The following is a 57396-nucleotide window of genomic DNA, read 5'->3' as shown; positions in this document are numbered from 1 at the left end:
GGTCTTGGGGTCGGCCTTCAGAAGCTTGCACACGTCGAAGCCCGATATCCGGGGCAGCATCACGTCGAGCAGGACCAGGTCGAAGGACTCCTTCCGGGCGCGCGTCACGCCCTCCGCGCCCTCGAGGCAGGTCGACACCTTGTGGCCCTTCGCGGTCAGCAGCGCCGCCAGGTTGTCCGCGATCTCGGGCTCGTCTTCGACGATCAGGATTCGCGCCGGGTTCATGCCTTGGCCTCCGCCGAGGAGAAGTAGAGCGTCACGGCCGCGCGGCCGTCCTCCTCGGCGCGGAACTCGAGGTCGCCGCCGATGAGCCGGGCGACCTCGCGGACGAGGCCGAGGCCCAGGCCCGTCGCTCCCAGCACCTGGTCCTTGCGCAGGCGCGCCGGGTAGTACAGGTCGAGGCTCGCCTCCGCGTCGCCCGGGCTCAGGCGCGGGCCCTGGTAGGCGACGGCGAAGGAGACGCCGTGCCGGGCTTTGGACACCCTCAGCGCGACCGGGCCGGAGGTGCGGAACTTGCGCGCGTGGAACAGGACGCTCGACAGGCAGCGCGCGGCGCGGTCGGGGTCGGCGTGCACGACGGGCAGGTCCTCGGCGGCCTCGACCCGCAGCTCCACGCCGGCCTGCTCCATCGCGCGCCGGATGGAGACGAGCGCCTCGTCGAGGATCTCCTGGGCGGTGAGCTCGGCCGTCGTCACGCGCAGGTCCTGGTGCAGCTCCATGTGGACGAAATCGCGGACCTCTCCGACGAGGCCGTTGAGGCGCCCGACCTGCTCGCGGGTCATCTCGATCCAGGGCTTCAGCGGCGCCGGGAGCTCGCCGAACACCTCGGACAGCAGGTTCAGGACGGTCATGTTGACCGCGGTGATCGGCGTGTTGAGCTCGTGCATCGCGAACGAGAAGAGGCGCCCGAACAGGGCCGCCTTGCGCTGGTACGCGGCCCGCGCCGCGAGCCCGGCGGCGGCGCCTCCGACCAGCGCGCCCGCGAGGAACGCCGCCGCGGGGGTCACGCTCAGCCGCCGAACACGACGCGGGACGCGGCTTTGTGGCGCCTCGCGAGGGCCACGTACTGGCGCTCGCTGTCGCCGAGCATCTTCAGCTCTTCGGGGCGGAGCTTGCGCACGACCTTCCCGGGCGCGCCGAGCACGAGCACGCCGGAAGGGATCCTGGCTCCGGCGGGGATCAAGGCGCCCGCGCCGATGAGGGTGCGGGCCCCGACCGTCGCTTCCATGACGATCGCGCCCATGCCCACGAGCACGTTGTCGCCCAAACGGCAGCCATGAAGGACGGCGCGGTGTCCGACGGTCACGCCTTTGCCGACGATCGTCGGGCTGCCGTGGCGGGTGTGGATCACCGTCATGTCCTGAATATTGGTGCGCGCGCCTATCTTGATCTCATCGATGTCGCCGCGCAGGACGCAGCCGGGGAACACCGAGGCGTCCTCCGCCAACGAGACCTTGCCGATGACCTCGGAGGAATCGTGGACGAACGCCTTCGGGTGTATGCGCGGAGTCCGGTTATTGAAAGACCTGATCATGATGCTTATGGTAATCTAGCACTCCCAAACCCCCCTTTCAATGACCAAACGAGCCCCCCGGCGTTCCGATTTCCTCGTGCTCGGGAGCGGCATCGCCGGCCTGCTGACCGCTCACAAATTGGCCCGCCTCGGCCGCGTCACCCTCGTCACGAAGAAGGAGGCGGCGGAGTCGAACACCAACTACGCCCAAGGCGGCATCGCGGCCGTCATGAGCGAGATCGACACCTTCGAGTCCCACGTGCGGGACACCTTGGTCGCCGGCGCGGGCATCTGCGACGAGGCGGTCGTGCGCCTGACCGTGTCCGAGGCGCCCGCGCGCGTGCGCGAGCTCCAGGAGCTCGGCGTGCGCTTCTCCGAGAGGGAGGCCGTGGTCGACCTCGGCCTCGAGGCCGGCCACAGCCAGCGCCGCATCCTGCACGCGGGCGACATCACCGGGCGGGAGATCGAGCGGGCGCTCGTGTCCTCGGTGCGCCGCGACAAGAACGTCGCCCTCGTCGAGAACGCCCTGGCCGTGGACCTCCTGCTCGACAAGGGCGGCGCCTGCCGCGGGGCGTACGTGATGGACCGCGCCAGCGGCCGGATCGAGCCGCTCGCCGCCGAGGCGACCGTCCTGGCGACGGGCGGCGCCGGCAAGGTCTACCTGTACACGACCAACCCCGACATCGCCACCGGCGACGGAATGGCCATGGCCTGGCGCGCGGGCGCGAAGATGGCGAACATGGAGTTCGTCCAGTTTCATCCTACGTGCCTATACCACCCTCAAGCGAAGAGCTTCTTGCTGTCGGAGGCCCTCAGAGGCGAGGGCGGGAAGCTGATCTTGAAGGACGGGACGCGGTTCATGTCCCGCTACGATCGCAGAAAAGAGCTCGCGCCTCGAGACATCGTCGCGCGCGCCATCGACGCCGAGCTCAAGCGCACCGGCGACGAGTGCGTCTACCTCGACATGACGCATCATCCCCGCTCCTTCCTGAAGTCCCGGTTCCCCAACATCTACGCCAAGGTGAAGTCCTTCGGCATCGACATGGCCGTCACCCCCATCCCCGCGGTCCCGGCCGCCCATTTCTTCTGCGGCGGCGTGCACACCGACACCTGGGGGCGCACCTCCGTGCCCCGCCTGTACGCCGTCGGCGAGACGGCCCACACCGGACTCCACGGCGCGAACCGCCTGGCCTCGAACTCCCTCCTCGAGGGCTGCGTCTTCGCGCACCGCCTCTCCGAGCACCTCGCCTCGCCTTCCGCCCCGGGCCGCGCCGAGCCCTTCACGCCGAAGCCCTGGAACCCGGGCCGCGCCGTGACCTCGGACGAGGCCGTCGTGATCTCCCAGAACTGGGACGAGATCCGCCAGCTGATGTGGAACTACGTCGGCATCGTGCGCACGAACAAGCGCCTCGACCGCGCCTGGGCCCGTCTCGAGCTCCTCCGCCGCGAGATCTCCGGCTATTACTGGGACTTCCTCCCCACGCCCGACGTCGTGGAGCTGCGCAACATCGCCGACGTCGCGATGATGGTCATCCGCTCGGCCATGCTCCGCAAGGAGTCGCGCGGCCTGCATTACACGCTCGACTACCCCAAGCCGAAGGCGGCGTGGCGGCGCGACACGATCATCAAGCGGAAGCCGAACCGGCGCTGAACCCCGTTTCGGGCGGCCGCGGCCCGAACATCGCCTCGGCCGCCGCCTGATTGTGCATCCGGCACAAGAGACGGATGTTGCGCGGGTCGTCCGAGCGCCCTCCTTTCGCGTACGGCCGCAGATGGTCGTATTCGATCCAGTCCTTGGAGCCGCACACGGTCCCGTCGGGTTCGCGCCAGGCGCAGCGTCCCTCGTCGCGCGTCCACACCGCGCTCTTGACCTTCGCCGGGATGTAGCGGCCCGCGGCCCAGGCGCGCAGGAAGCGCGTGGGAAGGCGTTCGTTCTCCTCGGGCGCCGGGGCGGATCCCGCCGAGACGCATTCGGCTTTGGCCGTTTTCATCTCGAGGCGCCGTTGAGGGTCTTTCCTATCGAGATACTCCTCGAGCGCCTCGCGGATCAGATCCTCAAGCCGTCCTTCCGGATATTTGTGACGGAGGATCTGACGGGCGCGTTCGATCAGCTGAGCGACCACGGAGGCGGCGTCGAAGCCGACGCGCACGCGGTCGGCGGCGACGGGCGACATCTGCTGCCATCCCCAGCCGAGGCGAGCCGGAGCGCCCGGGAGCGGCGGCCACTCCGCGGGAAGCGATGACGAATCCCCCTGAGCGGCGGCGGGGTCCTCGTGCACGCGATCTCTCGATTCTCCCCCGGCCGAGAGCGCTTCGTAGGCGGCCGGCGGCGCGCCGGAGACGACGACCGGTCGCTGAGGCAGGTTCCGGATCGCGTCCGGCTGCGGCGCCTGCGGATAGCGGGCGGCGACGAGGCGTTCCAGCTCCCTCCGCGACTTCCCCTCCGCGGATTTCAGCCAAGGCCCCGCGTTCTCACGAGTGAGCCAGGGAGCCAGGACGACGAGCGATGCCACGGTCACTTTCCGGCGTTCGAGCGCGATCCGTGCTTCCGGGTAGCTTCGGATGATCCGCGCCGCGCGGATGCGCCGGTAAGACTCCTGTTCATCGAAGCCCAAGGTCCCGGTACAGTATTCGAAGAGCGAGCGGTAGCCTTCTTCCAGGCACAATCGCCGCGAGTCGAATTCGGACAGATGGATGAGCAGGCGGATCTCATTGTGTCGCGCGTGCTCGGCCAGGAACTTCACCTCTCGCACCAGATCCTCATCCTTCAATCTCGCGCATGCGTCCATCGGATCGCCGTTCTCGTCGGTCATGTCTCCTCCTTCGCTCGTCCTTCGATTCACTGCTGATGATCACTATTCCCGGGAATAGTGATCATCAGTAGTTTTTCGGGGAGGCCCGCTTTCCCCTTCACCTAACATACGATCGACCCCCTCAAAAAGTTCGGCGCGCGCCAGCACAACCTCAAGAACGTCAGCCTGGACCTCCCCCGCGGCAAGATCGTGGTGGTGACCGGCCTGTCGGGCTCGGGGAAGTCCTCGCTCGCTTTTGACACTCTATATGCGGAAGGACAGCGACGCTACGTCGAGAGCCTCAGCGCCTACGCGCGGCAATTCCTCGAGCTCATGGACAAGCCGGACGTGGACCTCATCGAGGGCCTGTCCCCCGCCATCGCCATCGAGCAGCGCAACCCGTCGCACAACCCGCGCTCGACCGTCGCGACCGTGACCGAGATCTATGACTATCTTCGTTTGCTGTTTGCTCGCGTAGGGCACCCCCATTGCCCCAATTGCGGCTCCCCTATCAAGAAACAGTCGGCCCAGGCCATCGTCAACGAGGTCATGCGCACCCGCGCCGGCCAGTCCGTGTCGATCTTCGCGCCCCTCATCCAGGCCCGTCCGGGGACCTACGAGGACCTCTATAAGCGCCTCCAGCGCTCCGGCTTCGTCACCGCGCGCACCAACGGCGCGATCCACGAGCTCTCGTCTCCGCCGAAGCTCGACCGGTACAAGAAGCAGACCATCGAGCTGTTCGTCGACAAGCTGAAGGTGTCGAGCGACGAAAAACAGCGCCTCAACGACTCCATTGAAATAGCCCTAAAAGAATCGAGAGGGCTCGTGCGCGTCGAGGGCCACGGCGACGCCAACGGCGGCAGCCTCCACTCCGAGCATCACGCCTGCCCCAAGTGCGGCCTGAGCCTGCCCGAGATCGAGCCGCGCCTGTTCTCGTTCAACTCGCCTTACGGCGCGTGCGCCACCTGCGACGGCCTCGGGGTCAAGACAAACGTTGATGTCGATCGGATCGTTCCCGATCCAAGCCGTTCTATTGAAGATGGCGCCATCGTCGCGTGGTCGGACCCCGTCACGACGCGCACCAACCGCTGGAAGAAGTCCTGGTCGGGCTACTACACGGAGATCCTCGAGCAGATCTGCGAGCAGTTCAATATCCCCCTCGATAAGCCGTGGAACAAGCTGACCGACAAGCAGCGGGATATCATCCTTCATGGCGGCGGCACCTACACTCCGTCCTGGGCCAAGAACCCTCAGGACTTCGAGGGCGTCATCAAGAACCTCGAGCGCCGCATCAAGGAATCGGAGTCCGATTTCGTCAAGGGCGCCATCGCCGAGCGCTTCATGGGCCGCGCGCTGTGCCCTTCCTGCAAGGGCGCCCGCCTCAAGCCCGAGGCGCTGGCGGTCAAGATCGGCGGCCTGGGCATCCATAAGATCGTCGAGATGTCGGTCGAGAACGCCCGCAGGTTCTTCAAGGAGCTGAAGCTCAGCGACACCGAGCGGACGATCGCCAAGCAGGTCATGAAAGAGATCGTCTCCCGGATCGACTTCCTGTCCGCCGTCGGCCTCGACTACCTGACGCTCGACCGCGCCTCGGAGACGCTCGCCGGCGGCGAGGCCCAGCGGATACATCTCGCCACGCAGATCGGATCGGGGCTCACGGGCGTGATGTACGTGCTCGATGAGCCGTCGATCGGGCTTCACCCGAGGGACAACACCCGGCTTCTGACGACCTTGCGAAGGCTTAGAGACCTCGGCAACACCTTGATCGTCGTCGAGCACGATGAAGAGACCATCCGCTCCGCCGACTGGATCGTGGACCTCGGCCCCGGCGCCGGCGTCCACGGCGGGCGGATCGTGGCCGAGGGCAGGATCGGCGATATTTTAAAGGCCAAGGAGTCGGTGACCGGCGCCTACCTCCGCGGCGAGGGCCTTCGCCCCCCTCTCTCCAAGGGGCGCCCGCCGAAAGGCTGGCTCAAGGTCCGGGGCGCCGCGCAGTTCAACCTCAAGAGCATCGACGTCGACGTGCCCCTCGGGCTCATGGTGTGCGTCACCGGCGTCTCCGGCTCGGGCAAGTCGACCCTCGTGCACGAGGTCATCTACAAGTCCCTCGCGAAGCAGCTCGGCGGCGCCAAGGACGAGCCGGGCAAGGTTCGGAGCGTCGCCGGCATCGAGAACATCGACAAGATCATCCTCGTCGACCAGACCCCCATCGGCCGCACCCCGCGCTCCAACCCCGCGACCTACACCGGCCTGTGGGGCCCCGTGCGCGACCTGTTCGCGATGCTCCCCGCCTCGAAGGCCCGCGGCTACAAGCCCGGCCGCTTCTCCTTCAACGTGAAGGGCGGGCGCTGCGAGAACTGCCAGGGCGACGGCATGCTCCAGATCTCCATGCAGTTCCTGCCCGACGTGTACGTGCAGTGCGACGAGTGCAAGGGCCACCGCTTCAACGAGGAGACCTTGTCGGTCCGCTACAAGGGCAAGAGCATCGCCGAGGTCCTGGCGATGACCGTCTCCGAGGCGCGCGTCTTCCTCGGCGCCTACACGAAGATGACGCGCGTGCTCAAGACGCTCGAGGACGTGGGCCTGGGCTACGTCGGCCTCGGCCAGTCGGCGACCACGCTCTCCGGCGGCGAGGCCCAGCGCGTGAAGCTGGCGACCGAGTTGTCGCGCCGCGGCACGGGCCGGACGCTCTACGTGCTCGACGAGCCCACGACCGGGCTCCACTTCGCCGACGTGGCCAAGCTGCTCGAGGTGCTCCACCGCCTCACCGACCAGGGCAACACCGTGCTCGTCATCGAGCACAACGTCGACGTGATGCGGTCCTCCGACTGGATCCTCGACCTCGGCCCCGAGGGCGGCGACAAGGGCGGGACCCTCGTCGCGGCGGGACGGCCCGCGGACATCGTCAAGGTCAAGGCGTCCCACACCGGCCAGTACCTCGGCCTGCCCGGCTAGTCCCCGCCGAGCCCGCGCCGCAGGAAGAAGTACTCGTTGACCGGACGGTCGTCCCGGAGCCCCGCGGCGCCGGGAGAGATCAGCGAGTCGAGCGGCGTCTCGGACCCGAGCAGCGCCTGGAACTGCTCCGTCCCCGTCTTCCGCGGGCCCATCTCGAGCAGGTCGCGCGTCGCGGCCTTGGGCAGACGGGCGGCCAATTGCCCGGCGGTGCGCGCCGGGATCGGCTCGCGGCTGGCGAGGAGGTGCCAGCCCCAGCCCTCGAGCGAGCGGAACACGCGCACGTGCGGGAAGCTGTTCTTGACCGCCTTGGCGAAGGCGGAGACCACGAGGGGCTCCAGCGGCTCGACGATCCAGATCTGCATGATGCCGTCCGGCGCCAGGCGCTTCTTCGCGGCGCCGTAGAACTCCTCGGAAAAAAGGAAGCTGGTCCCGGCGGCGGTCATCGGCGGCGCGGGGTCCAAGGTGATGACGTCGTAGATCTCCGGGGCGCGCGCCAGGAAGCGGCGGCCGTCGTCGATGACGACGCGCGCGCCGGGCGCGGCCATGACCGCCGCCGCGTCCTCGTGGAAGAAGCCGAACAGCGCCGGCACGCTCGGCACCAGCTCGACGGCCGTCGCGGGGATGCCCCAGGAGAGGAGCGAACGGAAGGTGGTTCCCATCCCGAAGCAGATCACCAAGGCGCTCTTCGGCGGGCGGGGCAGGAAGGCCAGGGGCAGGTGGGCCATGACCTTGGTGATCGGCGTGAGCTTGGTCATGCCGATGTTGTTGATCTGCAGGACGCGCTCCATGCCCTCCCCCCCGACGGTCACGTTGGCCTGGTAGTCGCGCCGGACCTGGACGTTCGGGTTGTACATCGCCACGACGTCGTTGAAGGAGCTCGCGAACACGGCCATCAGGACCGCCAGCGCCGACGCGCCGGCGAACAGCGGGACCGGGCCGAGCCGCCCGAGAGAGATCGCCCCCCCGCGCTGGCGCCGCGCCGCGCGCAGGCCCGCGGCGAACAGCGGCGCGGACAGGAGGGCCAAAGCGGGGTTCTCCCCCATCCGCGGCAGGAGCACGAAGCCCGCGATCAGCGGTCCGATGAGGCAGCCCGCGATGTTGACGGCGTAGGCCTTGCCCGCGCGGTCCGGGTCTCCCGCCGACCAGCCGTCGATGAGGGCGGGCGTCACGAACCCCAGCAGGGCGCAGAAGGGCACGACGCCGACGGCGATGCGCGCATAGGCGTTCAGCGGCAGGTACGGGTCGGCGGCGTACAGCGGCAGGAGGCTGAGCGCGCCGGCCAGCATCCAGGCGGCGTCGTACCGGGAGGCGTTCTTGCCTATGCCCGCGCGGTACAGCCAGGAGCCGGCGAAGGACGCCAGCAGGTAGGTCGCCAGCACCAGGGCGAAGGCGTACACCGAGTTCCCCAGGTACGGCGTGAACTGACGCGTCCACACGACCTCCATCGCCATGCTGACGAGGCCGGTGAGGAAGAGAAGAGGCAAGGCGTCCGGGCGCGCCGCTCCCGCCGCGGGAGCCGTCGCCGCGCGGGGCGCCTCGGTCGCGGTCGAATAGCTCGCCGCCAGGGCGGCCGCGGCGATGGCGGCGTTGACCGCCGCGCCGAGATATAAAGTCCCGCGGAAGCCGAACAGCTCAATGAGGATGAAGGCGCTCGCCACGGTCCCCAGGCCCGCGCCGACGACGTTCGCGAGATACAGTCCGCTGAACGAATGGCTCGCTTCCGTCTCGAGGCGCTTGCCGATGGCGGCCATCGCCAGCGGGAAGGTGGCGCCCATGCACGCGCACCACGGCAGCAGGATCAGGCCGGTGATGAGGCCGGACGCCGCGTAATAGGACGCGGAGCCCCAGGCCACGCCGCCGAAAGAGCCCGCGAGAAGGTCGCGGCTCGCCGTCAGGAGATGCGGCACCGCGAGGGCGGACAGGCCGATCATCAGCTCCGCCGCGGCGTACAGGCGTAAGGAGAAGGAGGCGGGCTCGGCCTCGAGGCGGCGGCACAGGCGGCCTGCCCCCCAGCTTCCGAGGCCCAGCCCCGCCATGAACACCGACAGGAAGATCGAGACGAACGGCGCGGTCACGCCGAAGACGCCCATCGCCAAGCGCAGCCAGACGATCTCGTAGACCAGGCTGCAGAAGCCGGAGGCGAAGAACAGCGACAGGAATAAAATCACGGGACGGAGCGTACCATTTCCGGCTCAGCGCCCGGCGGGAGGCGCCGTCAACCGCTTGAGCTGGGCCTGCGCCACCTCGAGCGCCGCCGGCGACGGGCCCAGCGCGAGTCCCTTGCGGAAGGCGCGCTCCGCGTCGGGGTAGTTGCGCCCCGCGGTGAAGCACATCCCGATCCCTATGTAGGAATCGGCGACGCTCTGGTCGGAGTAGCCGTCGGCGAAGGCCAGGTTGACGCCCTCGGCGTAGGCCTGGACGGCGCCGCGGAAGTCCTTCTGCAGGAGGTGCAAAGAGCCCATGCGCTCCTGGAAGCGCACGCGGCGCCGGTCGCCCTTCGCCAGGCCGCGCAGTCCGACGATCAGGAAGGTGCGGGCCGCCACGTAGTCCCCGCGGTCCATCGCGGCCTGCGCCTGCGCCAGCCGCGCCTCCGGCGTGCCCTCCTCGGGCGCCTTCGCGGTCGCGGGGTCGTCGGAGCGGCCCCAGCGGAGCGTGAAGCTGATGCGATGGGCGTTGCCGAGCTCGCCCATCGGGACCAGGGCGTAGTCGGCGCCGACCTTGCGCCCCAGCCAGCCCAGCCCGAAGACGAGGCCGAGGCCCGCCTCCTGACGCGTGGTGAAGCCGGCCCGCACCGCGAACTGCTCGTCGATCAAGGTCTCCGCGCCGAAGCCGAGGCGGACCTTGTCGAGCACGCTCTTGGTGAGGTCGAAGGCCACGGTCACGTCGTTGTGGGGCAGCTTCGTCGCGTACGCCGCGCCCAGGCGCAAGGTCGTGGGCAGCTTCTCCGAGACGGAGGCGAACTTGACCGCGGGCCCGAGGTTCAGCAAGGAGGCTCCGAACGTGAGGCCCTTGACGTCCGGCATGCGGTACAGCCCGCCGATATCCAGGGCGTAGCCGCTGACCGAGAGCTCTCCCAAGGTCTCGGTGAAGTACTTGGCGCCCCCGCCGACGGCGAGGTCCGGGCTCAGCGCCCGGCCGTAGCCCGCGCCGAGGGAGGTGTCGCTGACGTTGAGGCGGCTGCCCGTCCCGCCGGGATTGGAGAGCGTCGTGCGCGGCACGTCGCCCAAGGTCGCGTAGTTGAACTGCAGGCCGAGGCCGTTCTTGAGGGCCGCGCCGATGTACTGCTGGCTCACGCCCTGCGCGTGCTGGTCGTGCATGAAGGTGGCCTCGCTCGACTTCACCCGGGCGAGGCCGGCGGGGTTGTAGAGCAAGGCGTTCGAGTCGGTCGCGAGCGCCGTGTAGGCGCCGCCCATGCCGACGGCGCGCGCGTTGGCGTCGAGGCTCAGGAAGTCGAAGGCCTCGGCGCCGGCCGAAGACTGGGCGTGGGCCGTCGCGGCGGCCAGGAGGGCCGCCAGGACGAGCGCCGCCGGCGCGCGGAAGAGCCTCATCGGATGATCACCAGCTTCTTGACCACGGATTTCTGGCCGGGGGCCGAGATCACGGCGAAATAAGCGCCCGAGGCGACGTCGCGTCCGTCCTGGTTGCGCGCGTCCCAGCGGACGGTCCCGGCGATGGTCGGGGTGTCGAGGCTCGACACCAGGCGTCCCGTCATGGTGTAGACGCGGATCTCGGAGCCGGCCGCGAGGTTCGCGAACAAGATGCCCGAGTTCGCGTCGCCGTGCGAGAAAGGCCGGCCCTCGTCGGGGTTCGTCCCGTTGGGCTTGTAAGGCACGGGGTAGGCCTGCACGCTGTCGAGGTTCGGGGCGAACGCCGTGCCGAGCATCAGAACGAAGGTGCTGAAGTGGGGCGTGCTGCCGGTGACCGTGCGGCTTGACGTGTTCACCGTGGTCGCGAAGTCCCGTGACCACCGTCCGGTGGCCTCCTCGAGGTAGTAGATCTGCAGCAGCGACGGGAAGCGGACCGTGTCCGGGTAGGTCAAGGTGATCGCCGCGACGCCGTTGAGGGCGGTCTGGCCGTTCGAGAGGCCGATCTTGATCGCCGAGCCGATCATGGTCTGGCCCGCGGGAGGGGCGGTCGTGATCGCCGGGTTGGCGATCACCGACAGGGTCGCGGTCGTCGTGTTGACGACGCCGGGCGGCAAGGTCACGCGCACCGCGGGATCGCCGGCCCCCGCGCCGGCGGTCTCCACGACGCTCGTCGCGAGGTTGGAGATGGTCTGGTCCTTCTTGATCTTGCCGTCGCCGTTCAAGGCCTCGCGGACGTCGGGGGCGACGGGGTCCACGACGATCCGCACGGCGGGCGGGGCGGCGTCCGGGACGCCGTCGCGGTCGTAGGCGACCGCCCGCAGGTCGTAGGAGCCGGCCGCGAGCACGGTCACGTCCCAATGCAGGAAGTACGGGAAATCCAGGTCGGGATTCGCGTGGTTGACGTTCGCGGCGGGCGCCGTGAGCCAGGCGCTCGAGGTCGCGAGCTTGTACTGGAACAGGACCTGCTGGACGTCGCTCGGCTCGCCGTACACGAGCTCTCCGAGTATGGTGACGCGGTCGCCGCTGATGCGCCGCCCCGAGTCGGGCTCCTTGATCGCCGCGCGCACGGCCGGGAGCGCGGCCGCGGCCCCGGACATGGCCAGCGCGCCCGTGGTCTCCACCGTGCCGCAGCGGTGCGCCGCGCGCAGGGCGAAGGTATACGACGCGCTCGACGTCAGCACGGCCGTCGTGTACCCCGTCGCGCTCGCGCCGAGCGTCGCGAGCGGAGCGGCGTAGGACACCGTCCCGGTGCCCGCGTCCCAGTACAGGCGGTAGCCCGTCACGCCCTCGCTCGGCGAGGGCGCCCACGACAGCCCGACGGTCCCCCCCGCGTTGGCCGCGGCGTTCAGGCCGGACGGAGGGCTCGGGACGGTGTTCGCCGTGACGCCTTGGAACGAGACGTAGGCCGTCGCCATGCCGTCGCCGTTGAGGTTGCGCACGCGGTAGTAGTAGGTCGTGCAGCCGAGCAGATCGGCTTCGGCGTAGGAGACGACGGCGCCGGCCGTCAAGGTCGAGTAGGCGACGGCGTCGGTCGAGCGCTGGAGCTCGGCGACGGTGGACGCGGGGTTGCCGTTGAGCGCCCACGAGGCGACGATGGTCGTCGAGGTCACCGCCGTCCCGGTCCCGGACGGGTCCGCCGCCAAGGTGTACGCCGTCGCCGCGGCCGAGAGCGGCCCCGTCCCGGCGATGTTGGTCCCCGCGGCCCTCAGGCCGTAGGCCGTGTTCGGCGCCAGCGCGGTCTCCACGAAGGGGCCGGAGGCCGCGGACGCGAGGAAAGCGTTGTCGGAGGAGCGGAACAGGTTGTACGAGCTCGCTCCGCTCGCCAGCGCCCAGCCCCAGGTCACGGAAGAGACGCCCAGGGCCGTCCCGGCCGGGGTCCCGGCCGCGCCGGGAAGCGCCGGCAGGGGCTGCGCGACGACGGCGAGCGTCGAGGAGTAGGCCGTCGCCGCGGCGTCCGCGTTGAACGCCCGCACGCGATAGTAGAAGGTCGCCGCGGGCGTCAGCCCCGTGTCGAGATAATAGGTCGCGGGCCCGGAAGCCTGAAGGCCGTAGCCCGCGCCCGTCGAGCGTTCGAGCTCGAAAGTCGTCCCGGCGGGGTTCCCGCTCGCGCTCCAGACGATGGTCGCGCTCGTCAGGGCCACCGCGGCCGCCGTCGGGGCGGAAGGGACGGCCGCCAAGGTCGTGCGCGAAGCCGCCGTCGAGCTCGAGATACCGCCGCCGTTGAACGCTTCGACGGAGTACGGGCCGTAGGCGGTGTTCGCGGCGAGCCCGGTCTGAGGCCAGGCGGTGGCGCCGGCAGCGAGATCCCCGGAAAGGCTGATCGTTCCCGACAGGACCCGGTAGCCGTCTTCGTTGTCGGCGTTGTCGGTCCAGGTCCACAGGATCGCCGATGCCGATTGCGCGGTTCCCGTGAAGCCCGACGGCGCGCCGGGCGCGGGGATCGGAAAGGTCACGACGGTGATCGACGAGGCGTAGGCGGTCGCCGTCAGGTCGTTATTGAGAGCGCGCACTCGGTAGTAGTAGGTCGCGGCTCCGCCGAGCGGCGCGTCGACGTAAGCCGCCGACGTGGTCGAGGCCAGCAGGGCGAATCCCGCCCCGGTCGAGCGCTCGAGCTCGAAGATCGTCCCGGCGGGATTGCCCGCCGTCCACGACACGGTCGCGCTGGTCTGGAAGACGCTCAAGGCGGCCAGCCCCGCCGGCTCGGCCGCCAGGGTGTAGCGCGTCGCCGAGCTGGAATCGGCCGTCGCGGCCGAGTTGAAGGCCTGCGCGAACAAGGGGCCGGAGCTGGCGTTGACGGAGAGCCCCGCCTGGAGCCAGGTGGTCGCGTCGACCGCCAGATTCCCGGAGACGTTGGCCGTTCCGGACATAATCCGGAAGCCGTCCTCGTTCGAGGAGCTGTCCGTCCAACTCCAGAGGATAGCGCCGGTGGAGAGCACCGTGCCGGCGAATCCCGTGGGAGCGGCGGGCGCGGTCACACCGCTCCACCAGTCCACGAGAGAGGCAGGATCGGCCTCATAGGCCGCCCCCGCGCGCGGCCCGGTGGAGGCGACCATCGTGACGCGTGAAGCCGGGTCCAACATCGCGCCGTTGACGTTCACCGCGACCGAGGCGTCGAAGCTTGACGCGGTGATCGTAGCGACGAAGGCCCCCCCGGTGAACTGCATGGCCGTGGCGCCCGAAGCCAGGCTGGAGAACGTCATCGAGCTGATCGTGAGTCCGGCTCCGGCGGCCTGAGTGCTGATGCTCATGCCGTGCCGAGCTCCCGTGACCGTGTTTGATGTGAATACAAGCGATCCGGTGTACCCGGCGGCCAGAGAAATCCCGATACCGGCGGAGCCAGGGGCGCTCAATAGCGAGTTTGACACGGAAAGATTCCCTGAGCCACCGTCCATATGGACTGCGGCGGCTTTGATCGCCATTAAGGTGCTGCCGGTAATGACGGTCCCGGATGAATTAGATATCCATACCGCCGACGAGCCTTGAATGTAGTTGCCGCTGAACGTGTTGGTGGAGGCGTTCCAACCGATTCTTATCGCATAATCGCTCGAAGCTGCGCCCGTGATCGTACTTTGGCTGACCGTGTTGTAGTTTGAATCGGTCACCATATCCAGCACAGACATCCCCGTGGGGTTCAGAATGAAGCTTTGGGTTATCGTGTTGAAGGAGGAAAGGCTGATGCTCAGGGTGGAACCGACACCCGGGCTGCCCCCTCCCAATACCGTGCATTGACTTATCAGGTTGTAGTTGGACCTAGGGTAAATGTACGCCGCGAGAGCCGTCGAATTGGCGATATAGCTTTGCGTGATCGTGTTGGATGACGAGGCGTTAAGATAGAGGCCTATACCAGCGGGGCTGGTTGTCGTCATTGTGGTCTGGCTGATCGTGTTGTAATTCGAACTGGCAATAAGAGCGCCGCCCACGCCCGACTCGGTGCCTATATAGCTCTGCAGGATAGTGTTGGAGTGGGACTCGAAAAGTCGGAGAGCCGGAACACCGAAGAGAGCGTCGTTCGTAGTAATCGTCATCTGAGTGAGCGTATTGTACGACCCGCCATTGATCTCGACGGCCGAATTCAAATTCGATGAAGCCGAGCTGAAAGAGACACTCGTCATCGTGCTCCCCGGCAAGAAGAAGCCCCATGCCCCGATATTCCCAACGGTGATGCTCGTATAACTCACCGTCGTCCAACTGGACGTTGCCACGCCCGCCGTAGCAATCTTCCCGCCTGCGTCCTTCACGTTCACGCCGCTGACCGAAACATAGGTCGAGGAGATGAACACGCCGTACGGCATCGGGTTCGTGGGCACGATATCGATTCCCTGTACGTTGACCGACGCGTTGGCGATCACGAATGCCGCTGCCGATGCGGCCGGCGGTGAAACGACCGGCCTTTGAACCGACGCCGGGTCGGCCAGGATCGTGATCGGCCAGCCGTTATTGGCGAAGTTCCGGACCGTCACCTGCTCGGGGTAGGTCGCCCCGTCGCGGATCACCACGCACGCGGGGCCCGTCAGCGACGAGGGCAGGCCGTCGACAGCGGACTGGATCGTCGTGTAGGCCTGGCCGCCGCCGACGTTGTTGGTCGCCGCGCAGCCCGGATAGGCGGGGTTGACCGTGGCCGAGTCGTTGAGTCGGATGGTCCGGTACGCCCCGGAGGGGCTCGTGAACGAGTAGCCGGTCACGTAGACGTAGGTCCCCGTGCCCTTGGCCGCGCCGTAGGCGCGGTCGCTGGTGCCGCTGTCGAAGGTCCGGGAGGAGGACAGGACGAGGCCCGGGCCGTACTCGAGGATCAGCATGTCCTCCGTGGCGCCGGCGAAGCTGTTTCCCACCACGACCAAGGTCGCGGTCCCGACGAACACGGCGCCGAAGCCGGCGTCGTAGGAGGGCGTGTTGTAGGCGGCCACGGCCTGCTGCGCGAGGCTGGAGTCGTACTTGACGGTCGTGAACGCGAAGTTAGAGCCGCCGGGGTCGGACTCCCCGGTCACGTAGACGTTCCCGGACGGGTCCGTCGTCACGCCGTAGGCGCGGTCGGTGGCCCCGGACGCGTCGTAGACGGCGGAGGAGATCAAATTCAGGGAGGGAGTGAACTTGGCCGTCTTGTAGTCGTACGGGTTTCCGAAACCGGTCACGATGACGTTCCCGGAGGCGTCGAGCGTCAGCGCCGTGGCCTGGTCGACCCCGGCTCCGCCGTAGGTCGTCGTGGCGAGGACGACCAAGGACGGAGAATACTTCACGATCCGGAAGTCGGTGCCGGTACCCGTGTTCGAGGAATAGCCCGCGACGAAGGCGTTCCCCGAGCCGTCGAACGCGATGGACGTGGCGACCGCGTCGCCGAGGCTGATGCCGCTGATGACGGCCGACCCGACGGCCACGAGATCGGGATTGTATTTCTTGACGACCCAGTTCGTGAGGGGGCCGCCGGTCACGCTGAGCCCCACGACCCAGGGGTTGCCGGAGGGGTCGACCGCGACGCCGTATGCCCGGCCCTGACCGGCGATGAAGGCCGCCGAGCTCAAGGCGACGCCCGCCGAGGAGAGCTTGACCGTCGTGCCGACGTCGTTCGAATCGCCGGTGACGTAGATGAAGGGCCCGCCGGCGGTGATGGTGTCCACGGCCACCGACTTGGCCTCATCGACGGCGGCGGTCTGATAGACCGCGCCGCTCGACACCGAGAAGTCGCCGTCGAAGGTCTGAGCGAGGGCCGCGCCGGGGACGCTAAGGGCGAGCAGGGACAGGAAGAACGCCAACCGCTTCGGCGGAGCTCGCATCGGGGGTACCGCTGCTGATATAACCCCGAACGGGCCTGCGCGCAAGTCTAATATGTGGAAATTTTCGCTTAATTTTTCACGCTAATTAAGCTAATTTAGCCGCTTATTCGGGGGCTTCAGTCTTGGGCTTGGCGAAGCCGGTGGAGAAGCTCTTGAAGGAGGTGGCCTTGAGCCCGGCCTTGCCCACGACCGCGTCGTCCACGCCCTTGCGCGCGTCTCCCGCGAGGGCCGCCACGCGACGCTTGTGCGCGGGGTCGGCGAGCCAGGCCCGCCACTTCTTGTCCATGTCGGAGATTTTCCTATAGCGGTAGGTCAGCCACAGGGCGTCCGCGACGGGCTTGCCGTCGCGCAGGGCGGCGCACAGGCTCTTGAACTGGAGGCGGGAGTGCTTGCGCAGGAGGAAATGCGTCACCGAGTAGGCCTGGATGTACCATTCTCCGACCGCGGCCTGGTCGTTGTGGAGGTCCTTGGTCGGCGTCACGCCGAAGAAGGTCTCCAGGTCGGGGAATTTCCTCGGCTCGATCATCGTCATCTGCTGGTACCAGACCGAGGTCTCCGGCCGGTCCGGGGATTCCGCCTCCTCGAGCATGGCGAGGCCCTCGTTGATCCAGGACGGGGGCTCGCGGCGGGCTTCCTGCCAATAGCTGTTGAACAGGAGGTGGGTGGCCTCGTGGGCCATGACCGAGAGCATCTTGCGCGGGTCCTTCATCGTGGGCATGGCGACGGCCTTGCGGTCGTAGATGGCCAGGCCGTTCGACCATTTCGGCGGCGCGAACTCCCCTCCCAGGAAGCTCTCCTGGTCGGCGTAGATGTAGAGGTTGATCTTGTCCTTGGCCATCCACGGGGAGAACATCCCCAGGTCCATGCGCAGGCGGGAGTGGACCCGCTCCGAGCCCATGGTGAAGCCGGCCGGCAGCCAGGCGGTCTGGTGGTTGATGACGAAGTGCGGGGTCTGGCTCTGGCGCCAGTCCCAGCTCTGCCCGTCGCGGGCGCCGGCCGGGACGGCCAGGAGGACGGCGAGAAGGGCCCCGCGCATGGCGTCAGCGTAGCAGAACAAGTCGAAGTTCGCCAGCGCGGAGGACTGTTTCCGGAAACAGTCGGACAAAAAACGAATGATGATCACTCTTCCCGGGAATAGTGATTATCATGAGTGACCGCAACTTTGCGGGGTATAGGTCCAAAGCCTGCCCGTTTTCGATTGCCCGTCAGACGGTATTTTGGTAAAATGACAATCGCCCGTTAGAAAGTTAAAGCCTGACACCCAAGCCGGACGGAGAGACGATGGCCACCATGCGGACTTTGTTCCTGAACCCCCCCTCATTCGAAGGTTTCGATGGAGGCGCGGGAGCCCGCTATCAGGCGCGGCGCGAGATCAGGTCCTTCTGGTACCCCACCTGGCTGGCCCAGCCGGCCGCCCTCATCCCCAACTCCAAGCTCATCGACGCCCCGGCCGACGACCTGACCCTCGAGCAGGTGCTCCAGCGCGCCCGCGGCTTCGAGCTGTGCGTCATCCACACCTCGACCCCTTCCTTTGATAACGACGCCAAGGTCGCCGACGCCCTGAAGAAGCAGAACCCCGACATGAAGATCGGCTTCGTGGGCGCCCACGTCGCCGTCCTCCCCGAGGAGTCGCTCAAGAACGCCCCCGTCCTCGACTTCGTCGGACGCGAGGAGTTCGACTACACGATCAAGGAAGTCGCCGAGGGCCGCCCGTTCGACTCGATCGCCGGCCTGTCCTACCGCAAGGCGGACGGCGAGTTCGCGCACAACCCCGACCGGATGCTCATCGACGACATGGACAGCCTGCCCTCCGTCCTGGACGTCTATAAGCGCGACCTCGTGGTTCCCAACTACTACATCGGCTACCTGAAGCACCCCTACCTCTCGCTGTACACCGGCCGCGGCTGCCCCGCGCGCTGCTCGTTCTGCCTGTGGCCCCAGACCGTCGGCGGCCATGTCTATCGCACGAAGTCGGCCAAGGCCGTCATCGCGGAGATGGCCCGCGCCAAGGAGATGTTCCCCGAGGTTAAAGAATTCTTCTTCGACGATGATACGTTTACCGCGGATCTGACTCGTGCCGCGGAGATCGCCAAAGGCCTTGGGAAGCTGGGAATCATGTGGTCGTGCAACTCCCGAGCGAACGTCCCGTTTGAATACCTCAAGATATTCAAAGACAACGGATTGAGGCTTTTGCTTGTCGGCTACGAGTCCGGCAACCAGCAGATCCTCAACAATATTAAGAAAGGGGTCCGGGTTGATATCGCCCAGGAGTTCACCCGCAACTGCCGCAAGCTCGGCATCGTCATCCACGGGACCTTCATCTTGGGCCTCCCGGGCGAGACCAAGGAGACGATCGAGGAGTCGATCAAGTACGCCTGCGAGCTGAACGTGGACACCATCCAGGTGTCCTTGGCCGCGGCCTACCCCGGCACCGAGCTGTACCGCCAGGCGATGACCAACAAGTGGTACGACGAGGGGACGATGGTGCGCAACGACGGCACCCAGGCGAGCGCGATCTCATATCCCCACCTCAGCGCGGCCGACATGGAGGCGGGCGTCAAGCGCTTCTACTCGAAGTTCTACGCGCGCCCCACGCCGATCCTGCGCATGCTCGTGAACATGGCGAAGGACCCCCTGGAGCGGCAGCGGCGCCTGCGCGAGGGCAAGGAGTTCCTCGACTACCTCCGCGGACGGCAGAAGCCGGCCGTCTCCCGCCTCGCCCCCGGCGAGACCAAGCACAAGGAGCCGGTGGCCGCCTGATACTTCCCGCCATGGAGTGGGAGATCGTAGGGCTGATCATGCTGGCCGCCGCGGTGGCGGGCCGGGCCGCGTTCTCGGCCTTCGCCCTCGCCTGCGGGGCCTTCACGCTCGGCTTCACGGTGGTCGCGGCCGTGTTCGCGCGGCGCTTCCTCTTCGTCCGCTCCCCCCGCTCCGCGGCGCCGCTGCCCCCGATCACCTTGATCAAGCCGCTCAAGGGCGAGGACCTGGACCTGGAGGAGAACCTCGCCAGCTTCTGCCGGCAGGATTACCCCTGCTACCAGATCCTGTTCTGCCTCGCGAGCCCCGACGACCCGGCGCTCGCCGCGGTGTCGCGCCTGAAGAAGGAGTTCCCGGACAGCGACATCGAGGTGGTGGTCTCCAAGAGCCGGATCGGCTACAACCCGAAGGTCAACAACATGGCGAACGCGTATCCGTTCGCCAAGTACGACCTGCTGCTGATGTCCGACTCGGACATCCGCGTCACGCCCGGGTTCCTGCGCGACATGGCCGCGCCCTTCGCCGACCCGTCCGTGGGCCTGGTGACCTCGTTCTACCAGGCGTCGGGCGCGCGCGGCGTCTGGGGCTGCATGGAGGCGCTGTCGATCAACGCCCACTTCCTGCCGCAGGCCGCCTGCGCGGCTCATTTCGGCATGCGCTTCGCCATGGGCGCGGCGATGATGGTCCGCCGCCAGGCCTTCGAGGCCTCCGGCGCCTTCGCGAACCTCGCCGACCACCTCGCCGACGACTTCTGGCTGGGCGAGTCGGTCCGCGAGGCCGGCTGGCGGCTCGCGACGGCCGAGGGCTGCGTCGACTCGATCCCCGGCATCGGCAGCGCCCGCGGCCACTTCAACCACCTGGTGCGCTGGGCGCGCACGATCCGCCTGTGCCAGCCCGCCGGCTTCTACGCGAGCCTGATCCAGCACGGGTTCTCCTTGCTCGTCCTGCGCCTGCTCGTCCAAGGGCCCGACGCGGCCGGCGCGGCGCTCCTGGCCGGCATCTGGGCCGCCAAGTCGGCCTCGGCCGTCTCGCTCGGAGGCGGGCTCGGCGGCCGCCAGCCGGCGCGGGCGCTCTGGCTCCTGCCGCTGTCGGAGCTGTTCTCGTTCTTCGCCTGGATCGGCGCCTGCTCCTCGAACACGGTGGTCTGGCGCGGGGAGCTGTTCCTGGTCCGGGCCCAGGGCCGGCTCGAGCCCACCGCGCCGCCCCTGGCCGTGCGCCAGGCGCTCTCCGTCGAGCCTTAGGCCTTGATGCGCGACGCCCGGCGCTGGTTCACCCTCGGGATAATCGCCCTCGGCTCGGCGACGTTCCTGTACCTGCTCTGGTCGTTCGGCCCGATGCTGGTGTGGGACCGCCTGCGCGGCTTCGGCTGGGGCTTCGCCGTGGTCATCCCCTTCCAGATCTTCGACCACATGCTCAACGCGGCGGGCTGGCGCCTCGCCTTCACCCCGGCCGAGGCGAGGAAGGTCTCGTTCTGGGAGCTCGTGCGCGTGCGCATCGGAGGCGACGGGGTCAACTACCTGACCCCGAGCGGCAACATCGCCGGGGAGTTCGTGCGCCCCGGCATGCTCCGCTCGTCCCTGAGCCACGACGCGAGGGTCGCCAGCGTCGTCGTCGCGAAGGCCACCCAGTCGGTCGGGCAGGCCCTGTTCGTGCTGGTCGGCCTGATCTACCTGCTCAACGCGCGCGTCTACGCCTTCAAGGCCGGACAGGCGGGCTGGGCGGCGGCGGGCATGAGCGTCATCCTCTTCGGGGTGGCGCTGCTCGTCGGCCTGCTCGCGGCGCGGCCGCCGGCGTGGCTGAAGGCGCGCTTCCCCGCGGCGGTGGAGAAGACCGAGCCGCTGCGCCGCAGCCTGCGCGAGTTCCTCGGGCGCCATCCGGCGCGCCTGCTGGGCTCGATCGTCTTCTTCATGCTCGGCTACGCGTGGGGCGCGGCCGAGATCTGGCTGATCTGCCAGTTCCTCGGCTACCCGGTCAGCGCCGAGATCGCCCTGTGCATCGAGTTCCTCTCGAACGTCGTCGACTCCTTCGCCTTCATGGTGCCCGCGAAGATCGGCACGCAGGAGGCGGGCAAGACCGCGATCTTCAAGGGCCTGGGCATGGCGGCCGACGTGGGCTTCACCGTCGGCCTGATCCGCCACGCGCGCGAGATCCTGTGGGCCGGGGCCGGGCTCGGGATGTACGCCGCTCAGCAGCGGGCGCTGGTCAAGAAGCCCGGCTGACGAGCTCGACGCCGTGCTCGTCCAGGGCGCGGCGGACCTTCGGACTGAGCAAGGTCTCGAGCTCGGTGACGCTCTGATGCGTCGGGGCGGGGATATGAGTCGCCCTCAGCCTCGGGTCCGTGGTCGGGTGGAAATACATCTCCGTGGTCCCCTCCGGCAGGCGGGCGATCAGCCACAGCGCGTAGTCCTCCTTCATCAGGCCCGAGCGCAGGAGGCCCCAGGTGCGCGGCCGCTCGAGGCCTTCGGCCGCCCCTCCGACCCAGGCGCCCATGGTCCCGAACACGCCCGCCAGGAGGGCCGTGCCGGGGCTTTCCGCACCCGGGAAGCCCTTGAGGGCCTCCCACTCCCCGGAGGGCAGGCGGACGCGCGGGATGCCGTATTCCCGCGCCAGCCGGCACACGGCGGGGAAGATGACGGGATGGACGTGGACGTTGATGTGGCCGTCGATATGGGTGGGCTTCACGCCGAGCTTCAGCAGGGCCTCGATCTGGCCGCGGATCTCCCCCTCGAGCCCCGTCCGGGCTTTCGAGTCGAAAAAATAGCGCGCGCCGGCCATCTCCGGTCTGTCCGAGCATAATTCGAGGTGCAGCCCCACCCCCAGCCCGGGATTGTCCCGGGCGATGCGGGCCGCCTCGGCGGCGGCCGGACGCCCCGTCATGAGGCTGGCGAAGCGCAGGATGCCCTCGCGGTAGGCCTTGAGGACCGCGGCGTTGACTTCCGGAGTGTCGCCGAAATCGTCGGCGGTGGCGATCAGGCGGCGGGTCAATCGGGGTCGGAGGAGATGATGGTGATGACGCACGGACCCCCGGCGGGGCCGGTGACCACGACGCGGGGCAGGGCCGTCGTGTTCGGGCAGGAGCAGTTGCACTGATTGACCCCGACGCCGGGGCCGGAGCAGGGGAAGTAGGTCGGGGTGCTCGAGCAGACCGAGTTCGTCTTGTTCCAGTAGGTCAGCGCGCGCTGGAGCATGGCCTCCGCTTCCTTGCGGTTCTGGGCTCCCTTCGTCGCCCGGTCCACGGCGATGTAGTTCATCAGCACCATGCGCAGCAGGCCGGCCGCGATGAACGCGACGATGACGCCCGTGATCAGGACGTGGACCAGGACGGAACCGCGCTCGTTCGTTTTAATCAACGGTGCTGTTGTACTGTTTCTGCATGGCGATGCCGATGTCGAAAGGGGTGCTCTTGGGGTTCGGCTCGTTGGAGGTCGGGGTCTGGCGGCCGATGACGTAGCGCACGCGCACGCCGCCGATGCTGTTGTCGCGCGTGAACATGTTCGGGAAGCCGCTCAGCTTCTCCAGCTTGAAGCCGATGACGCTGACGCCGGCGCCCGCGCCGTTCTCGTTCCAGGTGCCTCCCGGCGAGGCGGTGCAGGCCACGGGCACGCCCGGGTCCGGGCAGGTCACGGCCGGGTAGGCGCCGACGTTGGCGAAGCGGCGCAGGACGAGGTTCGCGGGGTCGGAGCTGTCCACGCAGTATTGGATCACGGAGACCAGCCCGGGGGCGTTCTTGTCGAGCCTTCGGTCGGGGCCGGTCTGCACCCGCGACCAGTTCTTGCACACGATGAGGGAATCCGAGGCGGCGCCGTTGGCGATCGGGAAAGCGAGGACGTTGGCGTCCTCGATCTCCTTGGCCATCGCGAGGTAGCTGACCAGCGACCAGCCGGTGACGGTGCCGGAGCGGATGCCGTCGATCTGGCTGCGCGCCATCTGCGAGGCGATCGTGGCCACGCCGACCAGCACGAAGGAGGCGAGCGAGATCGCGATGACGAGCTCGATGATCGAGAAACCGACCGAGCCATCCGGCGAGGAAGTGCCGCTTCCACTCGCCGTAAGAAGGCGGCCGGAGGTCTTTCTCATGGCTCGTTCCAGGTCGTCGTGATGCTGACCGAGGGGACCGGGCGGGTGTTGACCCCGTCGGTGATGGTGTCGGTGGTGCTGATGAAATAGATGACCCGGGCGTTGTAGGGCGCCGCCTCGAAGCTGGCGGGGAGCACGCCGGTCAAGGTGTGGCTGCCCGCGGTCAGCGCGTAGCAGTTCACGCAGCTCGTGTCGTTGACGCCGCCCGAGTCCATGGACCAGCTCGCGACGCCCGCGCCCTGGCCGGGGCCGAGGATGGTCGTGTTGTTGGGGTCTCCCGTCACGTAGTTCTTGAGCTGGGCGGCGACCTGGCGGGCGCCGGCCGCGGCCTTGATCTTGCGCTCGCCCTTGCTGCCGCCGGTCTTGACCGTGAGCGCCACGCTGAACACCGAGGTGACCATGATCGAGGTCAGCAGCATCGCCACCATGACCTCGACCATGGTGTAGCCGGCGTCGCCGCGCGGAGCGCGGCTCCGGCGGACGTCAATAGGTCGGTGCTGGCGCGCCGCCATTGTTGGTGATGACCCCGGTGGGGCTCTGCGAATAGCTCCACGCCGCGTACGTCCCGGATTTGCGCTTGGCTCCCGCCGTCACGTTCGTTCCGCCGCTGGCGAAGCACGCTCCGCCGGTGGGGCTGCACGCGTAGAAGTTGTAGGGCTTGGAGCCGAAGTTCTGGTCGGCGAGGTACTTGCACCAGACCAGCTCGCAGGCGGTGCCGCCGCCGGGGCCCGTGGCCGGGCAGGCGCCGGTGCCGCAGCCGGTGTTGGCGGTCGTGGGGAAGGTCCCCACGATGTAGCTGTTGCTGTGGTCGAGGGCGTACATCTTGTTGGTCGTCCCGATCATGTTGACGAGGGAGACGGCGTCGTCGGCCTTCGTCGTCTCGACGCTCTTCAGGTAGGACGGCACGGCGACTGAGGCGAGGATGCCGATGATCAGCACGACGACCAGCAGCTCGATGAGGGTGAAGCCGGCGCGGTTCTTGATCATTATTTCCCCAGGCTCGACAGTTTGAAGACGGGAAGGAAGACGGCGAGCACGATGACGCCGACGAGCATGCCGATGCCGACGACCATGATCGGCTCGATGATCGCGTTGAAGCTGCGGGTGAACTGCTCGATCTGCTCCTTGTAGAACGAGGACAAGGTGACGAGCATGTCCGGCAGCTTGCCCGACTCCTCGCCCATGAACATCATCTCGGTGACCAGCGGCGGGAGCGCGCCGGTCTTCTTGAAGGACTGCGAGATGGACTTGCCGCCGGCGACGTCGGCCTTGACCGAGGCCAGGACGCGCCGGAAGATGATGTTGTTGGCGAAGACGCCCTCGAGCACGGAGATCGCGTTGAGGATGCTGACGCCGGACTCGATCAAGGTGGAGAGCGTGGTCAGCATGCGCTCGATCATGATGTTCTTCAGGAAGTCCCCCACCAGGGGCAGGCCGAACAGCAGGGCCCATTTGGTCTCCTGCCCGGACTCCGTCGAGGTGTAGGCGTTGATGACGAACCAGATCGCCACCAGCGAGATGATGAGGGCCCCGAGGTGGTGGACGAGGATGTTCGAGACGACGATGATCGCCGCGGTCAGGGGCGGGAGCTTCACGTTGAAGCTCGCGAAGATCTCGGCGAAGACGGGGACGATCTTCAGGATGAAGAACAGGAGGACGCCGCCGGACACCGTCATCAGCACGCCGGGGTAGGCCATGGCGGAGACGATCTTGCCCTGGATCTCGGCCTGGGAGTGGATGTAGGCGCCGATCTGCTTGAGCACCTTGGGCAGCTGGCCGCCCATCTCGCCGGCCTGCACGAGGGAGACCCACAGCGTGTCGAAGGCCTTGGGATGGCGCTCCAGGGCGCGGTAGAGCGCCGTGCCGCTCGAGACGTCCTTGGTGACCTGGGCGAGCGCGAACTGGAGGGGCTTGGAGCTGGAGTTCTCGCCCAGCAAAGACAGCGCCCGGACGAGGGGCACGCCGCCGTTGAGGAGGGTCGAGAGCTGCTCGGCGAAGAAGATGAGGTCGCGAAGGGCGGGCTTCCCGCCGCCGCCGGAGGAGGCCTTGCCTCCGCCCGCGCCGCTCGTCTTGTCCGCGATGATGGACAGGATGAAGAAGCCCTTGGCCTGGAGGGCGTTGATCGCCTCGTTCTCGTTGTTGGCCTCGAGAGCTCCCGAAGAGGTCTCCCCTTTGCTGTCCTGGACGGTGTATGCGTAGCGGGCCATTATGTTGTCAGTGTAACAGGCGTTGGAAGGCGTGTCAATCCGACACGGTGACGGACATCACCTCGTCGATCGTGGTCAGCCCGTTGAGCACCTTGCGGAAGCCGGAGGCGCGCATCGTCCACATGCCGGCTTCCTCGCCCGCCTTCTTGAGCTTGCCCACGTCCGCGCCGTAGCGGTAGATGATCTCCTTCATCGCGGCGTTGAGCTTGTAGACCTCGTAGATCGCTTTCCGGCCCGAGTAGCCGGTGCGCGAGCACTTGTCGCAGCCGCGGGCCTCGTAGAACACGACGGAGGCGGGGTCCGGCGGCTGCTCGAGGAGCGCCTCGCGCACCACCTGCTCGGCCAGCTCGGCCGGGACCTTGGCGGGCTTCTTGCACAGCGGGCACAGCAGGCGCACGAGGCGCTGAGCGGCGGCCAGCTGCAGGGAGTTCGCGAGCATGAAGGGCTCGATGCCCATGTCGATGAGGCGGGCGACGCAGGACAGCGCGTCGTTGGTGTGGAGCGTCGAGATCACGAGGTGGCCCGTGAGCGCGGCGCGCAGGCAGGTCTGCGCCGTCTCCTGGTCGCGGACCTCTCCGACCAGGATGACGTCGGGGTCCTGGCGCAGGAAGGAGCGCAGGGCCGAGGCGAAGGTGAGCCCGATATTGGCACGGACCTGTACTTGGTTGATCCCCTCGATCTTGAGCTCGACCGGGTCCTCGATCGTCATGATGTTGATGTCGGGGCTCTTGATCGTGTTGAGGATGGCGCCGAGCGTGGTCGTCTTGCCGGAGCCCGTCGGGCCGGTCATGAAGAACAGGCCGTGCGGCTTGTTGGCCGCCTCGATGATGTCGTCGCGCTGTCTGGGATCGAGGCCTACTTTGTTGATGTCGAGGTCGACGGCGCCCTTGTCCAGAATACGCATGACGACCTTCTCGCCGAACACGCAGGGGCAGATCGAGACGCGCAGGTCGATGACGCGGTTCTGCACCTTGATGGAGAACTGTCCGTCCTGCGGGAGGCGGCGCTCGGCGATGTCGAGCTTCGACAAGATCTTGATGCGCGAGATCATGGCGGCGAAGAGGTGCTTCGGCGGGGGGCTGCGCTCGTAGAGGATGCCGTCGATGCGGAAGCGCAGGGCGACGCGGTCGTCGTATTTCTCGATGTGGATGTCCGACGTGCGCTCCTGGATCGACTGCTTGAGGATGGCGTTGATGAGCGAGACGGTCTGGGCGCCGGCCGCGTCGACCGCGAGCTGGTCGAGGTTGAGGCGCTCGTCGCCGGTCGACGTCGCCTCCTCGATCTCGTCCTCCCCCTTCTTCGCGTTGAGCGTGTTCTCGATGGCGCTGCCGCCGACGTAGAACTCGTCGATCGCCTTGAGGATCTGGGTCTTGGTGGCGATGAAGGCCTGGATCTCGTGGCCGCTGAGGAGCTTGAGGTTGTCGATCAGGAGGACGTTGTCCGGGTCATGCAGGGCGACGGCGAGCACGTTATCGTCGAGGAACAGCGGCAGGACCAGGTTCTCGCGGGCGTAGTTCTCGGGGATGACCTTCTCGAGGGCCTGACCCTTCTCCGACTTGAGGATCTTGTTCTCGCGCGAGGCGTACGGGATGCCGTACTGCTTCGAGAGGGCGACGGCGATGTCGTCTTCCTTGGTGAACCCGAGCTTGACCGCGGCCTCGTTGAACGAGCAGCGGCTCTGCGTCGCGGCCTTCTGGGCCTTGTCGCGCTGGTCCTCGGTCAGGACGCCGCTGCTCACCAGGATCTCGGCTAGATTGGACATGTGCTCCTTTTTACCGTCCCTTTACCGAAGTATAGCCGACCCTCTCCGGTTGTCAAGCCCCTTCACTAATAACGACAAGAAACGGCTACGGCAACGAATGAACCACAAAGACACGAAGGCACCAAGAACGGCTTAGGGTTAGCGGCAACGCCATTCATCCGTTTCTTTGTGTCTTGGTGTCTTTGTGGTTCATCAGTGCCGTTGAGCGCCGTCAATCGCTGACGATGGTCGGGGTGATGAAGATGACGAGGTCGGAGTTCACCCGGCGCGTCGAGGAGCTCGTGAAGAGCCAGCCGACGATCGGGATGTAGCCGAAGAAGGGCACCTTGCGCACGACCTTCGACTCGGTCGAGCGCAGCAGGCCGCCGAGGACCAAGGTCTGGCCGTTCTTGATGCGGACCAAGGTCGACGCCGAGCGCTTGATCGGGTTGAACACGCGGTTGGACGACACCGAGATCGACGCTTCCTGGATGTCCGTGAAGGAAGGCTGGACCAGCATCGTGATGTAGCCCTCCTTGTTGACCTGCGGCGTCACTTTCAGCACCAGGCCCGTGGCCTCGCGATGGACGCCGGAGACCTGCAGGCTGGTGCCGCCGCTCGCGCCGGCCTGGGAGACCTCGAAGTTGGTGGCCTCCTGGGCGCTGATCTCGATGATGGCCGATTTGTTGTTCAGGGTCAGGATCTTGGGCTTGCCGAGGAAGCGCGCCTCCGAGCGGGAGATCATCGCCCGCAGGGCGATCTTCAGGGAGGTCAGGTCGAGTATGCTCGTCTTCATGAAGCTGCCCGTGTTGACGAGAGCGCCCGTGTTGGAGCCGGTCGCGGAGACCGCGTTCGCGGCGGTCGCCGCGGCGCCGCTGAGGCTGCTGGAGACGCCCGCGAGCGGATCGAAGAATTTCGTCTTGCTGAGGTCGCTCGGCAGGTTGAGCGGGAAGACCGTGTCGCGCACGCCGCCCGTGAAGGTCCCTAGCTCGCCGTTGGGGCCGCCCCACTCGAAGCCGAGCTCCCGGGTGCGCTGGGAGTCGATCTCGACGATCTGGGCCTCGATCAATACCTGGGGCGCCTTCTTGTCCAGCTCGGCGATGATCTGCTCGACTTGAGGGAACACCTCGGGGATGTCGGTGACGATCAGCGCGTTGGTTCGCGGCTCGATCTCGACGTGGCCGGATTTGGAGAGCACGCTTTTCAGGACGTTGATGATCGCGACGTCGGACCCCGCGGCGCCCGCGGGGGAGGCCTGAGTCGAGGCGCCCGAGGAGGAGGCGGATCCGCCTCCTCCCGTTCCCGCTCCGGCGCCGCCGGCGGCGGCTCCGCCCGCGGCGGCCCCGGTCATGGACGCCGGCCCGGACGCGCCGGAATCGCCGCTGAGCGGGATCAGGGGCACGAAGCTCAGCGTGTAGATGCGCGTGATGAGGTTCTCGACCTGCTTCGAGCGCGGCGTCACGACGTAGGTGTTGCTCTTGCCGATCTGCTGGTAGGTCAGGCCCTTGATCTCGAGCAGGACCTGAAGCGCCTCGCGCACGGTCACGTTCTGCAGGAAGGCCGTCACGCGCTTGGACTCCAGGCCTTCGGTGATGATGAAGTTCACCTTGGCCTGGGCCGAGATCGTGTCGAGGAAGGTCGCCAGCGGGGCGCCCTTCACGCGCACGGTCACGCGCATGTCGAGCGGGGCGAGCGAGGCCGTCACGCCGCCGCGCGCGGGCGCGGACGCGCCGATCTGCACGCCCTGCACCGAGCGAGGCGCCGCGGGCTCGTCGGGCTCCGCCGTCGGCTCGGCCTCGCTCCCGATCGGGCCGCCGCCGGGCGCGGGAGACTGCTGCTGGAACTGAGGGTTGGCCTCGGGCTCGGCCCGGCGGCGCTGGGCGAACGCCTCCCCGGGGGCCGCCGCCGCGACGGCGAACGCGACGAGGAGCGAAACCCCGCTTCTCGCGATCTTCGTCCAGCGGCCTTCGTAAGCGCGAATCCTAATCATGATGCCTCCAGCGGCCCTAATCACGGCTGACGCCCTTCGAGAACCTCTTGCCCTGATAGACGAACGTCACGCCGAGATCGGTGATCTTCACGATCTTGATCCCGGTTTTCCCGATGAACGCTCCGACGCCGAGGACCTCGTCGTTGACGATGACCTTGAAGCCGGAGTCCGGGTTGCTCACGATGCCCTGCAGGTTGATCTGGCTCGCCGGGTCCTGAACCTTCTGTTTTCTGGGTCCGCGGACCCTGACCCGCTTCGCGTTCTCGAGGTCCTCGGCGGCTTTGCGCCTGGCCTCCTCTTCCTCGAGGATGCGGACGAGGTCGAAGGGCGACAAGGTGGGGTCGCGCTTGAGCGGCACGAAGGTCGTGGTCGACACGGTGAAGGAGGCGGCCTGCCCGCCCTCGGCGGGCGCGGCGGGGGCCGTGGAGAGGGCGGCGGAGGCGGACGCGTCCATGGTCGCCGCCGAGGCGACGGCGGGCGAAGCCGGGACGGCGGCCGCGGCGTCCGCGACGGCCGCGCCCGGCGCCGCGACGGCGGCGGTCGAGGCGGCGGGAGTCATCGGGTTGACGAGCTTGGCGTTCGGCGAGGACTGGAACACCCCTCCCTCGGGCACGCGGCCGCGCGCCTTGGCCGCGACCGCCTTCTCGCGGTCGGCCTTGAGGTGCGACCACCAGTTGAAGAACAGCACGCCGGGCACCGCCAGGGCGATCACCAGGATCACCCAGCCGAGGCCGCCGCGGGCGCTGCCGGTTCCGGCCATCAGTTGAACCTCTTCTTCGGGATCGCGGTCATCACGGACGCCGACACGACGTTCTGTCCGATCATGTCCTGCTTCTTGGTGATCTCGAGGTTGCTGACGTGCATCAGCGGCGTCGCGCCCTCGAGGCGCATGAGCCAGGCGTAGACGTTGGAAAAGCCCGTCGTGAGCTGGACCGTCGAGGTCTGGAAGATCAGCCCGCTGACCTCGTTCTCCATCACGGGCCGGAACATCTCCGGGGTGAGGCTGTCGGCCCGCAGCGAATCGATCATCGCGTTCGAGAGCCACTGCGATTGGTCCTTCAGCAGCGGCAGGGAGCCGTAGGAGCCCGCGAGCTGGTCGCGGACGTCCTTGTAGGCGGCGCTGGACTGGGACATGGCCCGCGCGGCCTCGATCTTCGCCGTCAGGCGGGAGATCTTGTCCTGCGGCGGCTTGTACACCCCGAAGTACGCGGCGGCGATCATCAGGCCGGCCATGCCGAAGGCCTTGCCGAAGCGCTTGACGCCCCGCTGGCGGAGCGTGTTGAGCACGAGCTCGCCCTCGGCTTTCACCGCGTTCAGGTAGACGTTGAGGTCGATGTCCTTGGCAGCCATCAGCTTTTCTTCCTTTTCATCTCGATGACGAACTCGGTCCGGCTCTCCTGCTTGCGCGCCAGCGCCTCGGGATCGAGGCCCTGGCCGGCCGACTCCGGCGCGGCCGCCTTCCCCTGCAAGGACAGCTGCACGTCGAACAGCGGACCGATGCCGGGGTCGCGCAGCAAGGTCTCCTTGAACGCGATGGCCACGTCCTGCTCCTCGGCGCCCGTGACGCCTCGGACGCGGCCGCTCAGGCTGAGCTCGAGCGCGGCCTTCTCGTTGGCCAACGGGTTGAGGACGGTGACCTTCGTCAGCCACATGTTGTCGGGCATGAGCGCGACGATGTCGCGCAGGACCGTCGAGATCATCAGGGGCTTGTTCCCCGTGACGGCGCGAAGCTTCTCGAGCTGGTCCTTCATCTCGATGAGCTTCAGGTCGATGTCGGCGGGCCGCAGGCCCTGGAGCGCGGCCTGGACGTCGGGCTCGATCTTGTAGTCGTTGAGCACCCGGGCGCGCTGGCTGTAGGTCGTCGCCTGGAAGAGGCCGACGCCCGCGATGAACGCGGCGAGCGCGAAGCCGGCGATGATGATGTCGCGCGCCACCTGGCGCTCGTCCTCGCCGACCCGGTCCGTCGTCGCCAGGTCGATCGTGACCGCGGAGCTGACGGACGCGCGCGTGGAGGCGCCGATGGCGGCGTAGCCGCCCCAATCCCCGCCCTTGATCGACAGCAGCTTCGCGGTGTCCTGGATCTCGACGGGCACCCCGGTCTCGGTCGCGAAGGCGTCCTTCCAGGGCCCGAGCGTGGCGGGCGTGCCGCTGAGCTTGATCTTCGAGATGCCGGTCATGCCGAGCTGCTTCTGGGCGAAGGAGAGGCAGCCGGTCATGTCCACCTTGCGCTGGTCGGACAGCGAGGCCGTGGCGCCCATGAAGACCTCGCGGAAGAACACCGGGAGCCCCCGGTCGCAGATCATGATGCGCACGTTCCCGCCGTCGAAATGGGCCTGGACGAAGGGCTCCGGGCCCTTGGCCGGCTCGACCGCCTGCCACAGGCGCAGGACCGAGCACGGCGCCACCTCGAGGCCGATCAGGTTCAGCCCGAGGGACGTGAGCAGGCCCTGGATGTTCGCCAGGTTCTTGTTCTGCGTGACCGCGATGAGCACGCCCAGGCGCGGCTTGCCGGCGGCGTCCGGCGGCATCGTCTCGGCCTGGAAGTCGTGGGCCAGCGCGTCGAAAGGGATCGGGATGTACTTCTTGGCTTCGATCGGCACCGAGGTGACCAGGAAGCGGCGATCCATCGGCGGCATCGGGAAGTAGCGCAGCAGGCCGAGGTGGTGAGAGAGCGTGACGACCACGTTCTTGGAGTTCCACCGGATCTGGGACATGGACTGGCGGATCAGGCCTCCGATCTTGACCGGATCGGCGAGGAAATCCGTGCTCATCGTCATCGTGCCGGCGGCCGCGGCCTTGCCCTCCGGCGGGATCGGCACGCGCACGAGATGGTCGACGGTGATCGCGCCGCCCTTCCCGGGCCGGGTCTCGGCGATGTAGAGCATCTCCGGGCTCAGGTACAGGCCGAGGCACGGGCCGGACGCCGGCTTGGCCTTGCCGAAGGCGAGTTGATCGATCAACTGGTCGATCTTGGGGTTCATTCGGTCCTCGCGAACGCCAGATCGACCTTCGCGCCGGCGCCGGAGGCGTCGGAGGTCATGAAGATCCTCTTGGAATCCACCTGATAGCGGTTGACGAGGATGCTGGCCACCATCTTGGCGCGCTTGTCGGCGAGCGCCGCGCCGTTGGCTTCCTCCGAGCCGCTGTGGCCCGTGACGCGCAGGTTCTCGAGCGGGTGCGTGGGCACCGCCGCCGCGGCCGCGGCGAGGAGCTTCTCGGCCGCCGCCGTCAGCTGGTAGGTCCCCTTGTTGAAGGTCAAAGCCCATTCCGAGGCCGACGATCTCGCCGGCGCCTTCTCCACTGCGGCCTCGGCCGGGGCCGCGGCCTCTTCCTGGGGCTGCGCCTCGGCGGCCTTGGGCTGGGTCACGCGGGCGGCCTTCCCTTTATCAGCCTTGCCCGCCTTCTTGCCGCGGACGGGACGCTTGACGACCTGCCGCTTGACGCGGGGCGTCTCAGAGCGGGGCTTGAGCTCGACGGCCCTCGGCGCGGCCTTCACGCCGGCCACGAGCGGCTTCTCCGCCGCGCCGGCCATGTCGGCGCTGGGCGCGAGCGGGGCCGAGGCGGCGGGCGCGGCCGGCTTCTCCGCGGCGGAGACCGGCTCCGCGCGGGAGCCTTCCGGCGCGGCCTGGTCGGCGAGCATGCGCTCGGAAGGCCCGTCGTCGAGCACCTGTATCCAGCGATGCTGCGAGCGCTGGCGGTTCTTGGCGTCGAGCGCCGTCAGCACGCACTCGTAGCGGCCGGCCGGCAGCGACTCGCCGAAGTAGTTCTGCTTCCCGTTCCAGAAGATCTGATGGAACACCGGGCCGCCGCCGACCACGTCCTGCAGCGGCGCGAGCTCCGTCCCGTCGCGGGACGGCTGCAGCAGCTGGAACTTCCAGGACACGAGGCCCGCGGGCGGGTCGGAGACGGAGAATTCGATGATGACGCCCTGGCCGCGCGCGGGCCGGAACGACGGCGGGTACACGCCCAGCGAGATGGGCGGCCCGAGCTCGTCGCCGACCGCGCTCTCCACGACGAGGCTCAGCGGCTGGTTGTACACGAACACGATGACCACGCCCTTGAAATCCATCAGGCCCTTCGGGATGTCCACCTGCGTGTTCAGCAGGTTGACGCGCACGCGGGGCGGCGCCACGCCGGCGTTGAAGAAGTGCGACGAGATGCCCATCGTGCGGCGCATGTCCATGACCTTGGCGTCGCCGACCGCGGTGCCTTCGGGCAGGATCACGGCCTGGGTCGTGCCGAGCGCGAACACGAGCTTCGTCAGCGGGTCGAGGATCTTGGACGCGCCGGGCTGGAACGCGATGCCGGTCTGGAACAGGGAGCCCGTCGGGATGCCGATCGCCTCGGGGTCGCCGTTCTCGCGCATCACGACGCGCACTCCCGCGATGGACTTGATGTCGACGAGGCTCTTCTCGACGGCGCTGCGCAGTCGGGCGCGGATCTCCTTGCGCATCAGGGCCTTGTTCGCCGCCGGCATGTCGTCGGCGCGGGCGCGGGCGGGCGCGGCCTTCTTGCGGGCCGACGTGCGCGCGGAGTCGTCGTCGATCGAGTCGAAGCGGGGCGTGCGCGAGGACGGGGCGGCCTCGCCGTCGCTGATCGTCTCGGGCGCGACGCGGGCGCCCGCGGCCGGGTCGGCGCGCTTGATCGGGCTCGCGACGCCCGGGTTGACGGGTTCGGCGACCGAGACGCCGAGCTTCGCCTTCGGGGTCCCTCCCGCTCCGCCGGCGGTGTTCATCCGGTGCGTGATCAGATTGATGTACTCGTTGGCCATCGAGCGCTCGGACGGGTCGCCCTTCGTCAGGATCTCCATGAATCGGTCCATCGCCTGAATGTCCTCGCCCGTCTCGTAGAAATGCACGGCGATCTGCATGGGGCGGCTCAAGCCGGCTCCCCCGCTCTCGTCGTCGGACTGAGCGAGGACGGGCGGGCCTCCGAGCCCGAGTAGGACGACGATGATGGCGATGTTCTTCAAAGACGTGAAATAGCTCGGTTCCAGGCGCATTTCTCCCGGACAAGCTCAATCATAAGAGAACACGATTGCTGAATTATTACGCGATTTTTACCGAGCAGACTCATCGCCTGCGCCTACGGCGCCAGCCCCATCGCGGCCAAACGGGAGCGTATAAGGGCGTTCCCGGGCTCCAGCGAGAGCGCCGCGCGGAGTTGGGCCGCCGCGTCCTCGTTGCGCTTGAGGGCCAGGTAGGCGTTGGCCAGGTTCACGCGCGGGGCGGCCCGGCGCGGGTCCTGGGCCACGACGCCCTCGAGCTCGACGGCGGCCTCCGGGGCGCGGCCGTTGGCGAGCAGGAGGCTCCCGTAAAGGAAGCGGGCCTTGAGGAAGGTCGGCCGGCGCCGCACGAGCGCGGCGGCGCGCTGCAGCGAGACCTTCGACCAGTCCCCCTTCGCGACGGCCGCGTCGAGGGAGCGGAGCTCGGCGAGGTCTCCCAGGACCGCCGCCCTCGGCCGCCCCGACTGGTTCGCGACGGCGTGCAGGTTCTGCTCGAGCACGGCCGCGTCGGGCTGGATCTCGAGCGCGCGGGAGTACGCCTGCTCGGCCTCGGCCCAGCGCTTGTCCATCGTCATCAGGTAGCCGAGGTTGTTCCAGTGGTTCGTGTTCTGCGGGAAGATCCGCGTCGCCTCGGAGAGCAGCGCCTCGGCGACGGCCTTGTTCTTCGCGGGGTCGCGGAGGTAGAACGCGCTGAGGCCGTTGACCACCGCGTCCGACAGGGGGTTCAGCGCCCACGCCGTCTCGAAGTAGCCTCCCGCCTTGTCGGGGCGCCCTAGATGCGACGCGTACACGGTCCCGAGGTTGAAGTAGATCTCGTCGTACCCGGCGTTGGCCTGGAGCGCGCCCTCGTAGGCCTCGGCGGCCTTGGCCGGCTGCCCGGAGCGGGCGTAGGCGTTGCCGAGCTCGTAGATCGCGTTGACCTCGCGCGGGCCCCAGGCGCGGGAGCGCTCGAGCGAGCGCGTCGCGGCCGGCATGTTCCCCTGACGGATCTGCTTGAACCCGGCGAAGTACCAGGCCTCGCGGTTCCAGAACCGCACCTGCCACCACGCGGCGAACAGGCAGGCGCACACGAGCGCGGCCCCGGCGGCGGCGCGCGCGGCCTTCGGGAGAGCGACGGTACGCACGGCGCCCCCGTCGCGCGCGCCCCGCCCCATGGCGGCGCCCGCGAGCCACCAGAAGATGAACGCGGGCACGGCGAAATGCAGGGACACGTTCAGGAGGTTGTCGGCGAGCACCGCGGCGACGCCGGCGACGGCGCCGACCCAGACGGGGTCCTCCCCCGCCTTCGTCCTGGCCCAGCGCCAGGCGGTGAGGAAGAAGGCGCCCCACAGCCACAGGAACGCGCCGAGGCCGATCAGGCCGGTCTGCGAGAACACCTCGAGGATCTCGTTGTGCGAGTTGTTCGCGTGCGTGCGCATGTTGTGGTAGAACTTGTCGGCGTGGAGCAGGCTGCCCTGATAGAACGGGTAGAACAGCTCGAAGAGCCCGCCGCCCTTGCCGAGCAGCGGCTCCTCCTTGCCCATCGTCCACGCCGCGGTCCAGATCAGGACGCGCTGATGCCACGGGCTGTAGAAGCCGTCGCGCTTGGCGATCGCCGAGAACTCGGTCAGGCGGCCGACGAAGGTGGGCGTGTAGCCCGACGCGATCGTGCTCGAGGGCCAGCCGAGCGCCAGCGCCAGCGCCAGGCCGAGCAGGAGCCCCGCGGAGCGCGGCTCCTCCTTGAGGCGGGTCCGCAGGCGCGCCGACAGGGCCAGGGCCGCCACGCCGACCGCCGCGCCGCCCCATGAGGAGCGCGTGAGCGTGGCGAGCAGGGCCGCCTCGAGGATCAGGAACAGGAGGCCGTACGCCCAACGCCGCGCGCCGTCCTTCTCCAAGAGGAACAGGGCCAGCGCCGAAGGCATCAGCGCCGCGTTGTAGGTCGAGAGGAAGTTGGGGTTGCCGAACGTCGAGACCGCGCGGCCGCCGTAGGGGTTCAGGACGTTGGGCCAGACCAGCTCGTAGTTGAAATACTGGCACACGCCGTACATCGAGGCGAGGAAGCCGGCCGCGAAGGCCAGGTGGAGGAAGTCGATCGTGCGGCCGCGCCGGCACAGCCAGCCCGCCGCGCCGAGGCCGACGGCCCAGACGAAGGCGCCGTACGGGTCCCAGGCCAGCGCGAAGAAGGCGTCCGGCGCGGCGCCGAGTCGCGTGCGCGCCGACGGGAACGCGACCCAGAGCAGGCCCCAGAAGACCACGAAGGCGGTCCAATGCCCGAGGTCGACGTCGCTCGACGCCTCGTCCTCCGCGGCGGCCGTCGACGCGAGCCAGAACGCGGCGACGCAGTTCACGACGAGGAACATCGCGCCGCGCGCGCCTTCCGCGGAGATCGCGGGCCGGAAGAACTCGGCGTGGCCGAAGTACGCCCGCAGCCAGCTCGCGCCCCACACGGCGACGAAGGCGGCCAGGGGCCAGGCGACGGGCAGCTTTGGCAGCCGCGCGCCGTCGGGGCGCGCCGCCTCGCGCAGCGCCCAGGCCGCGAGCGCCAGCGCGATCGCGATGTTGAGCAGCGCGATCTGCGAGACGTAGGGGTTGCGCGTGAGGTTGGTGAAGAACAGCAGGGGGCACATGAAATGCGCCGTCACCAACAGCCAACGCCGGGCCGAGTTCATTGAGGAAAAGATTAGCAAATACCTGAATTATGTGACGGGCGCAAGGGCGTCATGACAGGGCGCCCGAACTGTTTCCGGAAACAGCCGGGCTCGCGCCGGTCCGAGTCCGACGCGTCGGTCAGGAGTCGATTTGAACGAGCTTGAGCCGCGCGCCCGCGCCGCTCTTGATCGCCACCTGCGCCTTGCGCACGCCGAAGCGCTCGGCCACCAGCTCCGCGAGCTCGGCGTTGGCCTTCCCGTCGACGGGCGGCGCCTTGACGCGCGCGATCCAGGTCCCGTCGCCCGCTTCCTGCAGGGTCGATTCCCGGGACTGGGGCTTCACTTTGACGCGGATGGTCTTCATGACGAGCGCATCATATCAAGTGCACCCCGCCGGGCGCGCTGACTGTTCCCGGAAACAGTCCGACTCGCACCGGTGCGAGTCCCGAGAGGAAGCGCGCCGTTAAAAAAAGGAACGCCCGCCCCTTCGGGGCGGGCCCATTCCCGGCGGCGCGCGTAAGTCGTTCGAAATCTGAGCCGGGAATGGGATTCGAACCCACGACCTGCTGTTTACGAAACAGCTGCTCTACCGCTGAGCTATCCCGGCGTCGAGGACTAGTCTACCAAAAAACGCGTCAATGCAGACCGAGGTACGCCTTCTGCACGGCGGGGTCCTTCATCAAGGTCGCGCTGTCGGAGGACGCGACGATCTCCCCCGTCTCGAGCACGTAGGCGCGCGTGGAGCCGCGCAGGGCGCGCTTGGCGTTCTGCTCGACGAGGAACACGGTGACGCCTTCCTTGTTGATGAGCTCGATGATCTCGAAGATCTTGTCCACGACGACCGGGGCCAGGCCCATCGACGGCTCGTCGAGCATCAGGATCTTCGGCGCGGACATCAGCGCGCGGCCCATCGCGAGCATCTGCTGCTCGCCGCCGGACAGCGTGCCGCCGAACTGGCCGCGGCGCTTGCCGAGCACCGGGAAGAGATGGAAGACGTGGTCGTACTCGCGCGACAGGTCCTTCTCGCGGCGCGAGTAGGCGCCCATTTCCAGATTCTCCATCACGGTCAAGCGCGGGAAAATACGGCGGCCCTCGGGGACCAGAGACAGACCCATGCGCATGATCTGGTCGGGCGGCAGGCCGGGAAGGTCCCGCCCCTGGAAGCGGACGGTACCCTTCTCGGGCTGGAGCAGGCCGGCCACGGTCTTCATGATGGTGGTCTTGCCGGCGCCGTTGTTGCCGATGAGGGCGACGATCTCTCCGGCGTTGACGGTGAGGGAGACGCCCTTGAGTGCGCGGATCTTCTTCCCGTAGACGGCGTGCACGGAGTCGAGCTCGAGCATCGCGGGAGGCTTCATCGTCATGACGCGCCCTCCTTGCCGAGGTAGGCCTCGATGACGCGCGCGTTGGCCACCACTTCCTTGGGCTTGCCCTCGGCGATCTTCACGCCGTAGTCGAAGACGAAGACGCGGTCGGAGATGTCCATGACGACGCGCATCTGATGCTCGATGAGGAGCACGGTGACGCCGCGCTCCCGGACCTTGCGCACGAGCGCCACGAGGTCCTGGGACTCGGTCGGGTTCATGCCGGCGGTCGGCTCGTCGAGGATGAGGAGCTTCGGCTCGGAGGCGAGCGCGCGGGCGATCTCGAGCTTTCGCTGGGCGCCGTAAGGGAGGTTCTTCGCGAGCTCGTTCCCGAGAGACTTGAGACCGACGAACTCGAGGAGGTCCTTGGCGACGGCCTCGACGCCCTTCTCCTCCTGCATGAAGGCGGGAGTGCGCAGCAGCGGGCCGAGCAGGAACTGGAAGGTGCGCGTGTGCCGGCCCACCATCACGTTCTCGAGGGCCGTCATGTGCGAGAAGAGCCGGATGTTCTGGAAGGTGCGGGCGACGCCGACGGCGACGATGTCGTGGCCTGACATGCCGCGCAGCTCCTGGCCGTTGAACAGGATCTCGCCGCGCGTGCCGGGGTAGACGCCGGTCAGCACGTTGAAGAAGGTGGTCTTGCCGGCGCCGTTGGGTCCGATGACGGAGACGATCTCCCCCTCGTGGATGGTGAGGTTGACCTGGTCGACGGCCTTGAGGCCGCCGAAGTGCTGGGCGAGGTCCTTGACCTCGAGGAGGACGCGGGCGGCGCGGGGCGTTTTGGCGCTCATGAGGTCAGCTCCGCCTCTCGTCGCGAGGACGGGAGGATGCCCTGCGGGCGGAACAAGGTCACGAGCACCAGGATGAGCCCGAAGAAGAGGTAGCGGTAGTTGATCCAGTCCGCCGAGAGCTTCCACTGCATGATCGGCGGGAAGCCGACGAGGACCAGGGCCCCGACCAGCACGCCGGCGATCGAGCCCATGCCGCCGAGCACGACGATGGAGACGACGAGGATCGACTCCCAGAACACGAAGGACTCGGGCGTCACGAACTGCTCCCACTGCGCGAACAGGCCGCCCGCGAGGCCCGCGAAGGCCGCGGAGATCGTGAAGGCGAGCAGCTTGTAGTGGCGCACGGGGATGCCGGAGAGGCGGGCGGCGATCTCGTCCTCGCGGATGGCGATCCAGGCGCGGCCGACGCGCGAGTCCTCGAGTCGGCTCGACGCGGCGACGCCCGCCGCGACCGCGGCCAATATGAGGAGATAGTACTGGACGTTGGGGTCGGAGGAGATGAAGCTCAGCGGACGCCACGGCGCCAGCTGGAGGCCCTTGGGGCCGTTGGTCAGGGCGTCGAGGTTGTTGATGGTCAGACGCGCGATCTCGCCGAAGCCCATCGTGACCACGGCCAAGTAGTCTCCGCGCAAGCGGAGGATGGTCAGCCCGAGCAGCGCGCGGATCGTCAGCGACACCAGCACCGCCAGGATCAGCGCCGCGGGCGCGGGGACGCCCGCGCGCATCGCGATCGCCGTGGTATAAGCGCCTATCGCATAAAATGCGATGAAGCCCAGGTCGAACAATCCGGCGTAGCCCAAGGTGAAGTTCAGGCCGAGGCCGAGGATCATGAACAGGCCGATCACGCCGCCGACGCGGACGAGATATTGGGCGTCGATCGCGGCGGAGATGAACGGGAACGCGGCGGCCAGCGCCAGCGCGACCCAGGGCGTCCAGCGCCAGTCGAGCAGCTTCTTCATGGCGCTAGACCTTCTCCGCGATCTTCTCGCCGAGGAGCCCGGACGGGCGGACGAGCAGCACGATGATCAGGACCGTGAAGGCGATGACGTCGCGCCACTGCGCGCCGTTGGGGATGTAGCCGGAGGCGAGGACCTCGAGGAAGCCCAGGATGAAGCCGCCGAGCACCGCGCCCCGGATGTTGCCGATGCCGCCGAGCACGGCGGCGGTGAACGCCTTCGCGCCGGGCAGGAAGCCGAGGTTGTACTTGATCGAGCCGTAGTTCATCCCGTACAGCACGCCCGCCGCGCCCCCGAGCGCGCCGCCGACGAAGAAGGTCAGCGCGATGATGTAGTCCGGGTTGATGCCCATCAGGCCCGCGGTCTGGATGTCGTCGGAGCAGGCGCGCATGGCCTTGCCGAGCTTCGTGTGCTCGACGAAGAAGTGGAGTATGCCCATGAGGAGCAGGGCCGCGGCGAGGATGATGATCTGCAGGGAGCTGATGGTCGCGCCGAGGACGTTCACCTGGTCGATGGCCACGGGCTCCGGGAAGCGCAGGGACTGGGTGCTGATCCAGATGAACACTCCGTTCTGGAGGATGATGGAGACGCCGATCGCCGAGATCAGCGGCGCCAGGCGCGAGATGTGGCGCAGCGGCCGATAGGCGAAGCGCTCGATGATCACGTTGATGAGGCCCGCCCCGGCCATGGAGAGCACGAACATGCCGGCGAGGCCGACGAGACCCGTGCCGAACACCGCCGGCAGCAGCGCCGCCAGGCCCAGCGCCATGAACGCGCCGAGCATCAGCACCTCGCTGTGCGCGAAGTTGATCATCGTCAGGATGCCGTAGACGAGGGTGTAGCCGAGGGCGATCAGCGAGTAGATCGCCCCGAGCGTCAGCCCGTTGACCAGCTGCTGGATCAGCACGCTTAGCGGACGGAGTCGAACGCGCGCTTCTTGGCGACCGCGCGCGTCATCGTGACGATCTTGCTCGTCGTGTCGCCCTTGCCGTCGAAGACGGTCGTGCCGAGCACGCCCTCGTGCTTCGTCTTCCTGAGCTCCTCGATGACCTTCGCGCGGTCCGGGCCGCCGGCGCGCTCCATCGCGGCCATGATGATGTTGGCCGCCTCGTAGCCGAAGTGGTCGAACGGCTTGCGCTCGTCGTTGGGGAAGCGGGCCTTGTAGTCGTCGACGAACTTCTTGGCGCTGGGCAGCTCGTCGGCGGGCACGCCGACGATGGACAGGTACGCGCCGTCGGCGGCGTCTCCGGCCACGTCGAACAGCCCGAACGTCATCGAGCCGTCTCCGGAGATGAACGCGAACGGGTCCTTGAGGCCGAGCTCGCGCATCTGCTTGAGGAGCAGGCCCGCCTCGGTATACAGGCCGCCGAAGTAGACGCCCTCGGGCTTGGACGGGTCGCTCTTGATCTTGGTGAGCAGCGCCTTGAAGTCCTTGTCGCCGACCGAGATGCCGTCCTCGGAGACGATCTTGCCGCCGCCCGCGACGAAGCCCTTCTTGAACTCCTCGGCGAGGCCCTGGCCGTAGGGCGACTTGTCGTGGAGCAGCGCCATGCGCTTCTTGCCCAGCTTCTTCGCGGCGAACATCGCGGCGTAGGAGCCCTGGACGTCATCGGTCGGAACGACGCGGAAGACGACGCGCGGCCCCATCCAGTCCTTCGAGTCCTGCTGCGCGGTGACCTCGGGGTTCGTCGCGGCGGGCGAGACCATCGCCACGGGCGCGCGCGCGTACACCTTCGCCGCGGGCGTGGCGCAGCCGGAGTTGTAGTGGCCGACGACCGCGATGACGTTGGGGTCCGAGGTGATCAGGTTGGCGACGTTGACGGCCTCTTTCGGGTCGGCGCGGTCGTCGTACGGCGCGGCGACGAGCTTGAACGGGAAGCGCTTGGCGGCGTTGGCTTCCTCGACCGCGAGCTCCACGGCGCGGCGCAGGCCCTGGCCTTCCGTGCCCATGTCGCCGGTCAGCGGCACCGCGACGGCGATCTTGATGGCCTTTTCCTTGGGGCCGCAGGCGGCGGCCGCGAGGGCGACGGCCGCGACGGCGAGGGCTTTGCGAAAGGTCATTGATTTCCTCCTAATCCTCAATATGCAGCGGGGCGGCGATTATGCCTCATTGAGCGACGCCTTGTCCATCCGCGGAACGCCGATGCGGGCCGGGGTGGAGGATCGATGCCCTTCGGGGACGCTCGGCATTGAGCCTCGCTCGGGTCTTGCGCGACCGCATGAGCAATTCGGTCGCGCGACCCACGCCCCTCAGGACATCGATCCTCCACCCCGATGACCCGTCGCGTCGGGGCGGACGGCCAACGGACTTATCGCCTGCGGCGATGGGCTTCTTCGTGAAGCGCCAAACGGCGTGGAAGCGGGATGGCCGATTCCTTCATAAGGCCCGGCGGCGGGTTCATGTCCTGAGGGGCGTGGGGTCGCCGCGCTGTTTGCGCTCCAAGCGCCGTCGACCCCGAGCGAGGCTCAATGCCGAGCGGCCCCGAAGGACATGAATCCGCCGCCGGGCCGTCATAAGCCCGTCGCCGTCCCGACGCAAGGCCGTCCCCTGTGGTATAATCTCCAGGCATGATCAAGAATATGGTGTCCGGCTGGCTCACGTTGGGACGGGACCGCAGACCCGTCGACCTACTCGACAGCATCAGACCCGAAGTCCGGCTCGCTTCCTCTAGTACGGAGACCCCCGAACGGCTGAGCGACGCGATCCGCCGCTCCCAGGACGCGCTGCTGCGCATGCAGAACCAGGAGGACGGCTACTGGTGCGGCCCGATCTTCGGCGACACCACGATCGACTCCGACACGGTCATGCTGCTGAACTTCCTCGGCCGCGGCAGCTCGGTCAAGGTCCGCCGCCTGGCCAACCACATCCTCAACAAGCAGAACCCCGACGGCGGCTGGCCCATCTACGACAACGGCCCCTCCGAGATCTCGGCCACGGTCAAGGCGTACTGGGCGCTGAAGTTCGCCGGCCACTCCCCCAACGAGCCCCGCCTCGAGGCCGCGCGCAAGAAGATCAAGGCCCTCGGCGGAGTGCACAAGGCCAACTCCTACACCAAGTTCTACCTCGCCCTCTTCGGGCAATACGACTGGCGCGGCATCCCCTCGATCCCGCCCGAGATCATGCTGTTCCCGAAGTGGTTCTACTTCAACCTCTACGAGATGTCGTCGTGGACGCGCCCGATCGTCGTGCCGCTGTCCATCGTCTGGGCGTTCCAGCCGCAGATCCCGTGCCCCGCGCACGCGACGATCGACGAGCTGTTCCCCGACTCCCGCCGCCACATCCCGCTGACCGAGGCCGTCGGCCCGCACGCCCTCGTCTCCTGGTCGACCTTCTTCCTCATCTGGGACTCCTTCCTCAAGGGCATGGAAGGCCGCGGCGGCCACTGGATCCGCGTCTGGGCCCTGCGCCTGGCCGAGGACTGGATCCTCGAGCGCCTGCAGGACTCCGACGGCCCCGGCGCCATCTTCCCCCCGATCGTCAACGCGATCATGGCGATGAAGTGCCTCGGCTACCCCGACACCGACCCGCGCCTGGTCTCCCTGCTCCAGGAGCTCGACCGCCTCGAGGTCCCCTCCGAGGACTCGACGCGCTACCAGCCCTCGCGCTCCCCCGTCTGGGACACCGCGATCACGATGATCGCCCTGGCCGAGTCCGGCCTCGACCGCTCCCACCCCGCCCTCGTGCAGGCCGCGCAGTGGGTCATCTCCAAGGAGATCAAGATCCGCGGCGACTGGGCGGTCACCAACCCCTCCGGGCCGACCGGCGGCTGGCACTTCCAGTTCAACAACCCGTTCTACCCCGACGTCGACGACACCGCGATGGTCCTCCTCGCCCTGCGCCACGTCCATCTCGAGGAGCCCAACGCCCAGATCCGCGAGAAGTCCTTCCTGCGCGGCCTGAACTGGCTGATGAGCATGCAGTCGGTCACCGGCGGCTTCGCGGCGTTCGACAAGGAGAACACGAAGGCCGTCCTCGAGAAGATCCCCTTCGCCGACCATAACGCGATGATCGATCCGCCCACCGCGGACATCACCGCCCGCGTCCTCGAGCTCCTCGGCTACTGCGGCTACGACGCCTCTTACGCCGCCGCCGCCCGGGCGATCCGCTTCGTCAAGGACGAGCAGGAGAGCGACGGGTCCTGGTACGGCCGCTGGTGCGTCAACTACATCTACGGCACCTGGCAGGCCGTGCGCGGCCTCGCCGCGATCGGCGAGGACATGAACCAGCCGGCCATCAAGCGCGCCGCCGCCTGGTTGAAGTCCGTCCAGCTGCCCAACGGCGGCTGGGGCGAGACCTGCGAGACCTATCACGACCCCAAGCTCAAGGGCAAGGGCCCGGCCACGCCGACGCAGACCGCGTGGGCGATCATGACCCTCATGGCCGCCGGCGACTACTCGAGCGACGCGCTCAAGAAAGGCGTCGAGCACCTCGTCTCCACCCAGCGCCCCGACGGCACCTGGGACGAGACGGAGTTCACCGGCACGGGCTTCCCGAAGGTGTACTACCTTGAATACACGATGTACCGCAACAACTTCCCCCTGCAGGCGCTGGGGATCTACCGCAAGGCCCTCGCCCAGGGCGTCGTCGCTTCCTAATTTCCAGGAGACCCAACTTATGGCCATGTCTATGCAGGCGCAGCTCGCCGTTTTCAAGCACCTCGTCACGCAGAAGCTGAAGGGCGTGGAGAAGTATCCGCTCGTCATGATGCTCGAGCCCCTGTTCGCCTGCAACCTGGAGTGCGCCGGCTGCGGCAAGATCCAGTACCCGACCGACATCCTGCGCAAGCGCATGACCCCGCAGGAGGTCTTCGACGCCGTCGAGGAGTGCGGCGCGCCCATCGTCTCCATCGCGGGCGGCGAGCCCCTGATCCATCCCGAGATCCAGCAGATCGTCGACGGCCTCATCGCGCGCAAGAAGCCCGTGTACCTCTGCACGAACGCGATCCTGCTCGAGAAGAACATCCACAAGTTCAAGCCCTCCCCCTATCTCATCCTCTCCGTCCATCTCGACGGCGTCGAGAAGACGCACGACCGCATGGTCTGCCGGGAAGGCGTGTACAAGACCGCGATCTCCGCGATCAAGCTCGCCAAGAAGCTCGGCTTCTGCGTGATGACGAACTCCACCATCTTCCAGGGCGAGTCCGTGGAAGAGTTCCGCGAGTTCTTCGACCAGAACATGGCGATGGGCCTCGACGGCATGATGATCTCCCCCGGCTACGCCTACGAGAAGGCGCCCGAGCAGCAGCTGTTCCTCAAGCAGGAGCAGTCCAAGGCCTGGTTCAAGGAGGCGCTCAAGGACTGGCGCCAGAAGGGCTGGGCGTTCAACCACTCGCCCTTCTACATGGACTTCCTCGAGGGCAAGCGCACCTACGACTGCACGCCCTGGGGCAACCCCTTGCGCAACGTCTTCGGCTGGCAGCGCCCGTGCTACCTCATGAACGAGGGCGGCTACGCGAAGACCTACAAGGAACTGCTCGAGACCACGGACTGGTCCAAGTACGGCCACGCCTCCGGCAACCCGAAGTGCCTGAACTGCATGACGCACTGCGGCTTCGAGCCCACCTCGGTGGCCGACTCTTTCTCGAGCATCTCCAGCTTCTTCGAGATGGTCGCGGACTTCGCCTCGATCAAGGCGCCGAAGAAGGTCGCCTTGTCGTACGACCGCAACGGAACCTACGAGGAAGTCCTTGCCAAGGCCGAGCCCAACGAACCGGCCGGCAAGCACTGATGGACTCGGCGTTCCTGACGGGCGGGACGGGCTTCGTCGGAGCCTCTCTCGCCCGTTTGCTTTTGCAGAAGGGCCTCAAGGTGAAGGCCCTCGCGCGGAAAGGCAACGACCGGAGCAACCTTGCCGGGCTGGACGTCGAGATCGTGGAAGGCGGGCTTCTTGATAAAGCCGCGATAGCGGAGGGCGTCAAGGGCTGCCGTTATGTCTTTCACGTGGCCGCCGACTACCGGATCTGGATCCCCAATCCCGCGGACATGTACGCGGCCAACGTCGAGGGAACGGAAAACGTATTGAGGATCGCGGCGAAGGCCGGCGCGGAAAAGATCGTGCATTGTTCCTCGGTCGCCGCGGTCAAAGTCCCCCACGACAAGACGCCCGTCGACGAGACCAGCGAATATTCATCGCTCGAAGAGATCGTCGGAGACTACAAGAAATCCAAGTTCCAGGCCGACGTCCTGGCCCGGCGCTTGGGCAAGGAAGGGCTCCCGGTCGTGACCGTCAACCCGGCGGCGCCCATCGGCGCCTACGACCTCAAGCCCACGCCGACGGGGAAGATGGTCGTCGACTTCTTGAACGGGCGCATCCCCTCCTACATCGACACGGGCCTCAACATCGTGCACGTCGAGGACGTGGCCATGGGCCACTGGCTGGCCGCCCAAAAGGGCCGGACCGGCGAGCGCTACATCCTGGGCGGCGAGAACCTCACGCTCAAGCAGGTCCTCGATCTGCTGGCCGACGTCTCGGGCCTTCCCGGCCCCAAATTCAAGACCCCATACGCGATCGCCTACGCGTTCGGCGCCGTCGACACCGCGATCGCGGTCCTGCGAGGGACCACGCCGATGGCGCCGCTCGATGCGATCAAGATGGCCAAGCACTACATGTGGTTCTCGTCGGAGAAAGCCAAGGCCGAGCTGGGCTTCGCGCCCCGCGCGGCCAAGCTCGCGCTGAAAGATGCGGTGGAGTGGTACCTCGCGAACGGCTACGCGAAAGCCGCCGCCTAGCGATTAGCCAGCGGACGGGCGATGATCCGCCCGAGTTCCGCTTCCGAAGTGCCCAGGGCGAGATGAGACCTCACCAGGAGATCGAGCGAAACCGTCGAATCACCGGCTTCCATCTTGGCGAACCGGCTCTGGCTCGAATGGATCGCCTTGGCCGCTTGAACTTGCTTCAGGCCTCTCTTCACGCGCGTCGCCCTCAGGCTGTGCGCCAGCTTCAGCTTGACCTCGATAAAGGCCGCTTCCTCGGCCGACAGACCGAGAAACTCCTTCACGCCGGTAAAGCGCCATCCTTTCCCCTCGAGGCGTTTACGCTTGGCGTCATTCATCGTCGTATCTCCTGAAGCGGTCCTTGCAAACATCGATCACTTCTCTCGGCGTCTCCCGCGTCTTCTTCCCGAAGACTTCGGCTATCACGACGGCGTCCTGATCGACTCGGTATATGATCCGCCATTTCATCGTCTCGTCCGTGATCCTCAATTCATGACATCGCGCACCGATCGCCGGCATCGGCCTCGATTGCGGCATGCTTAAAGACTCTCCCTTTTGCAGGCGCCTCAGGAGGAATCCGGCTTCCAGGCGCGCCTTCGCGGAGAACGGCGGAGTCCGCACCTCACCGTGCAGCCAAGCCAGCGGCTTGTCGTCGCCGCTCATCTAACCTCAGTATATGTCAGAACTGACATATTGTCAATAGGCAATGAACGTGAGGCTGGGAGGAGAGCGTGTCTCACTCGTAGATCCCGCGCCGGTGCCCGAGATCGATGACGAGCACGAGAAGCTCGCCGCGCCGTATCTCGTACAGGATCCGGTAGCTGCCGAACCGGTGCGACCTCAGGCCCTTGAGTTCGCCGTGGAGCGGCTTCCCCTCCGCAATGGGATCCCGCGCGATCGTCCCGAGCGCGGCGACGAAGCGCTGGTACAGCTTCTTGTCGGACCGGAAGACCCGTTCGAGGTCCTTCTCCGCCTGCCGGCTCAGCTCGACTTTATACACCTTCCAGCCGGCGCCGGAGCGCGTCCAGGGCTACGGTCCCTCCGGAGCGCCCTTCTTTCCACGACTTTCGGATCCGCTTGGCGGCGGCCTTGTCGGAGAGGATCTCGATGGTCTCGAGCAGCCCCTCGTAATCCTCGGGGCTGATGAGCATCATGACGGGATGCCCTCGCCGCGTGACGATGTACCGGTCCAGCTTCGTCTCGACGGAATCCGCGACTTGAGGGAGCCCGGGGCGCAGCGCTTTGAGCGTGATGGTCTTGAGCATCTCATAAGTATACACCAACGAGTACATTTCGCAAGCCCCCGGGTCAGCGCGGCCGGAACGGCTCCGAGGGCGGGCCGTAGGCCGTATCGAACCTCGCGAACTCGAAGCAGCACGGGCACACCTCGGCGAAACCCGCCCGCGTCAGGACCGCCTCCGTCCATCTCCCTCCCGCGGCCGCGAGAGCCTTGTCGCAAGCCGAGCACCAGGCCGTTTCCAAGTCGGGCGACCGCGTCGCGTGGAAGCCGATGCGTCGATCGGACATCGCCTGGACCGCACGAACGATGTGCCGGCAGGCGATCGGAGGCGTTCTCCTCCCGTGCTTGCGTCGCGATGGTTTCTGGGTATCGATCATGGCGTCCTCCCTGAGGCCCGAAAAGGGAGCCTCCTTATCATACGACCGCCCCCCCGGAAAAGTTCCCTCCGGCCGTCTGAAAAGCCGGTTCCGAAGGCCCCAAAAAATGGGATAATACCAGCCGATGGCCCTTTTGATGGAAGATCCGACCGAAACCGACGAAACGCCCCGCGTTCCGCTCCCCAAAACCCCGATCCTGATCACCGCCGCCACCCAGTGGGAGGCGCGGCCCCTGGCGAAAGCCCTGGATCTGGAGCTCGCGGGCGACGGCCGCTTCGAGGGCGTGGTGGCGGGACGCCGCCTGGTCCTGCTCAAGACCGGGATCGGCGCCCAAAAAACCGCGGAAAAGCTGGCCGAAATGAGCGGCACCGAGTGGCTGCTCGCCATCAGCGCCGGCCTGTGCGGGTCCATGCAGAAGGACGTCCGCCACGGGGACATCGTGGCCGACGTGCGCGAGGTGGAGCTCGACTTCGTCGCCCCCCTGAAGGAGACGGCGGTCAAGAACGCCGCCCCGTTCCACTTCGGCAAGATCCTGCACACCAATATCGTCCTGAAGCCCGCGGCCAAGCTGGCCCTCGGCCGGGAGCACCGCGTGATCGCCTGCGACATGGAGACCGCGGCCGTGCGCCGCTGGTCCGACGGGAAGGTCCCGACGATCGCCGTGCGCGCGGTGCTCGACGAGATGCATGAGGAGATCCCTTCCGAGGCCCCGGAGGGCGAGGACGCCGCCTCTCTCGCCCGCTTCGCCTTGGCCAACGCGTCGTCCATGCCCGCTTTGATCAAGACCGGCTGGCGCTCGGCGCGGGCGATGAAATCCCTGTCCCGATTCCTCACGGCTTACCTGGAGGCCATTTGAACACCACGCTCGCTCGCGCCATGGAGAAGAACACCGCCGCCGTCGACACGGCCATGGAGAAGCTCCTCGCCCCCACCCCCGATCTTCCCGAGTCCATCCGCAAGGCGATGCGCTACTCGTTGTTCGCCGGCGGCAAGCGCCTGCGTCCCACGCTCGTCCTCGAAGCCGCCGAGTGCTGCGGCCTGGGCGCGAGGAAGGCCCTCAAGACGGCGGCCGCGCTCGAGATGATCCATACGTATTCGCTGATCCACGACGACCTCCCCGCGATGGACGACGACGACCTGCGCCGGGGCAAGCCCACGAACCACAAGGTGTTCGGCGAGGCGATGGCCATCCTCGCGGGCGACGGCCTGCTGACCAAGGCCTTCGAGGCCGCGGCCGAGAACGCGGCCGACCTGAAGCTCAAGGGCCGCGAGACCGCGGAGCTGGTGCGCCTGATCGCGTACGGCGCCGGCGGAGAGGGCATGGTCGGCGGGCAGGTGGCCGACCTCGCTGCGGAAGGCATGTCGAAGAAGATATCCAAGAACGCCGCCGCGAAGGTCCTCGAGGCGGTGCATCGCCGCAAGACCGGCGCTCTCATCGTGGCCAGCCTCGACGCGGGCGCGGTGCTCGCGGGCGCGACCGACGCGAAGCGCGACGCTCTTCGCTCCTACGGCGAGTGCATCGGCCTCGCCTTCCAGATCGCCGACGACGTCCTCGACGTCGTGGGCGACAAGAAGAAGCTGGGCAAGCGCGGCAGCGACCGCGACAACGACAAGCTGACCTACGCCTCGCTGTACGGGGTGGACGGCGCCCGGGCCAAGGCCCGCGCGCTCGTCGAGATGGCGCACGCGCACCTGAAGGGGTTCGGCCGCAAGGCCGACGTGCTCCACGATCTGGCCGACTACATCATCGCACGGGATAAATGACCATGGAACTGCTCAAGGATATCGACTCGCCGTCGGACCTCAAGAAGCTCAAGCCCGATCAGCTGCCCAAGGTCGCCGCGGAGGTCCGCGCGTTCATCCTGGACACCGTCTCGAAGCTCGGCGGCCACCTCGCCTCGAGCCTGGGCTCGACCGACATCACGGTCGCCCTCCACTACGCGTTCGACACGCCCAAGGACAAGCTCGTCTGGGACACCGGGCATCAGACCTACGGCCACAAGATCCTGACGGGCCGCCGCGAGCGGATGAACACGATCCGCCAGTTCGGCGGCATCTCGGGCTTCCTCAAGCGCAACGAGTCGGAGTACGACTCGTTCGGCGCGGGCCACGCGTCCACCGCGATCTCGGCCGCCCTCGGGATGGCGGTCGCCCGCGACCTCAAAGGGGAGTCCAACAAGGTCGTCGCGATCGTCTCCGACGGCTGCATGACCGGCGGCGAGGCCTACGAGGGCCTGCAGAACGCCGGCCAGGTGCAGACCGACATCATCGTCGTCCTCAACGACAACCAGATGTTCATCTCCAACCGCGTCGGGGCGCTGGGGACCTTCCTGTCCAAGCTCCTGACGATGGGCGCCGTGCGCGGCGCCGAGCACGAGGTCAAGAAGTTCCTCGCCCGCTTCCAGTTCTGGGGCGAGTCCATCCTGCGCGTGGCCAAGCGCGCGAAGGTGCTCCTGTTCCCCGGCATGCTGTTCGAGGAGATGGGCTTCACCTACTTCGGCCCGGTGGACGGCCACGACGTCCAGCAGCTCGCCGCGGTGTTCAAGCACGTCAAGACGCTCAAAGGTCCCATCCTCGTGCACTGCGTGACGAAGAAGGGCAAGGGCTACGCCGCCGCCGAGGAGGACCAGTACACGTGGCACGGCCCGGGCAAGTTCGACGTGGCGACCGCGAAGATGCTGAAGACCCCCGTCACCAAGGCCCCGCCGCCCACCTACACGGCCGTGTTCGGCAAGTCCGTCGTGCGCGAGGCCGAGAACGACCCGCGCATCGTCGGCATCACCGCCGCCATGCCGGAAGGCACGGGCATGGACGCCTTCCGCGACCGCTTCCCGAAGCGCTACTTCGACGTGGGCCTGGCCGAGGAGCACGCGGTGACGTTCGCCGCGGGCCTTGCCGCCGAGGGCTACCGCCCGATCGTCGCGATCTACTCGACCTTCCTGCAGCGCGCGTACGACCAGATCGAGCACGACGTCTGCCTGCAGAAGCTGCCGGTGATCCTGTGCCTCGACCGCGCCGGCCTCGTCGGCGAGGACGGTCCCACGCACCACGGCGTCTTCGACTACTCGTACCTGCGCATGATCCCGGGCATGACCGTCATGGCCCCGGCCGACGAGAACGAGCTGCAGAACATGCTGCGCACCGCCATCGAGCTCAACGCCCCGGTCTCCATCCGCTATCCCCGGGGCGCCGGAATCGGCGTCGCGATGGACGCCGAGCCCAAGGCCGTGCCCGTCGGCAAGGGCGTGCGCCTCAAGGACGGCGTCGACGTCACCTTGCTCGCCGTCGGCAACCGCGTGCACCCGGCGCTCGAGGCCGCCCAGATCCTCGAGGACAAGGGATTCTCCGTCGGCGTCGTCAACATGCGCTTCGTCAAGCCGATGGACGTCGAGCTGCTCAAGGAGTGCGCGGCGAAGACCCCGCGCCTGGTGACGATCGAGGACAACGTCATCCAGGGCGGCTTCGGCTCGGCCGTCCTCGAGGCGCTGACCCCCGGCCGCGCCGAGGTCCTGCGCCTCGGCCTGCCGGATTCCTTCGTCGAGCACGGCGCGCCGCACCTGCTGTACGACGCCGTCGGCCTGTCGGCCCCGAGGATCGCCGAGCGCGTCGCCGCCTGGCTCCCGCAGAAATCCCGCGCCGCGACCCCGAATTAGGAGACATGAGATGACCACTTCGTCCCCCTCCCAGATCCGCATCGAGAAGCTCGTGATCGCGAAGATCCGCGGCTTCTGCGCCGGCGTCGTGCGCGCCATCGAGGTCGTCGAGCGCGCTCTCGAGCTGTGCGGCGGCAAGGTCTACGTCCGCCACGAGATCATCCACAACCGCTACGTCGTCGACGAGCTGCGCCAGAAGGGCGCGATCTTCGTCGAGGAGCTGACCGAGGTGCCCAACGGCTCCTGGCTGATCTTCTCCGCGCACGGCGTCGGCCCCGACGTGGTCGCCGAGGCGCGCGCGCGCCAGCTCAAGATCATCGACGCGACCTGCCCTCTGGTCACCAAGGTCCACCTCGAGGCGATCGCGCTCGCGAAGAAGGACTACACGATCGCGCTGATCGGCCACCGCGACCACGTGGAGACGATCGGCACGCTCGGCGAGGCGCCGGAGCACATGGTCGTCGTCGGCTCCGTCGCGGAGGCCGAGACGATCGAGGTCCCGAACCCCGACAAGATCGCCTACCTCACGCAGACGACCTTGTCGCTCGACGACACGCGCGAGATCGTGGCCGTGCTCAAGCGCCGCTTCCCGAAGCTCGGCGCGCCCAAGAAGGACGACATCTGCTACGCGACGCAGAACCGGCAGAACGCGGTCAAGGCGATGGTGCCCTCGATCGACCTGCTGCTCGTGCTCGGCGCGCCGAACAGCTCGAACTCCAACCGCCTCGTCGAGGTCGCGCTCGCCAAGGGCGTCAAGTCGCGGCTCATCGAGCGCGCGGCCGACATCAAGGACGAATGGCTGGAGGGCGTCAAGACCCTCGGCCTGACCAGCGGCGCGTCGGCCCCCGAGATATTGTTCCAGGAGGTCGTCACCCTCTGCAAGGAGCGCTACGGCGTCAAGACGATCGAGGAGCTCGAGACCGTCGAGGAGAACGAGCACTTCGGCCTGCCCTACGAGCTGGTCAAGATGATCAACGAGAAGGGAGCCAAGGCGTGAGCCGCCCCGGGATCTGGCTGCAGCCGCGCCACGGCTCGAAGGAGGCGTTCGACAAGGACTTCCCGACCATCGACGCGTCCGGCGGGACGGTCGCCTGCCCCGGGTGCAAGGAGACGGTGACCTTGGCCCGCCGGTCCGCGCAGGGCAAGGTCGGCGGCTGGTGCAAGAAATGCAACAGAGGAGTAGGCATATGACGAAGACTTTGACCGAAGAGCTGGTGATCGAGAAGGTCGTCCCGGCCGAGCCGGACCTCCAGGAGCGCCCGGACGAGGAGATCGACCTCGCCCGCATCCCCAAGCGCGCCCCGCCCTCCAAGGGCATGTGCATGCGCTGCGGGGAGAACAAGCCGATCAACCGCCTGATGCTGTGCTACCCGTGCTGGGTCAAGTCCCAGCTCGAGAAGGACGGCTGGAAGGAAGGCGAGCCCCATCCCGACTCGTGCGGCTGCGAGGGCATCAACGGCCATCCCGGCCGCAAGTCCGTCGGCAACTGACGTCACGCGTTCGTCGCCTGTCCGCGACGCGGCCGCCATGGCGGATTTCCCGCGCCCGCGCTAAACTAAGCCCAGGAAGCAAAACGCCCCCCGGCGGAGACAACGCCGGGGGGCGTACTTTTTTTGCGGCAGGCTACTTGAAGACGTTTTTTCTGTAGTGCTTCAGCTCGGCGATGGACTCGTGCACGTCGGCGAGCGAGAGGTGCTGCTTGCTCTTGGAGTACACGTACTTCTGCTCGGGGTACCAGCGCGAGACGAGCTCCTTTATGGAGGAGACGTCGATCGAGCGGTAGTGGAAATAGTCGTGCAGGCGCGGCATGTACTTGACGAGGAAGCGCCGGTCCTGGCCGATGGTGTTGCCGCACAGGGGCGACTTGCCCGGAGCGCACCAGGGCGACAGGAAGGCCAAGGTCTGCACCTGCGCCTCGAGGACGGTGACCTGGGAATCGCGGCAGCGCTGGGTCAGGCCCGATTTGCCGTGCTGCTCGACGCACCACGGGTCCATGTCGTGGAGGACGTCGTCGGGCTGGTGGATCGCGAGGCACGGCCCCTCGGCCAGCACGTTCAATTCCCCGTCGGTGACGACGGTGGCGATCTCGAGGATGACGTCCTTCTCGGGGTCGAGGCCCGTCATCTCGAGGTCCAGCCAGACCAGGTTCTTTTCGTCGGGGGACGCCATGCCGCATGATACTAAAATCCCGAGTGACCTTGGTCACATTGCGCATTCTTGACAGGGCCCCCCCCGTCTGTTAGACTTCGGAAATGCGGGGCCCGAGGCCCGGCAGGAGGACACATGAACAACCGTTTCAGCCGCATAGCCTTGATGCTCGTCGCCGCCCTCGCCTTGGGCGCCTGCGGCGGAGCCAAGAAGTCTCCGATCGCCAACAACGCCCCGGAGTGGGTGAACAAGGGCTCGGGCGCCATGAAGGACAAGGACGGCAAGCAGGTGTTCTACGGCGTCGGCATCGCCCAGGGCATCCGCAACCGCGCGCTGGCCGTCTCCGCCGCCGACGACCGCGGCCGCGCCGAGCTGACCAAGATCATGAACTCCTACGTCACCACGCTGACCAAGGACTACATGGCCTCCATCACCGCCGGCGACATGACGAAGTCCTCCGAGGAGCAGATGGTCTCCAACACGATGAAGAACTTCGCCAAGTTCACCCTCCACGGCTCGGTCCCGGTCGACCACTGGAAGGATCCCGCGGACGGGACCCTGTTCGCGCTCGTCAAGCTCGACATGTCCGCCGTGCAGCAGAGCCTCAACGAGTCGAAGGAGCTCGACGCCAAGGTCCGCGACTACGTGAAGGCCAACGCCGAGAAGGCCTTCGACGAGCTGGCGGCCGAAGAGGCGAAGCATTAATGATGCACAAGGAGATGCTCAAGGCCCTTCCCCTCATCGTCCTGGGCCTCGCCCTGTCCGCGTGCGGCGGCACCTCGGTGCACCGCATGGACGCGGGCGAGGTCAAGGACGTCAGCGGCCGCTGGAACGACACCGACTCGCGCCTGGTGGCCGAGGAGATGATCACCGACTGCCTGGCCCAAGCCTGGTATCCCCGGGCGCTCAAGGAGACGGACGGCAAGGAGCCGACCGTCATCGTGGGCACGGTGCGCAACCAGTCCCAGGAGCACATCAACACGGACACCTTCGTCGAGGAGCTCCAGCGCGCGCTGATCAACTCGGGCAAGGTCGAGTTCGTGGCGAGCAAGGGCGAGCGCGGGGAGGTCCGGGACGAGCGCCTGGACCAGGACACGAACGCCTCCGAGGAGACGCGCACGGCCCACGGCAAGGAGACGGGCGCGAACTACATGCTCAGCGGGACGCTGAACCAGATCGTCGACCAGGAGGGCGGCAAGGCCGTCGTCTACTATCAGACGAACCTCAAGCTGCTCAACATGAAGTCGAACAAGATCGCCTGGAACGGCCAGAAGAAGATCAAGAAGTTCGTCAAGCGCTCCAAGGCCGGCTGGTAGGCCATCGAATGGGCGTCACACGGCCCCGCCTTTCTCCCCGGAGAGGCGGGGCCGTCCGTTTCCTGCTGGTCCTCCCCCTGCTCGCGGCCTGCGGAGGCCCCTCCGGCGAGATGCGCAAGCAGGTCAACGGCCTGATCGCGGCCCGCGACTTCGCCGGGGCGCAGGCCCGCATCGAGAAGGGCAAGGAGCCCTCCTACGGCCGCAAGAACCAGGTGCTCTATTACCTGGACCTGGGCGCGGTCCAGCACGACGCCGGCAAGTTCAAGGAGAGCGACCAGAGCCTGGACAAGGCCGAGCGGCGCATGGAGGAGCTCTACACGAAGAGCGTGACCCGGGCCGCCGGGACCTTGCTCCTCAACGACAACACGACCGAGTACGCCGGCGAGCGCTTCGAGCGGGCGATGGTCAACGCCTACCGCGCGCTCAATTTCACGTTCCTCGGCGACCTCGAGGGCGCCCTCGTCGAGGTGCGCAAGCTCTCCCGCCTGCTCCAGGAGTACGCCGACGTCTACAACGGCAGGAAGACCGCGTACAAGGACGACGCCTTCGGCCAGTTCCTCGCCAGCCTCCTCTACGAGGACGACGGCCGCCTCGACGACGCCCGCATCGCCCGGGAGAAGTCCCGCGCGGCCTACAAGGCCTACGCCGCGGCCTACGGCACGGCGACGCCCTCGCTGGAGCCGTACGGCGGGATGAACGGCGGCGGGGAGCTCGTGTTCCTCCACTACAACGGCGTCGCCCCCCGCAAGGTGAGCAAGTCCTTCTCGGTCGCCTGGCGGGACGCCGCCGTCGCTCTCGACGCCTCCAAGGACGACGAGGCGGAGTCCGCCAAGGCGAAGAACGCGATCCGCGCCGGCCTGCTCGGCCAGTCCATCACGGTCTCCTACCCCGACTACGTCCAGGATCCGTTCCAGATCGCGGGCTCGGCCGTCGAGGCCGCCGGCGTGAGCGCGCGGACCGAGCTCGCCTCGGACCTGGCCGCGATCGCGCAGAAGGACCTGGCCGAGCGCCAGGCCGTCATCCGCACCCGCGCCATCGCGCGCGCGACGGTCAAGTTCGTCCTCGCCAAGGCGGTCGCCGACGAGGTCGCCAAGAAGTACGGCAAGAACTCCTGGCAGCACCTGCTCGCCCAGGCGGGGAGCGCCGCGACGTCCGCCGCCACCGAGGGCGCCGACACCCGCGCGTGGGCCACCTTGCCCGCCCAGTTCCGCGTCGCCCGCCTGCGCCTGCCGCCCGGCACGCACGACGTCGTCGTCGATTATCTGGGGCCCACCGGAGCCAAGCTCTCGACGCAGACCTTCAAAGACGTCGTCATCCGCAAGGGACGGCGAACCTACCTCCACGACAGGACCGCTCTATGAAAAACATGACCCTGCTCACTTTGGCCGTCGCCGCCGCGCTGATGTCGGCTTGCGGAGGTTCCTCGTCCCTCAAGTCCTCCTCGGGCGGCGCGAGGCCGTCATGGGTCGAAGGCGAGAGCCCGCGCTGGACGCGCGCGCAGAACGTCCTCGGCGTGGGCAGCGGCGACGACGAGGAGTCGGCCGCCGACCGGGCGCGCGGCGAGATCTCCCGCGTGTTCTCCAGCGCCGTCAGCGTGAACACCACCGTCGACGAGAGCGAGACCACGGTGAACCAGGGCGGCCGGACGAACACCTCGTTCTCCCAGTCCGTCGCCCAGAACGTGCGGACCGCGTCGAAGAAGATGCCCGAGGGCGCCGAGGTCGTCGAGCGCTGGAAGGACGCGGCGACGGGGCGCTATTACGCGCTCTCCGTCCTGAACAAGGGCAAGGCCCTGTCCGCCGTCGCCGAGAAGACATC

At 67.6% G+C, this 57396-nt stretch carries 51 protein-coding genes and 1 tRNA gene (1 of these 52 only partly in view); 18 read left to right on the top strand and 34 right to left on the bottom strand.

What is annotated here, in order from left to right; translation table 11 throughout:
• The 3 genes in view from HYV14_02950 to HYV14_02940 are tightly spaced (at most 2 nt apart) and all read right to left on the bottom strand, a layout consistent with a single transcriptional unit that may run on beyond the window.
• Positions 1-225 carry the 5' portion of a response regulator gene (locus HYV14_02950; GenBank protein ID MBI2384952.1) on the bottom strand. 150 nt of this gene lie to the left of the window's left edge, so only the first 225 of its 375 coding nucleotides appear in the window; the start codon lies at positions 223-225; its stop codon lies beyond the left edge, outside the window.
• Entirely contained in the window at positions 222-1007 is a 786-nt protein-coding gene (locus tag HYV14_02945; GenBank protein MBI2384951.1) for a HAMP domain-containing histidine kinase, read from the bottom strand. The genes HYV14_02950 and HYV14_02945 overlap by 4 nt, the downstream gene beginning before the upstream one ends.
• Before the next feature lie 2 nt (positions 1008-1009).
• Positions 1010-1534: a gamma carbonic anhydrase family protein gene (locus HYV14_02940; GenBank protein ID MBI2384950.1), complete on the bottom strand. Its 525-nt coding sequence runs from the start codon at positions 1532-1534 to the stop codon at positions 1010-1012.
• A gap of 40 nt (positions 1535-1574) precedes the next feature.
• Between HYV14_02940 and nadB the strand changes: the two genes are divergently transcribed.
• On the top strand, positions 1575-3164 hold the full coding sequence (gene nadB / locus HYV14_02935; GenBank protein ID MBI2384949.1) for an L-aspartate oxidase: 1590 nt from the start codon (positions 1575-1577) through the stop codon (positions 3162-3164).
• Here the strand turns inward: nadB and HYV14_02930 are convergent.
• Positions 3139-4326 carry an HNH endonuclease gene (locus tag HYV14_02930; protein ID MBI2384948.1) on the bottom strand — a complete coding sequence of 396 codons (1188 nt, stop codon included), beginning with the start codon at positions 4324-4326 and terminating at the stop codon, positions 3139-3141. The two genes, nadB and HYV14_02930, sit on opposite strands and share 26 nt — an antisense overlap.
• 111 nt (positions 4327-4437) lie before the next feature.
• Between HYV14_02930 and uvrA the strand changes: the two genes are divergently transcribed.
• Positions 4438-7260: an excinuclease ABC subunit UvrA gene (gene uvrA, locus HYV14_02925; GenBank protein ID MBI2384947.1), complete on the top strand. Its 2823-nt coding sequence runs from the start codon at positions 4438-4440 to the stop codon at positions 7258-7260.
• Here uvrA and HYV14_02920 read toward each other — a convergent pair.
• From HYV14_02920 to HYV14_02905, 4 genes are all read right to left on the bottom strand, one after another.
• Positions 7257-9428, bottom strand: coding sequence for a fused MFS/spermidine synthase (locus tag HYV14_02920; protein ID MBI2384946.1), 2172 nt, complete (start codon positions 9426-9428; stop codon positions 7257-7259). The two genes, uvrA and HYV14_02920, sit on opposite strands and share 4 nt — an antisense overlap.
• Before the next feature lie 24 nt (positions 9429-9452).
• The gene (locus HYV14_02915; GenBank protein ID MBI2384945.1) at positions 9453-10808 is read right to left on the bottom strand and encodes a PorV/PorQ family protein; all 1356 of its coding nucleotides are present in this window, start codon (positions 10806-10808) and stop codon (positions 9453-9455) included.
• Positions 10805-16615 (bottom strand): right-handed parallel beta-helix repeat-containing protein, encoded by a 5811-nt coding sequence (locus HYV14_02910; protein ID MBI2384944.1) that lies wholly within the window; start codon positions 16613-16615, stop codon positions 10805-10807. Before HYV14_02910 ends, HYV14_02915 begins: the two co-directional genes overlap by 4 nt.
• A gap of 103 nt (positions 16616-16718) precedes the next feature.
• The gene (locus HYV14_02905) at positions 16719-17651 is read right to left on the bottom strand and encodes a DUF1570 domain-containing protein (protein MBI2384943.1); all 933 of its coding nucleotides are present in this window, start codon (positions 17649-17651) and stop codon (positions 16719-16721) included.
• 254 nt (positions 17652-17905) lie between these two features.
• On the opposite strand from HYV14_02905, the gene hpnJ reads away from it, so the two are divergent.
• Genes hpnJ through HYV14_02890 form a run of 3 tightly spaced genes read left to right on the top strand, consistent with a single transcriptional unit; the run spans position 17906 to position 21591 of the window.
• Positions 17906-19375 carry a hopanoid biosynthesis associated radical SAM protein HpnJ gene (gene hpnJ, locus HYV14_02900; protein ID MBI2384942.1) on the top strand — a complete coding sequence of 490 codons (1470 nt, stop codon included), beginning with the start codon at positions 17906-17908 and terminating at the stop codon, positions 19373-19375.
• 11 nt (positions 19376-19386) lie between these two features.
• A complete protein-coding gene (gene hpnI, locus HYV14_02895) occupies positions 19387-20613 on the top strand; it encodes a bacteriohopanetetrol glucosamine biosynthesis glycosyltransferase HpnI (protein ID MBI2384941.1) in 1227 nt (408 codons plus the stop codon).
• A 3-nt stretch (positions 20614-20616) separates the two neighbouring features.
• Positions 20617-21591, top strand: coding sequence for a flippase-like domain-containing protein (locus HYV14_02890; GenBank protein ID MBI2384940.1), 975 nt, complete (start codon positions 20617-20619; stop codon positions 21589-21591).
• Here HYV14_02890 and HYV14_02885 read toward each other — a convergent pair.
• The 20 genes from HYV14_02885 to HYV14_02790 form a co-directional block, all read right to left on the bottom strand.
• On the bottom strand, positions 21575-22357 hold the full coding sequence (locus HYV14_02885) for a ChbG/HpnK family deacetylase (protein ID MBI2384939.1): 783 nt from the start codon (positions 22355-22357) through the stop codon (positions 21575-21577). The two genes, HYV14_02890 and HYV14_02885, sit on opposite strands and share 17 nt — an antisense overlap.
• The gene (locus HYV14_02880; protein MBI2384938.1) at positions 22354-22722 is read right to left on the bottom strand and encodes a hypothetical protein; all 369 of its coding nucleotides are present in this window, start codon (positions 22720-22722) and stop codon (positions 22354-22356) included. Before HYV14_02880 ends, HYV14_02885 begins: the two co-directional genes overlap by 4 nt.
• The gene (locus HYV14_02875) at positions 22715-23449 is read right to left on the bottom strand and encodes a hypothetical protein (GenBank protein ID MBI2384937.1); all 735 of its coding nucleotides are present in this window, start codon (positions 23447-23449) and stop codon (positions 22715-22717) included. The genes HYV14_02880 and HYV14_02875 overlap by 8 nt, the downstream gene beginning before the upstream one ends.
• Positions 23446-23889 (bottom strand): hypothetical protein, encoded by a 444-nt coding sequence (locus tag HYV14_02870; GenBank protein ID MBI2384936.1) that lies wholly within the window; start codon positions 23887-23889, stop codon positions 23446-23448. Before HYV14_02870 ends, HYV14_02875 begins: the two co-directional genes overlap by 4 nt.
• A 43-nt stretch (positions 23890-23932) precedes the next feature.
• The gene (locus tag HYV14_02865) at positions 23933-24436 is read right to left on the bottom strand and encodes a type II secretion system protein (GenBank protein MBI2384935.1); all 504 of its coding nucleotides are present in this window, start codon (positions 24434-24436) and stop codon (positions 23933-23935) included.
• Entirely contained in the window at positions 24436-25656 is a 1221-nt protein-coding gene (locus tag HYV14_02860) for a type II secretion system F family protein (GenBank protein MBI2384934.1), read from the bottom strand. The genes HYV14_02865 and HYV14_02860 overlap by 1 nt, the downstream gene beginning before the upstream one ends.
• 34 nt (positions 25657-25690) lie before the next feature.
• A complete protein-coding gene (gene tadA, locus HYV14_02855; protein ID MBI2384933.1) occupies positions 25691-27418 on the bottom strand; it encodes a Flp pilus assembly complex ATPase component TadA in 1728 nt (575 codons plus the stop codon).
• Positions 27419-27629: 211 nt separating this feature from the next.
• Positions 27630-29387 (bottom strand): hypothetical protein, encoded by a 1758-nt coding sequence (locus tag HYV14_02850; GenBank protein MBI2384932.1) that lies wholly within the window; start codon positions 29385-29387, stop codon positions 27630-27632.
• 16 nt (positions 29388-29403) lie between these two features.
• Positions 29404-30147 carry a hypothetical protein gene (locus HYV14_02845; GenBank protein ID MBI2384931.1) on the bottom strand — a complete coding sequence of 248 codons (744 nt, stop codon included), beginning with the start codon at positions 30145-30147 and terminating at the stop codon, positions 29404-29406.
• On the bottom strand, positions 30147-30737 hold the full coding sequence (locus tag HYV14_02840; protein MBI2384930.1) for a hypothetical protein: 591 nt from the start codon (positions 30735-30737) through the stop codon (positions 30147-30149). The genes HYV14_02845 and HYV14_02840 overlap by 1 nt, the downstream gene beginning before the upstream one ends.
• Complete coding sequence (locus tag HYV14_02835) at positions 30737-32368, bottom strand: hypothetical protein (protein MBI2384929.1); 1632 nt, start codon at positions 32366-32368, stop codon at positions 30737-30739. Before HYV14_02835 ends, HYV14_02840 begins: the two co-directional genes overlap by 1 nt.
• Complete coding sequence (locus tag HYV14_02830) at positions 32365-34389, bottom strand: OmpA family protein (protein MBI2384928.1); 2025 nt, start codon at positions 34387-34389, stop codon at positions 32365-32367. The genes HYV14_02835 and HYV14_02830 overlap by 4 nt, the downstream gene beginning before the upstream one ends.
• Before the next feature lie 83 nt (positions 34390-34472).
• Positions 34473-37040, bottom strand: coding sequence for an O-antigen ligase family protein (locus HYV14_02825; protein MBI2384927.1), 2568 nt, complete (start codon positions 37038-37040; stop codon positions 34473-34475).
• A gap of 118 nt (positions 37041-37158) precedes the next feature.
• Complete coding sequence (locus tag HYV14_02820) at positions 37159-37383, bottom strand: DUF167 domain-containing protein (protein MBI2384926.1); 225 nt, start codon at positions 37381-37383, stop codon at positions 37159-37161.
• A gap of 171 nt (positions 37384-37554) precedes the next feature.
• Positions 37555-37626: transfer RNA gene (locus tag HYV14_02815), tRNA-Thr, on the bottom strand.
• Positions 37627-37654: 28 nt separating this feature from the next.
• The gene (locus tag HYV14_02810; protein ID MBI2384925.1) at positions 37655-38362 is read right to left on the bottom strand and encodes an ABC transporter ATP-binding protein; all 708 of its coding nucleotides are present in this window, start codon (positions 38360-38362) and stop codon (positions 37655-37657) included.
• Between the two features lie 17 nt (positions 38363-38379).
• On the bottom strand, positions 38380-39174 hold the full coding sequence (locus tag HYV14_02805) for an ABC transporter ATP-binding protein (GenBank protein MBI2384924.1): 795 nt from the start codon (positions 39172-39174) through the stop codon (positions 38380-38382).
• Positions 39171-40133, bottom strand: coding sequence for a branched-chain amino acid ABC transporter permease (locus HYV14_02800; protein ID MBI2384923.1), 963 nt, complete (start codon positions 40131-40133; stop codon positions 39171-39173). The genes HYV14_02805 and HYV14_02800 overlap by 4 nt, the downstream gene beginning before the upstream one ends.
• Before the next feature lie 4 nt (positions 40134-40137).
• Complete coding sequence (locus HYV14_02795) at positions 40138-41037, bottom strand: branched-chain amino acid ABC transporter permease (protein ID MBI2384922.1); 900 nt, start codon at positions 41035-41037, stop codon at positions 40138-40140.
• Between the two features lie 2 nt (positions 41038-41039).
• Complete coding sequence (locus tag HYV14_02790; protein ID MBI2384921.1) at positions 41040-42191, bottom strand: branched-chain amino acid ABC transporter substrate-binding protein; 1152 nt, start codon at positions 42189-42191, stop codon at positions 41040-41042.
• A gap of 507 nt (positions 42192-42698) precedes the next feature.
• Here HYV14_02790 and shc point away from each other — a divergent pair.
• The 3 genes from shc to HYV14_02775 are packed head-to-tail and all read left to right on the top strand — an operon-like array spanning position 42699 to position 46859.
• Positions 42699-44726 (top strand): squalene--hopene cyclase, encoded by a 2028-nt coding sequence (gene shc, locus HYV14_02785; GenBank protein MBI2384920.1) that lies wholly within the window; start codon positions 42699-42701, stop codon positions 44724-44726.
• Positions 44727-44745: 19 nt separating this feature from the next.
• Positions 44746-45858, top strand: coding sequence for an adenosyl-hopene transferase HpnH (gene hpnH / locus HYV14_02780; GenBank protein ID MBI2384919.1), 1113 nt, complete (start codon positions 44746-44748; stop codon positions 45856-45858).
• Positions 45858-46859, top strand: a complete 1002-nt coding sequence (locus HYV14_02775; GenBank protein ID MBI2384918.1) for an NAD-dependent epimerase/dehydratase family protein — start codon at positions 45858-45860, stop codon at positions 46857-46859. The genes hpnH and HYV14_02775 overlap by 1 nt, the downstream gene beginning before the upstream one ends.
• Here HYV14_02775 and HYV14_02770 read toward each other — a convergent pair.
• The 5 genes from HYV14_02770 to HYV14_02750 form a co-directional block, all read right to left on the bottom strand.
• On the bottom strand, positions 46856-47182 hold the full coding sequence (locus HYV14_02770) for a helix-turn-helix transcriptional regulator (GenBank protein MBI2384917.1): 327 nt from the start codon (positions 47180-47182) through the stop codon (positions 46856-46858). The genes HYV14_02775 and HYV14_02770 overlap by 4 nt on opposite strands.
• Positions 47175-47507, bottom strand: a complete 333-nt coding sequence (locus tag HYV14_02765; GenBank protein MBI2384916.1) for a type II toxin-antitoxin system RelE/ParE family toxin — start codon at positions 47505-47507, stop codon at positions 47175-47177. The genes HYV14_02770 and HYV14_02765 overlap by 8 nt, the downstream gene beginning before the upstream one ends.
• 73 nt (positions 47508-47580) lie before the next feature.
• The gene (locus HYV14_02760; GenBank protein ID MBI2384915.1) at positions 47581-47844 is read right to left on the bottom strand and encodes a type II toxin-antitoxin system RelE/ParE family toxin; all 264 of its coding nucleotides are present in this window, start codon (positions 47842-47844) and stop codon (positions 47581-47583) included.
• Entirely contained in the window at positions 47837-48109 is a 273-nt protein-coding gene (locus HYV14_02755) for a type II toxin-antitoxin system Phd/YefM family antitoxin (GenBank protein ID MBI2384914.1), read from the bottom strand. Before HYV14_02755 ends, HYV14_02760 begins: the two co-directional genes overlap by 8 nt.
• 43 nt (positions 48110-48152) lie before the next feature.
• Positions 48153-48461, bottom strand: a complete 309-nt coding sequence (locus tag HYV14_02750) for a hypothetical protein (GenBank protein ID MBI2384913.1) — start codon at positions 48459-48461, stop codon at positions 48153-48155.
• A 124-nt stretch (positions 48462-48585) separates the two neighbouring features.
• On the opposite strand from HYV14_02750, the gene HYV14_02745 reads away from it, so the two are divergent.
• The 6 genes from HYV14_02745 to HYV14_02720 are packed head-to-tail and all read left to right on the top strand — an operon-like array spanning position 48586 to position 53604.
• Positions 48586-49317 (top strand): hypothetical protein, encoded by a 732-nt coding sequence (locus HYV14_02745; GenBank protein MBI2384912.1) that lies wholly within the window; start codon positions 48586-48588, stop codon positions 49315-49317.
• Positions 49318-49337: 20 nt separating this feature from the next.
• Positions 49338-50225 (top strand): polyprenyl synthetase family protein, encoded by an 888-nt coding sequence (locus HYV14_02740; GenBank protein ID MBI2384911.1) that lies wholly within the window; start codon positions 49338-49340, stop codon positions 50223-50225.
• A gap of 2 nt (positions 50226-50227) precedes the next feature.
• Positions 50228-52114 carry a 1-deoxy-D-xylulose-5-phosphate synthase gene (locus tag HYV14_02735; protein MBI2384910.1) on the top strand — a complete coding sequence of 629 codons (1887 nt, stop codon included), beginning with the start codon at positions 50228-50230 and terminating at the stop codon, positions 52112-52114.
• A 10-nt stretch (positions 52115-52124) separates the two neighbouring features.
• A complete protein-coding gene (gene ispH / locus HYV14_02730) occupies positions 52125-53111 on the top strand; it encodes a 4-hydroxy-3-methylbut-2-enyl diphosphate reductase (GenBank protein ID MBI2384909.1) in 987 nt (328 codons plus the stop codon).
• The gene (locus HYV14_02725) at positions 53108-53305 is read left to right on the top strand and encodes a hypothetical protein (GenBank protein ID MBI2384908.1); all 198 of its coding nucleotides are present in this window, start codon (positions 53108-53110) and stop codon (positions 53303-53305) included. Before ispH ends, HYV14_02725 begins: the two co-directional genes overlap by 4 nt.
• Positions 53302-53604, top strand: coding sequence for a hypothetical protein (locus HYV14_02720; GenBank protein MBI2384907.1), 303 nt, complete (start codon positions 53302-53304; stop codon positions 53602-53604). Before HYV14_02725 ends, HYV14_02720 begins: the two co-directional genes overlap by 4 nt.
• Before the next feature lie 133 nt (positions 53605-53737).
• Here the strand turns inward: HYV14_02720 and orn are convergent, their stop codons facing one another.
• On the bottom strand, positions 53738-54283 hold the full coding sequence (gene orn, locus HYV14_02715; GenBank protein ID MBI2384906.1) for an oligoribonuclease: 546 nt from the start codon (positions 54281-54283) through the stop codon (positions 53738-53740).
• Positions 54284-54397: 114 nt separating this feature from the next.
• Here orn and HYV14_02710 point away from each other — a divergent pair, with 114 nt between their 5' ends.
• The 4 genes from HYV14_02710 to HYV14_02695 all read left to right on the top strand — a co-directional run.
• Positions 54398-54967, top strand: a complete 570-nt coding sequence (locus HYV14_02710; GenBank protein ID MBI2384905.1) for a hypothetical protein — start codon at positions 54398-54400, stop codon at positions 54965-54967.
• 2 nt (positions 54968-54969) lie between these two features.
• On the top strand, positions 54970-55578 hold the full coding sequence (locus tag HYV14_02705) for a penicillin-binding protein activator LpoB (GenBank protein ID MBI2384904.1): 609 nt from the start codon (positions 54970-54972) through the stop codon (positions 55576-55578).
• Between the two features lie 8 nt (positions 55579-55586).
• Positions 55587-56939, top strand: a complete 1353-nt coding sequence (locus tag HYV14_02700; GenBank protein MBI2384903.1) for a hypothetical protein — start codon at positions 55587-55589, stop codon at positions 56937-56939.
• Positions 56936-57396, top strand: a 461-nt coding sequence (locus tag HYV14_02695; GenBank protein MBI2384902.1) for an LPP20 family lipoprotein, incomplete at its 3' end; no start/stop codon positions are given. The genes HYV14_02700 and HYV14_02695, both read left to right, overlap by 4 nt.

The sequence above is a fragment of the Elusimicrobiota bacterium genome (genome assembly GCA_016182905.1).
Lineage (GTDB): Bacteria > Elusimicrobiota > Elusimicrobia > UBA1565 > UBA9628 > GWA2-66-18.
The sequence above is the reverse complement of the archived record's forward strand: the minus strand, read 5'-3'. Positions and strand labels throughout refer to the sequence as shown.

Coding starts and splice junctions, on each gene's coding strand:
- HYV14_02705 (MBI2384904.1), top strand. CDS start 54,970: ATGCACAAGGAGATGCTCAAGGCCCTTCCCCTCATCGTCCTGGGCCTC.
- ispH (MBI2384909.1), top strand. CDS start 52,125: ATGACCACTTCGTCCCCCTCCCAGATCCGCATCGAGAAGCTCGTGATC.
- HYV14_02740 (MBI2384911.1), top strand. CDS start 49,338: ATGGAGAAGAACACCGCCGCCGTCGACACGGCCATGGAGAAGCTCCTC.
- HYV14_02830 (MBI2384928.1), bottom strand. CDS start 34,389: ATGCGCCTGGAACCGAGCTATTTCACGTCTTTGAAGAACATCGCCATC.
- HYV14_02845 (MBI2384931.1), bottom strand. CDS start 30,147: ATGGCCGGAACCGGCAGCGCCCGCGGCGGCCTCGGCTGGGTGATCCTG.
- HYV14_02870 (MBI2384936.1), bottom strand. CDS start 23,889: ATGGTCGAGGTCATGGTGGCGATGCTGCTGACCTCGATCATGGTCACC.
- HYV14_02835 (MBI2384929.1), bottom strand. CDS start 32,368: ATGAACCCCAAGATCGACCAGTTGATCGATCAACTCGCCTTCGGCAAG.
- HYV14_02930 (MBI2384948.1), bottom strand. CDS start 4,326: ATGACCGACGAGAACGGCGATCCGATGGACGCATGCGCGAGATTGAAG.
- HYV14_02940 (MBI2384950.1), bottom strand. CDS start 1,534: ATGATCAGGTCTTTCAATAACCGGACTCCGCGCATACACCCGAAGGCG.
- HYV14_02905 (MBI2384943.1), bottom strand. CDS start 17,651: ATGCGCGGGGCCCTTCTCGCCGTCCTCCTGGCCGTCCCGGCCGGCGCC.
- HYV14_02750 (MBI2384913.1), bottom strand. CDS start 48,461: ATGATCGATACCCAGAAACCATCGCGACGCAAGCACGGGAGGAGAACG.
- HYV14_02865 (MBI2384935.1), bottom strand. CDS start 24,436: ATGATCAAGAACCGCGCCGGCTTCACCCTCATCGAGCTGCTGGTCGTC.
- HYV14_02820 (MBI2384926.1), bottom strand. CDS start 37,383: ATGAAGACCATCCGCGTCAAAGTGAAGCCCCAGTCCCGGGAATCGACC.
- HYV14_02775 (MBI2384918.1), top strand. CDS start 45,858: ATGGACTCGGCGTTCCTGACGGGCGGGACGGGCTTCGTCGGAGCCTCT.
- hpnI (MBI2384941.1), top strand. CDS start 19,387: ATGGAGTGGGAGATCGTAGGGCTGATCATGCTGGCCGCCGCGGTGGCG.
- hpnH (MBI2384919.1), top strand. CDS start 44,746: ATGGCCATGTCTATGCAGGCGCAGCTCGCCGTTTTCAAGCACCTCGTC.
- HYV14_02745 (MBI2384912.1), top strand. CDS start 48,586: ATGGCCCTTTTGATGGAAGATCCGACCGAAACCGACGAAACGCCCCGC.
- HYV14_02800 (MBI2384923.1), bottom strand. CDS start 40,133: ATGAAGAAGCTGCTCGACTGGCGCTGGACGCCCTGGGTCGCGCTGGCG.
- tadA (MBI2384933.1), bottom strand. CDS start 27,418: ATGTCCAATCTAGCCGAGATCCTGGTGAGCAGCGGCGTCCTGACCGAG.
- HYV14_02770 (MBI2384917.1), bottom strand. CDS start 47,182: ATGAATGACGCCAAGCGTAAACGCCTCGAGGGGAAAGGATGGCGCTTT.
- nadB (MBI2384949.1), top strand. CDS start 1,575: ATGACCAAACGAGCCCCCCGGCGTTCCGATTTCCTCGTGCTCGGGAGC.
- hpnJ (MBI2384942.1), top strand. CDS start 17,906: ATGCGGACTTTGTTCCTGAACCCCCCCTCATTCGAAGGTTTCGATGGA.
- HYV14_02720 (MBI2384907.1), top strand. CDS start 53,302: ATGACGAAGACTTTGACCGAAGAGCTGGTGATCGAGAAGGTCGTCCCG.
- HYV14_02915 (MBI2384945.1), bottom strand. CDS start 10,808: ATGAGGCTCTTCCGCGCGCCGGCGGCGCTCGTCCTGGCGGCCCTCCTG.
- orn (MBI2384906.1), bottom strand. CDS start 54,283: ATGGCGTCCCCCGACGAAAAGAACCTGGTCTGGCTGGACCTCGAGATG.
- shc (MBI2384920.1), top strand. CDS start 42,699: ATGATCAAGAATATGGTGTCCGGCTGGCTCACGTTGGGACGGGACCGC.
- HYV14_02700 (MBI2384903.1), top strand. CDS start 55,587: ATGGGCGTCACACGGCCCCGCCTTTCTCCCCGGAGAGGCGGGGCCGTC.
- HYV14_02825 (MBI2384927.1), bottom strand. CDS start 37,040: ATGAACTCGGCCCGGCGTTGGCTGTTGGTGACGGCGCATTTCATGTGC.
- HYV14_02790 (MBI2384921.1), bottom strand. CDS start 42,191: ATGACCTTTCGCAAAGCCCTCGCCGTCGCGGCCGTCGCCCTCGCGGCC.
- HYV14_02875 (MBI2384937.1), bottom strand. CDS start 23,449: ATGAGAAAGACCTCCGGCCGCCTTCTTACGGCGAGTGGAAGCGGCACT.
- HYV14_02860 (MBI2384934.1), bottom strand. CDS start 25,656: ATGGCCCGCTACGCATACACCGTCCAGGACAGCAAAGGGGAGACCTCT.
- HYV14_02735 (MBI2384910.1), top strand. CDS start 50,228: ATGGAACTGCTCAAGGATATCGACTCGCCGTCGGACCTCAAGAAGCTC.
- HYV14_02710 (MBI2384905.1), top strand. CDS start 54,398: ATGAACAACCGTTTCAGCCGCATAGCCTTGATGCTCGTCGCCGCCCTC.
- HYV14_02910 (MBI2384944.1), bottom strand. CDS start 16,615: ATGCGAGCTCCGCCGAAGCGGTTGGCGTTCTTCCTGTCCCTGCTCGCC.
- HYV14_02850 (MBI2384932.1), bottom strand. CDS start 29,387: ATGATTAGGATTCGCGCTTACGAAGGCCGCTGGACGAAGATCGCGAGA.
- HYV14_02840 (MBI2384930.1), bottom strand. CDS start 30,737: ATGGCTGCCAAGGACATCGACCTCAACGTCTACCTGAACGCGGTGAAA.
- HYV14_02755 (MBI2384914.1), bottom strand. CDS start 48,109: ATGCTCAAGACCATCACGCTCAAAGCGCTGCGCCCCGGGCTCCCTCAA.
- HYV14_02810 (MBI2384925.1), bottom strand. CDS start 38,362: ATGCTCGAGCTCGACTCCGTGCACGCCGTCTACGGGAAGAAGATCCGC.
- HYV14_02765 (MBI2384916.1), bottom strand. CDS start 47,507: ATGAGCGGCGACGACAAGCCGCTGGCTTGGCTGCACGGTGAGGTGCGG.
- HYV14_02805 (MBI2384924.1), bottom strand. CDS start 39,174: ATGAGCGCCAAAACGCCCCGCGCCGCCCGCGTCCTCCTCGAGGTCAAG.